This window comes from Streptomyces sp. (genome assembly GCF_035645055.1).
Taxonomy (GTDB): domain Bacteria; phylum Actinomycetota; class Actinomycetes; order Streptomycetales; family Streptomycetaceae; genus Streptomyces.
Genome location: NZ_DASQNH010000088.1, coordinates 1 through 56,444 on the forward strand (window position 1 = coordinate 1; position 56,444 = coordinate 56,444).

The 56,444-nt window shown below is 73.5% G+C and carries 51 protein-coding genes and 2 pseudogenes (1 of these 53 running past the window's edge); 28 read left to right on the plus strand and 25 right to left on the minus strand.

The genetic code is table 11. The features are described 5' to 3' along the window. Positions 1–135: 135 nt before the first annotated feature. Both VE614_RS28390 and VE614_RS28395 read right to left on the minus strand, forming a co-directional pair. Positions 136–1,485: a M28 family metallopeptidase gene (locus VE614_RS28390; RefSeq protein ID WP_324943300.1), complete on the minus strand. Its 1,350-nt coding sequence runs from the start codon at positions 1,483–1,485 to the stop codon at positions 136–138. 164 nt (positions 1,486–1,649) lie between these two features. Next, the gene (locus VE614_RS28395; RefSeq protein WP_324943303.1) at positions 1,650–2,399 is read right to left on the minus strand and encodes a PP2C family serine/threonine-protein phosphatase; all 750 of its coding nucleotides are present in this window, start codon (positions 2,397–2,399) and stop codon (positions 1,650–1,652) included. 244 nt (positions 2,400–2,643) lie between these two features. Between VE614_RS28395 and VE614_RS28400 the strand changes: the two genes are divergently transcribed. Next, the gene (locus tag VE614_RS28400) at positions 2,644–2,934 is read left to right on the plus strand and encodes a zinc-ribbon domain-containing protein (RefSeq protein WP_324943306.1); all 291 of its coding nucleotides are present in this window, start codon (positions 2,644–2,646) and stop codon (positions 2,932–2,934) included. 27 nt (positions 2,935–2,961) lie between these two features. Here VE614_RS28400 and VE614_RS28405 read toward each other — a convergent pair whose 3' ends face one another. Both VE614_RS28405 and VE614_RS28410 read right to left on the minus strand, forming a co-directional pair. Continuing rightward, positions 2,962–4,290: an enolase C-terminal domain-like protein gene (locus VE614_RS28405; RefSeq protein ID WP_324943308.1), complete on the minus strand. Its 1,329-nt coding sequence runs from the start codon at positions 4,288–4,290 to the stop codon at positions 2,962–2,964. 561 nt (positions 4,291–4,851) lie between these two features. Further along, positions 4,852–5,853: a hypothetical protein gene (locus VE614_RS28410; protein WP_324943310.1), complete on the minus strand. Its 1,002-nt coding sequence runs from the start codon at positions 5,851–5,853 to the stop codon at positions 4,852–4,854. 227 nt (positions 5,854–6,080) lie between these two features. Here VE614_RS28410 and VE614_RS28415 point away from each other — a divergent pair. Both VE614_RS28415 and VE614_RS28420 read left to right on the plus strand, forming a co-directional pair. Continuing rightward, positions 6,081–6,269 (plus strand): annotated as a pseudogene (locus VE614_RS28415) (ankyrin repeat domain-containing protein); the annotation flags it as partial. A gap of 165 nt (positions 6,270–6,434) precedes the next feature. Beyond that, positions 6,435–6,814 (plus strand): annotated as a pseudogene (locus VE614_RS28420) (hypothetical protein); the annotation flags it as partial. 91 nt (positions 6,815–6,905) lie between these two features. Here the strand turns inward: VE614_RS28420 and VE614_RS28425 are convergent. From VE614_RS28425 to VE614_RS28445, 5 genes are all read right to left on the minus strand, one after another. Beyond that, positions 6,906–9,704 (minus strand): hypothetical protein, encoded by a 2,799-nt coding sequence (locus VE614_RS28425; protein WP_324943313.1) that lies wholly within the window; start codon positions 9,702–9,704, stop codon positions 6,906–6,908. Between the two features lie 29 nt (positions 9,705–9,733). Further along, positions 9,734–10,846, minus strand: coding sequence for an AAA family ATPase (locus VE614_RS28430; RefSeq protein WP_324943316.1), 1,113 nt, complete (start codon positions 10,844–10,846; stop codon positions 9,734–9,736). A 110-nt stretch (positions 10,847–10,956) separates the two neighbouring features. Then, a complete protein-coding gene (locus tag VE614_RS28435; RefSeq protein WP_324943319.1) occupies positions 10,957–12,378 on the minus strand; it encodes a vWA domain-containing protein in 1,422 nt (473 codons plus the stop codon). After that, positions 12,375–13,769: a hypothetical protein gene (locus VE614_RS28440; protein ID WP_324943322.1), complete on the minus strand. Its 1,395-nt coding sequence runs from the start codon at positions 13,767–13,769 to the stop codon at positions 12,375–12,377. Before VE614_RS28440 ends, VE614_RS28435 begins: the two co-directional genes overlap by 4 nt. Beyond that, positions 13,769–14,272, minus strand: a complete 504-nt coding sequence (locus VE614_RS28445; protein ID WP_324943326.1) for a hypothetical protein — start codon at positions 14,270–14,272, stop codon at positions 13,769–13,771. Before VE614_RS28445 ends, VE614_RS28440 begins: the two co-directional genes overlap by 1 nt. Positions 14,273–14,498: 226 nt before the next feature. On the opposite strand from VE614_RS28445, the gene VE614_RS28450 reads away from it, so the two are divergent. The 3 genes from VE614_RS28450 to VE614_RS28460 are packed head-to-tail and all read left to right on the plus strand — an operon-like array spanning position 14,499 to position 16,199. Continuing rightward, positions 14,499–14,831 (plus strand): MazG-like family protein, encoded by a 333-nt coding sequence (locus VE614_RS28450; RefSeq protein WP_324943329.1) that lies wholly within the window; start codon positions 14,499–14,501, stop codon positions 14,829–14,831. 1 nt (position 14,832) lies between these two features. Next, positions 14,833–15,411, plus strand: coding sequence for an NUDIX hydrolase (locus VE614_RS28455; protein ID WP_324943331.1), 579 nt, complete (start codon positions 14,833–14,835; stop codon positions 15,409–15,411). A 50-nt stretch (positions 15,412–15,461) separates the two neighbouring features. Then, complete coding sequence (locus tag VE614_RS28460) at positions 15,462–16,199, plus strand: D-Ala-D-Ala carboxypeptidase family metallohydrolase (protein ID WP_324943334.1); 738 nt, start codon at positions 15,462–15,464, stop codon at positions 16,197–16,199. Between the two features lie 111 nt (positions 16,200–16,310). Here the strand turns inward: VE614_RS28460 and VE614_RS28465 are convergent, their stop codons facing one another. Together VE614_RS28465 and VE614_RS28470 are read right to left on the minus strand one after the other, a co-directional pair. After that, on the minus strand, positions 16,311–16,484 hold the full coding sequence (locus VE614_RS28465; protein WP_324943337.1) for a CsbD family protein: 174 nt from the start codon (positions 16,482–16,484) through the stop codon (positions 16,311–16,313). 100 nt (positions 16,485–16,584) lie between these two features. Then, positions 16,585–18,123: an FAD-dependent oxidoreductase gene (locus VE614_RS28470; protein WP_324943339.1), complete on the minus strand. Its 1,539-nt coding sequence runs from the start codon at positions 18,121–18,123 to the stop codon at positions 16,585–16,587. Positions 18,124–18,218: 95 nt separating this feature from the next. Here VE614_RS28470 and VE614_RS28475 point away from each other — a divergent pair, with 95 nt between their 5' ends. Next, positions 18,219–19,100 carry an alpha/beta hydrolase gene (locus VE614_RS28475; RefSeq protein WP_324943342.1) on the plus strand — a complete coding sequence of 294 codons (882 nt, stop codon included), beginning with the start codon at positions 18,219–18,221 and terminating at the stop codon, positions 19,098–19,100. 251 nt (positions 19,101–19,351) lie between these two features. On the opposite strand, the gene VE614_RS28480 is transcribed toward VE614_RS28475, so the two are convergent. Then, on the minus strand, positions 19,352–19,990 hold the full coding sequence (locus tag VE614_RS28480) for a class I SAM-dependent methyltransferase (protein WP_324943345.1): 639 nt from the start codon (positions 19,988–19,990) through the stop codon (positions 19,352–19,354). Between the two features lie 196 nt (positions 19,991–20,186). On the opposite strand from VE614_RS28480, the gene VE614_RS28485 reads away from it, so the two are divergent. The 4 genes from VE614_RS28485 to VE614_RS28500 all read left to right on the plus strand — a co-directional run bounded on the left by VE614_RS28485 (position 20,187) and on the right by VE614_RS28500 (position 27,642). Beyond that, a complete protein-coding gene (locus VE614_RS28485) occupies positions 20,187–21,059 on the plus strand; it encodes a fructosamine kinase family protein (protein WP_324943348.1) in 873 nt (290 codons plus the stop codon). 56 nt (positions 21,060–21,115) lie between these two features. After that, positions 21,116–21,850: a lipoprotein gene (locus VE614_RS28490; RefSeq protein ID WP_324943350.1), complete on the plus strand. Its 735-nt coding sequence runs from the start codon at positions 21,116–21,118 to the stop codon at positions 21,848–21,850. Between the two features lie 165 nt (positions 21,851–22,015). Further along, positions 22,016–24,544, plus strand: a complete 2,529-nt coding sequence (locus VE614_RS28495) for a SpoIIE family protein phosphatase (protein ID WP_324943353.1) — start codon at positions 22,016–22,018, stop codon at positions 24,542–24,544. Between the two features lie 335 nt (positions 24,545–24,879). After that, positions 24,880–27,642 (plus strand): SpoIIE family protein phosphatase, encoded by a 2,763-nt coding sequence (locus VE614_RS28500; RefSeq protein ID WP_324943356.1) that lies wholly within the window; start codon positions 24,880–24,882, stop codon positions 27,640–27,642. Positions 27,643–27,737: 95 nt separating this feature from the next. Here the strand turns inward: VE614_RS28500 and VE614_RS28505 are convergent, their stop codons facing one another. From VE614_RS28505 to VE614_RS28520, 3 genes are all read right to left on the minus strand, one after another. After that, positions 27,738–27,974 (minus strand): hypothetical protein, encoded by a 237-nt coding sequence (locus VE614_RS28505; RefSeq protein WP_043497902.1) that lies wholly within the window; start codon positions 27,972–27,974, stop codon positions 27,738–27,740. A 648-nt stretch (positions 27,975–28,622) separates the two neighbouring features. Further along, on the minus strand, positions 28,623–30,149 hold the full coding sequence (locus VE614_RS28515) for a helix-turn-helix domain-containing protein (protein WP_324943361.1): 1,527 nt from the start codon (positions 30,147–30,149) through the stop codon (positions 28,623–28,625). Positions 30,150–30,279: 130 nt separating this feature from the next. Continuing rightward, positions 30,280–30,792, minus strand: coding sequence for a MarR family winged helix-turn-helix transcriptional regulator (locus tag VE614_RS28520; protein ID WP_324943364.1), 513 nt, complete (start codon positions 30,790–30,792; stop codon positions 30,280–30,282). 494 nt (positions 30,793–31,286) lie between these two features. On the opposite strand from VE614_RS28520, the gene VE614_RS28525 reads away from it, so the two are divergent. The 4 genes from VE614_RS28525 to VE614_RS28540 all read left to right on the plus strand — a co-directional run bounded on the left by VE614_RS28525 (position 31,287) and on the right by VE614_RS28540 (position 35,728). Beyond that, on the plus strand, positions 31,287–31,907 hold the full coding sequence (locus tag VE614_RS28525; protein WP_324943367.1) for an L-threonylcarbamoyladenylate synthase: 621 nt from the start codon (positions 31,287–31,289) through the stop codon (positions 31,905–31,907). Between the two features lie 107 nt (positions 31,908–32,014). After that, entirely contained in the window at positions 32,015–32,773 is a 759-nt protein-coding gene (locus VE614_RS28530) for a dienelactone hydrolase family protein (protein ID WP_324943370.1), read from the plus strand. 156 nt (positions 32,774–32,929) lie between these two features. After that, complete coding sequence (locus tag VE614_RS28535) at positions 32,930–34,132, plus strand: glycoside hydrolase family 64 protein (RefSeq protein ID WP_324943372.1); 1,203 nt, start codon at positions 32,930–32,932, stop codon at positions 34,130–34,132. Between the two features lie 90 nt (positions 34,133–34,222). Continuing rightward, positions 34,223–35,728, plus strand: coding sequence for a metallophosphoesterase family protein (locus tag VE614_RS28540; RefSeq protein WP_324943375.1), 1,506 nt, complete (start codon positions 34,223–34,225; stop codon positions 35,726–35,728). A gap of 22 nt (positions 35,729–35,750) precedes the next feature. On the opposite strand, the gene VE614_RS28545 is transcribed toward VE614_RS28540, so the two are convergent. Continuing rightward, positions 35,751–37,319, minus strand: coding sequence for a glycoside hydrolase family 32 protein (locus tag VE614_RS28545; protein WP_324943378.1), 1,569 nt, complete (start codon positions 37,317–37,319; stop codon positions 35,751–35,753). Between the two features lie 182 nt (positions 37,320–37,501). Here VE614_RS28545 and VE614_RS28550 point away from each other — a divergent pair, with 182 nt between their 5' ends. From VE614_RS28550 to VE614_RS28565, 4 genes are read left to right on the plus strand one after another with little or no spacing between them, the layout of a single operon-like run. Then, positions 37,502–38,908 (plus strand): extracellular solute-binding protein, encoded by a 1,407-nt coding sequence (locus VE614_RS28550; RefSeq protein ID WP_324943381.1) that lies wholly within the window; start codon positions 37,502–37,504, stop codon positions 38,906–38,908. Continuing rightward, complete coding sequence (locus tag VE614_RS28555) at positions 38,905–39,858, plus strand: sugar ABC transporter permease (protein WP_324943383.1); 954 nt, start codon at positions 38,905–38,907, stop codon at positions 39,856–39,858. Before VE614_RS28550 ends, VE614_RS28555 begins: the two co-directional genes overlap by 4 nt. A 13-nt stretch (positions 39,859–39,871) precedes the next feature. After that, the gene (locus tag VE614_RS28560; RefSeq protein WP_324943386.1) at positions 39,872–40,726 is read left to right on the plus strand and encodes a carbohydrate ABC transporter permease; all 855 of its coding nucleotides are present in this window, start codon (positions 39,872–39,874) and stop codon (positions 40,724–40,726) included. After that, a complete protein-coding gene (locus VE614_RS28565; RefSeq protein WP_324943389.1) occupies positions 40,723–42,081 on the plus strand; it encodes a glycoside hydrolase family 32 protein in 1,359 nt (452 codons plus the stop codon). The genes VE614_RS28560 and VE614_RS28565 overlap by 4 nt, the downstream gene beginning before the upstream one ends. A 13-nt stretch (positions 42,082–42,094) precedes the next feature. On the opposite strand, the gene VE614_RS28570 is transcribed toward VE614_RS28565, so the two are convergent. From VE614_RS28570 to VE614_RS28590, 5 genes are all read right to left on the minus strand, one after another. Continuing rightward, positions 42,095–43,159, minus strand: coding sequence for a LacI family DNA-binding transcriptional regulator (locus VE614_RS28570; RefSeq protein WP_324943392.1), 1,065 nt, complete (start codon positions 43,157–43,159; stop codon positions 42,095–42,097). 92 nt (positions 43,160–43,251) lie between these two features. Next, complete coding sequence (locus tag VE614_RS28575; protein WP_324943395.1) at positions 43,252–44,277, minus strand: alpha/beta hydrolase family protein; 1,026 nt, start codon at positions 44,275–44,277, stop codon at positions 43,252–43,254. Between the two features lie 172 nt (positions 44,278–44,449). After that, positions 44,450–44,917 carry a peroxiredoxin gene (locus VE614_RS28580; RefSeq protein ID WP_324943398.1) on the minus strand — a complete coding sequence of 156 codons (468 nt, stop codon included), beginning with the start codon at positions 44,915–44,917 and terminating at the stop codon, positions 44,450–44,452. Then, on the minus strand, positions 44,914–45,294 hold the full coding sequence (locus tag VE614_RS28585) for a DoxX family protein (protein WP_324943402.1): 381 nt from the start codon (positions 45,292–45,294) through the stop codon (positions 44,914–44,916). The genes VE614_RS28580 and VE614_RS28585 overlap by 4 nt, the downstream gene beginning before the upstream one ends. Positions 45,295–45,369: 75 nt before the next feature. Then, entirely contained in the window at positions 45,370–46,116 is a 747-nt protein-coding gene (locus VE614_RS28590) for a helix-turn-helix transcriptional regulator (protein ID WP_324943405.1), read from the minus strand. A gap of 111 nt (positions 46,117–46,227) precedes the next feature. On the opposite strand from VE614_RS28590, the gene VE614_RS28595 reads away from it, so the two are divergent. Beyond that, positions 46,228–47,331 carry an MFS transporter gene (locus VE614_RS28595; RefSeq protein WP_324943446.1) on the plus strand — a complete coding sequence of 368 codons (1,104 nt, stop codon included), beginning with the start codon at positions 46,228–46,230 and terminating at the stop codon, positions 47,329–47,331. A gap of 10 nt (positions 47,332–47,341) precedes the next feature. Here the strand turns inward: VE614_RS28595 and VE614_RS28600 are convergent, their stop codons facing one another. Continuing rightward, the gene (locus VE614_RS28600) at positions 47,342–47,848 is read right to left on the minus strand and encodes a MarR family transcriptional regulator (RefSeq protein WP_324943408.1); all 507 of its coding nucleotides are present in this window, start codon (positions 47,846–47,848) and stop codon (positions 47,342–47,344) included. Between the two features lie 163 nt (positions 47,849–48,011). Here VE614_RS28600 and ligD point away from each other — a divergent pair, with 163 nt between their 5' ends. The 6 genes from ligD (at position 48,012) to hemC (ending at position 53,035) form a co-directional block, all read left to right on the plus strand. Next, a complete protein-coding gene (gene ligD / locus VE614_RS28605) occupies positions 48,012–48,992 on the plus strand; it encodes a non-homologous end-joining DNA ligase (protein ID WP_324943410.1) in 981 nt (326 codons plus the stop codon). A 151-nt stretch (positions 48,993–49,143) separates the two neighbouring features. After that, on the plus strand, positions 49,144–49,920 hold the full coding sequence (locus VE614_RS28610) for an NPP1 family protein (protein WP_324943412.1): 777 nt from the start codon (positions 49,144–49,146) through the stop codon (positions 49,918–49,920). A 106-nt stretch (positions 49,921–50,026) separates the two neighbouring features. Then, positions 50,027–51,064: a questin oxidase family protein gene (locus tag VE614_RS28615; protein ID WP_324943415.1), complete on the plus strand. Its 1,038-nt coding sequence runs from the start codon at positions 50,027–50,029 to the stop codon at positions 51,062–51,064. A 7-nt stretch (positions 51,065–51,071) separates the two neighbouring features. Beyond that, positions 51,072–51,590: a hypothetical protein gene (locus tag VE614_RS28620; RefSeq protein WP_324943418.1), complete on the plus strand. Its 519-nt coding sequence runs from the start codon at positions 51,072–51,074 to the stop codon at positions 51,588–51,590. Beyond that, positions 51,587–52,054, plus strand: coding sequence for a GNAT family N-acetyltransferase (locus VE614_RS28625; protein WP_324943421.1), 468 nt, complete (start codon positions 51,587–51,589; stop codon positions 52,052–52,054). The genes VE614_RS28620 and VE614_RS28625 overlap by 4 nt, the downstream gene beginning before the upstream one ends. A gap of 45 nt (positions 52,055–52,099) precedes the next feature. After that, positions 52,100–53,035 (plus strand): hydroxymethylbilane synthase, encoded by a 936-nt coding sequence (gene hemC, locus VE614_RS28630; RefSeq protein WP_324943424.1) that lies wholly within the window; start codon positions 52,100–52,102, stop codon positions 53,033–53,035. A 15-nt stretch (positions 53,036–53,050) separates the two neighbouring features. On the opposite strand, the gene VE614_RS28635 is transcribed toward hemC, so the two are convergent. Then, positions 53,051–53,572, minus strand: a complete 522-nt coding sequence (locus tag VE614_RS28635; protein WP_324943427.1) for a hypothetical protein — start codon at positions 53,570–53,572, stop codon at positions 53,051–53,053. A 412-nt stretch (positions 53,573–53,984) separates the two neighbouring features. Here VE614_RS28635 and VE614_RS28640 point away from each other — a divergent pair, with 412 nt between their 5' ends. Further along, entirely contained in the window at positions 53,985–54,779 is a 795-nt protein-coding gene (locus VE614_RS28640; protein WP_324943429.1) for an RNA polymerase sigma factor SigF, read from the plus strand. Here the strand turns inward: VE614_RS28640 and VE614_RS28645 are convergent. Continuing rightward, complete coding sequence (locus tag VE614_RS28645; RefSeq protein ID WP_324943432.1) at positions 54,776–55,114, minus strand: ANTAR domain-containing protein; 339 nt, start codon at positions 55,112–55,114, stop codon at positions 54,776–54,778. The genes VE614_RS28640 and VE614_RS28645 overlap by 4 nt on opposite strands. Before the next feature lie 129 nt (positions 55,115–55,243). Here VE614_RS28645 and VE614_RS28650 point away from each other — a divergent pair, with 129 nt between their 5' ends. After that, positions 55,244–56,047 (plus strand): VOC family protein, encoded by an 804-nt coding sequence (locus VE614_RS28650; RefSeq protein WP_324943435.1) that lies wholly within the window; start codon positions 55,244–55,246, stop codon positions 56,045–56,047. 73 nt (positions 56,048–56,120) lie between these two features. On the opposite strand, the gene glgX is transcribed toward VE614_RS28650, so the two are convergent. Next, on the minus strand, positions 56,121–56,444 hold the 3' end of the coding sequence (glgX, locus tag VE614_RS28655) for a glycogen debranching protein GlgX (protein ID WP_414719659.1). It continues 1,797 nt past the right edge of the window; only the last 324 of its 2,121 coding nucleotides appear in the window; its start codon lies off the right edge, out of view — the gene reads right to left on this strand; it ends in the stop codon at positions 56,121–56,123.

Below are 56,444 nucleotides of genomic sequence, written 5' to 3' on the forward strand. Positions count from 1 at the left end.
CGGGCCGGTCGAGCGTCGGTGGATCGGTGGATCGGTGGGTCGGTGGGTCGGTGGATCGGTGGATCGGTGGATCGGTGAGTCAGTGGAGCGGCGGGTCGGCGGGTCGGCCGGTCGGCGGGTCGGCGGGTCGGCGGGTCAGAACGTCAGCTTCCAGCTGTCGATGTATCCGGTGTCCTGGGCGGCCACGTCCTGGACCCGCAGGCGCCAGTCGCCGTTCGCCGGCTCGGTCGAGGCGTCGACGGTGTAGGTGGTGGTGACGTTGTCCGCGGAGTCGGAACTGCTGGAGTTCTTCAGCCGGTAGGCGGTGCCGTCGGGGGCGAGCAGGTCGACGACGAGGTCACCGCGCCAGGTGTGCTTGATGTCCACGCCGACCCGGAGGGTGGCGGGCGCGTTGCCGGTGCGGCCGGTGACGGAGATGGCCGAGGTCACCGCGGCGCCGTTGTCGGGGATGGCGACGTCGGCGGTGTTCTCGAACGTGGTGCCCGGAGGTGGCGTCGCGCCCGTGCTCAGGGTCCAGACGGCGTGGGCGAGGGCGTCGCTGTTACGGTCCAGGGCGGTGTCGTTGATGTTCGCCGTGGTGTCGCAGGACGAGTGGTAGCAGCGGTCGAAGGCCTGGCCCGCGGTGCCGCCCCACTTGGTGGCCTGGGCGGCCGTCTTGGTGCGGCTGGCGCCGGTGAAGAGCCCGCCCACGGGTATGCCGGCGTTCTTGAAGGAGGCGTGGTCGGAGCGGCCGTCGCCCTCGGTCTCTATCTCCGTGGGGACGCCGATGCCCGCGTACCAGTCCTTGAAGACCTTCTCGATCGCCGGATCGTCGTCGTAGACGAAGTAGCCCGGGTTCGGCGAGCCGACCATGTCGAGGTTGATGTAGCCCGCGATGCGCGAACGGTCGGCGGCCGGCAGGTTGTTGACGTAGTACTTGGAGCCGACCAGGCCCAGTTCCTCGGCACCCCACCAGGCGAACCGCAGATGTTTCGTGGGCTGGAGCTGGGCGCGGGAGACGGCGAGCGCGGTCTCGAGGACGGCGGCGGATCCGGAGCCGTTGTCGTTGATGCCGGGTCCGGAGGAGACGGAGTCGAGGTGCGCGCCGGCCATGAGGACCTGGTTCGGGTCGCCGCCGGGCCAGTCGGCGACGAGGTTGTAGCCCGTGGCTCCGGAGGAGCTGAACTGCTGGACGCTGGTGGTGAATCCGGCCGCGTCCAGCTTGGCGCGTACGTAGTCGAGCGAGGCCTTGTAACCGGGGCGGCCGTGCGCCCGGTTGCCGCCGTTGGCGGTGGCGATCGACTGGAACTGGGTGAGGTGTGCCTTGACGTTGGCCAGCGGGATGTCGGGCGCCGCGAGCGCCTGCGATCCCGTGGTGACCGGGATGTCGGACGTGGCGGAGGTGGCCGGAACCGCGGTGAGCAGCGCGGCGGCCAGGGCCAGACCGGTCACGGTCGCGGTGCGTCTGGAAATGCGTCTGGGCAGGGAGGACTGAGGAGTCGTCATGTGGGGGGTCCGCACTTTCTCGTCGAGGGGTGGGTGCCGGACGGTGACTGGAACGGTGGTGCCAGAGCTGTGCGGGTGCTGTGTGTGCCCGATGGTCAACGAGATGTCGATGTCCCGTCAAGATGACGGACACGGGTGTTCGCTGAGCGGACGTACAGGGGTGACTACTCCTCGCCGACCCGGAGGACGGCCAGCGTGATGTTGTCCGGGCCGCCCGCCTCCATGGCCGCCTTCCACAGCCCGAACGCCGCCCGCCCGTCGTCGTGCTCGCGCAGCACGTCCTCGATGACGTCGTCCGTCAGCGGGTCGGTCACGCCGTCGGTGCAGATGAGGAAGCGGTCGCCGGAGGCGGCGGGCACCGGCGTCACATGGGCGCGGATGGCCCGGTAGCCGGGGCTGCCGCCGAGGCACTGGGTGACGATGGACGTGGTGCGCCGCCCGGGCTCCAGCGGCGGGCTGTCGTCCACGCTCAGCTGCCGCAGCCCCTCGCGGGAGGCCGCCAGCACCCGGCTGTCGCCCACGTTGAACACCAGCAGCGAGTCGTGCCGTACGACGACACCCGCGACCGTCGTGCCCATGGTGGCCAGCTCACCGCCGTCGTCGCCCCCGGCGGCCTCGTAGACGGCTCGGTTGGAGGCGTCGAGGACGTCGCGGATCGCGTCCTCGCCGTGCAGCTCCGGACCGGCCGCGGCGATCCGCCGGACGACCAGGGAGCTGGCCACGTTCCCGCCGGGATGCCCGCCGAGGCCGTCGGCCACGGCGACGACGACCGGGCTCTCCAGCGGGAAGACCAGGGTCTGCGGGCTCTCGGTCACGGTGGCGCACAGGGTCCAGGGGCCGACGACGAGGCTGTCCTCGTTCCGGGTCCGCAGCAGCCCGGGGTGGCTGAGCGCACTCACCGCGACATACCGCATGGCGCCACCGTCCTCCGTGCCGGCCGCCTCGGCGGGGCCGGGTCCGCCTCCCAGTCTAGGGAGCGGCGGCCCCCGGATTCCCGCCCCTCGGCAAAGCCGTCACGGCGGCCGGGCATGCGTACGCTCGTACGCGCCGCCGCGTCAGGACGCTCACCTGAAGGTGGGGAAGACTGGGAGCGTGGGCGTGACTCACCGCCCGGTCGGCACGGTGCCGGCGGGCGCCGTCTCGGGAGGATCGGCAGCGATGATCATTTTTGGCACCAAGGGCTATCTGTACCAGCTGGCGATAGTGACGCTGGTCTGCGGCCGCTGCGGCAATCCGGCCGCGCACACGCTCAGGAAGCGCGTCACCAAGTTCACCCTGTTCTTCGTGCCGCTGTTCCCGGTCTCCACGAAGTACGCGACGCAGTGCACCTTCTGCGGCGCGGAGCAGCGGGTGACGAAGGAGCAGGCGGAGCAGTTGCAGGCGCAGGCGGCGACCGGGCACGGCGGCCAGCCGTACGGTCAGCCGCAGCAGCAGCCGTACCAGTCCTGACCGGCCCCGTCACCCCACCACCTCACCTCACCTGACCAGGCACGGTCGCTTGTTGTCGAACTGCCAGTCCTTCACCAGATAGCGCATCCCCGCGGCGTCGTCGCGGCCCGAGAGTCCCTTCTCCAGGTACAGCTCGTGGGCCGCGAGCAGCCGGTCCCGGTCGAGCCGGACGCCGAGCCCCGGGGTGTCGTCCACCGCCACCTCGCCGCCGGTGATCCTCGGGGGCGTGACGGTGAGGCGTTCCATGCCCTCCTGCCAGATCCAGTGGGTGTCCAGGGCGTTGTGGTCGCCGGGGGCGGCGGCACCGCAGTGGGCCATCATCGCCAGCGAGATGTCGAAGTGGTTGTTGGAGTGGCAACCCCAGGTCATGCCCATGGCATTGCACAACTGGGCCACCCGCACCGAGCCCTGCATGGTCCAGAAGTGCGGGTCGGCGAGGGGGATGTCGACCGACCGCAGGGCGAGCGCGTGGGTGAGCTGGCGCCAGTCGGTGGCGATCATGTTGGTGGCGGTGGGCAGGCCGGTGGCCCGGCGGAACTCGGCGAGGATCTCCCGGCCCGAGTAGCCGTCCTCGGCGCCGCACGGGTCCTCGGCGTAGGCGAGGGTGCCGAGCAGGGGCCGGCACAGTTCCACGGCCTCCTTCAGCGACCAGGCGCCGTTGGGGTCGAGGGTGATGCGGGCCTCGGGGAAGCGTTCCTTCAGCGCCTGGACCGCCCTGACCTCCTCCGCGCCCGGCAGCACGCCGCCCTTGAGCTTGAAGTCGCGGAAGCCGTAGCGCGCGTGGGCGGTCTCGGCCTGGCGGACGATCGCCTCGGGAGTCAGCGCCTCCTCGCGGCGGACGCGGTACCACTCGACCGGGGCGTCCGGTTCACGGACGTAGTCGAGGTCGGTCCGGTCGGGGTCGCCGACGTAGAAGAGGTAGCCGAGGACCCGTACGGAGTCGCGCTGTCTGCCGTCCCCGAGCAGGGCGGCGACGGGCACCTCCAGATGCTGCCCGAGCAGGTCCAGCAGGGCCGATTCGATCGCGGTGACGACGTGCACCGTGGTGCGCAGGTCGAAGGTCTGCTCGCCGCGCCCGCCGTCGTCCCGGCTGCCGAACCTGTCCCGCACGGCGCGCAGGACCCGCCGATGGTCGCCGAGGCGGGCGCCCACGACGAGCGGCGCGGCCTCGCGCAGGGTGCGGGTGATCTCCTCGCCGCCCGGCACCTCGCCGAGTCCGGTGCGTCCCTCCGAGTCCTCGACGACCAGGACGTTGCGGGTGAAGTAGGGGGCGTGCACGCCGGAGAGGTTGAGCAGCATGGAGTCGCGGCCGGCCACCGGGTAGACGGTGCAGCGGGTGACGACGGGCTGGGGCATGGAAAACCCTTCGCTGGGGTGGTGCCGGCGGGCCGGGGGTGGTGCTGTGGACCGGGGTGGTGCCTGGAGTGCCGGGCCGATGCCGGCGACGACCGTACGCGCCCCCGGGTCACCTCGACGGCGAGGGCGACGACGGTGCGGTACCCATCTTCCTCCAGGAAGACCGCTCCCGGCGCGATGGCGAGCTGGTGCTCGAGGTAGGCGCGGCACGCGTCGGGTCCAGGTTGCCGTTCTCGCGAAAGCCGGTCAGGGGGAAGGGCAGCAATCCCCCGGGCCATTCCCTAGCCGTGCCGGCCGACGACGGCAGCGGCTTCCTCCACGTCCACTCCACTGCACTCCACTCCACTCCACTCCACTCCACTCCACTCCACCGGATGATGTCTTCGTATGAAAACGCCGTCCATATAGAGAGACGGAGGTTAGATAGCGGGGCGGTCAAGGTCAATGGGTGTGCGGACGCCTTCGTGGGTATCTCCGGGCCGGTCGCCGAGGAGGGGCCGGCCGGCGCAACGGCAAGGAGCTGACGATGAGCGCGCAAGGCCCGGGGACGTGGACGGACACCTACGCGCGCCGCCCCGTACGGCCCGCCAGGCGTCGTACCTCCTGCGCTGCGGTACGGGCCTCCCGTTCCGCGGCAGTGCGGGCATCCGTGGTGGACCGGTGCCGTTCCTCGGCCTCCCGGTGGGCTCGGTCGGCGTTCTCCCACGCCTCGCGCGCCGCGCGCAGCCGCCGCTCGGCGGCCTCCGTCTCCCGCCGGGCCTCGTCCCGGCGCTCACCGGCCCGCGTCAGGGACTCCGCCGCCTCGGCCGCCTCCACGCGCCGGTCGCGCAGACGCTGTTCGGCCTCCTCGGCGGCCTGACGCGCCTTGGCCAGTTGCTCCCGCCGGATGCGGCGGCGTTCGGCCAGCTCGTCCTCGGGCGTGGGACCCGCCGCCTCGGCGGCCTTCTTCCCGATCCTCTTCGCGGGCTTCTCGGCGGTGCGTGCCGTCTTCGGCCGCGCCGCGGCCGTGGCCATGAGCGTGACCGTGGCCGTGGCCGCGTCCGGGCCGGAGAACCCGAAGTCGGACGGCGGGCTCAGTGCCCCCGTCAGCCGGCCGGTGGCCCACTCCTCGGCCGCGCCGGGGTCGGCGAGCACGGCGTGCAGCGTGGCCGCCACGTCCTGCTGCGCGGCGGCGGACAGCCGGTGGCCGGCCGCGTCGGCGAGGCCGGCCGCCCGCCGGGCCAACGTGGCGACGACCCGGCGCCGTTGGGCGGAGAGGTCCTTGAGCGCGGCGGGGTCCAGCGTGCGATAGGCCTCGCGCAGGCCCTCGCCCAGCTCCAGCAGGCGGCGGCTGTCGTCCGGCTCGCGGCGCAGCAGCAGGTTCGCGGCCCAGGCCGCCAGCGTGGGCCGGCGGGCGGCGCGGATCCGCCGGGAGTCCTCGGCGCGCCCCGCCGTCCTGGCCGCCGCCGCCAGTTCCTCGCGGCGGGCGACGAACCCGGGCGGGGGCATGGTGTACAGCTCGTCGAGGACCGCCTCGACGTCGAACTCCTCGCCGCGCTTGCCGCGTCCGCCCTTGCGCTGCATGGTCCCCAGCCTGCCGCCGCCCCCGCGCTCGCGCACCTCGGACCGAGTGGGGCGGGGCGGGGCGTTGTCGGACCCGTCTGCGAGGGTGGGCGCCACGAGGCGGTGCGGGTGCCGCCGGGGTCGGTGCCGAAGGGGGCATGGTGGCGGTGCGGCAGGACGGCTGGACGGGCATGGGCTGGGACGGCTGACAGGACGCGGACGAGGTCCGGCGGCGGCTCGAACAGGGCGCCGATCCGGACCGGTGGACCGGCGGTCGTCCATTGCACCGGGCAGCGGTGTTCGGCTCCCCCGGGGTGGTCGCGGAGCTGGCCCGGCGGGTGGCGGACGTGGACGCGGTCGAGTACGGCGGCACAGCGCTGTGGGAGGCCGTCCTGACCGGCCGGACGGACAACGCCCGCGCCCTGGTCGAGGCGGGAGCGGACCCCTGGCTGCCGCTGATCGGCGGCTGGTCGCCGGGGCGGCTCGCGCTGGCCGGTCCGGCGCCGGAGCTGGCCCCGCTGCCGGAGGGCGAGCCCGGTCTGACCGACGCGGAGCGCGCGGCGGCCGAGGAGGGCCGGCGGCTCCTCCACCTCGACGTCTACGTCTACGTCGACGTAGACGGCCCGTTCAACCCGTACGCGGCGAAGCCGGAGCGCCGCCCCGAGGGCTGTACCGGCTGGTGTGGGCCACCACATGGGGCGCGGAGGCGAACACGTCATCTCGCCCGTCCCCGGGCTGCCGGAGCTGCCCGAGGTGGGGGTGGCCCGCGCTGGGCGAGACGGGGGCCGGACGGCGCCTTCTGGAAGCCCGGCATCTGGTGGCGCGTGCCGCGGGACGACCCTCCGTTTGGGTCGACGACGAACGCGGCCCCGGGGAACGGGCGTTCGTGGCCGTACGCCACACGGGTGCGGCACCGCTGCGGCACGTCGGTCCCCGGCTCGGGCTGCGGGACGACGACTTCGCGGCCCTCCGGGACTTCGCGGGGCGTGTGCGGCCGGATGACCGGGCAGCGGCAGCTGCGGCGAAGCCACCGCCCCCGGTGAGGGAGCGATGGCTTCGGCGGTTGCCGCCTCTCAGGGAGAGCCCAGCAGCGCCCCCAGCGCTCGCGCGGTCTCCGGATGGCGGGCCGGCAGGGCCGCCCCGGCCGGTGCCGGACCGGCCGTCTCCCAGCCGCCGTCGCAGCCGAGGAGATCCGCCACCGCGTCGCAGGTCGCCGGGTGTGCGGCCAGCAGGGGCAGGCCGCGCGGTCCGGACGCGCGGTCGCGGGCCGGGCGTACGGCCGTATGGGCCGGTTCTGCCCGCCACGGCGGCGTCCAGGCGTCGAGTGCCGCGAGCCGGCCGGGGAAGACACGGCCCGCCTCCCGGATCAGCAGGGGTGTGAGGTCCGCGCCGCCGGAGCGGAGGGTGGTGATCAGGGTCGGCAGCCAGGGCAGCAGCACCGGGTCGGGCAGCCGGGCGAACGCGTTCGACACGGCTTCGACGACGAAGTCGGCCAGACCGGGCACCGGTTCCAGGGCGTGCAGGAACCCGCTGAGGTAGCGCGGATAGGCGGGCAGGACCAGGGGGTTGCCCAGCAGCTCGTCGCACCGGGCCCGCAGGTCGGCGCGGGAGAGTGTGCCGAGCTGGGTCTTGGCCGCCCACAGCAGCGCCGTCTTGGCCGGGTCCTCGGGGTGCGACTGGGCGACGGCCAGCTCCAGCTGGTTGCGGTCGCAGCCGAGGGACAGGGCGAGGCTCTCCATGCTGAACAGGAAGCCCAGCATGGCCGCGACCTGGCGGACGCTCGCGTCGTCGTCGGTGAACGCCGTCGGCAGCAGGGTGCAGTAGTGCGCGTAGCCCGTCTTGACGAAGGACTCGATCCACTGCGGCAGCGCCGGTTCGCTGGTGCGGTAGTACGCCAGCAGGCCGCGCACCCGACGCAGCACCTCCGGCGCGCCGTCGACGCTCCGCTCGGTCGCCAGCACCTCCAGGGCCCGCCCTCCGAGTTCGTCGGCGAGGCGGCGGCTGCGCAGGTAGAGCGTGGCGTCCTCGACGGCTTCGAGGACGGTCGCCGTGGTGGCCTGCGGGCCGTACGCGGTGCGCCGCAGCCGCTGTTCGAGGACCTGCTCGATGCTGACGCCCTCGTAGCCCAGCTCGATCAGGGCCCGCTGGTGGGTGCCGAGGGCCAGGTCCCACGATTCCTGGATGGGTCGTTCCCCGAGCTTGCGTTCGCCCATGATGGGGCGCGCGGCGCCGTGCGGCATGAGGTGGCGCAGCATCCACAGCACGTCGGAGCACTGCTCCAGTTCGGGCCGGGACGCCATGTCGAGCAGGGCCCGCTGGACGCCGCGCTGCTGGAGCTTGAGGTTCAGCGGCGCGAGCCGGTCGTGGACGTCACGGGCGAGCGGCGGCAGGGCATCGTAGCCGACCTGGCCGGTCCGGTCACCGCCGAGCATGATCTCCACGAGTCGGCGCACATCGCGCCGGCCCGGCACGGTGTCCTTCTCGATGCAGGTGACCGCCGCGTCCTGGAAATCGTACGGCGTGGGCTTGGCCCGGTCGCGCATCCCGGCGAGCAGGATCGACGTCTCGAACACCGCGATGGCGTCGGCGGTGGAGGCGAGATAACCGTTGCGGCGGGCGGCGCGCACGATCTCCACCGACCAGCCGAGCAGTTCCTCCTCATCCAGGCGGTCCAGGACCGGGGGCCGCTGGAGGAAGCCGGTGAGCTTGTCCGACGCGGCGGATCCGACGGCCGGGGCGGCGGTGGCAAGGGCCTTCGCGGCCTTCTTGGACGCCTTCCTGCCCGCCTGACCGGTCAGCCGGTACGGCTTCACCCGGGTGCGCTTCAGGTTCTTCGCCCACTCGGTCGCGGCGATCGAAACCGAGCCGGCGGCGAGTCCGAACTGCGCCTCGATCGCCGCGTGGCTGGACGGGATCAGACCGTGCTGCCACTTGGTGGCGCTGGGCGGGCTGATCTCGAAGGTGTCGGTGCCGTGGACGCCGAACTCCGCGACCCGGCTGGCCGCGTGGAAGGCGCCGCACACGTAGAGGGCGTCCGCCGGGTCGGTGCCGGTGGCGGCCAGGTGCCGGCGCATCCGCGTCCACATGTACCGCTCGCGGTCCTCGTCGACGCGCACCCGGTGCGGGTCGCCGGGGGCGAGGCGCCGGAAGAGGCTGCCGATCAGCAGCATCACCTGGCGGTAGGTGTCGTGGTCGCTGTCCCCCAGCGGCAGTTCGACGTACTGGTGCCACCACTCCGACCAGTGCCGCACCCGCCCGTGCCGCAGGAGGTGCTCCTCCAGTTCGGCGAAGCGCGGGCGCAGGTCACCGATCTCCACGCCGACCGCGTCGCCGTGCAGCGCCGCCTCCGCGTCGGCGGACGGCGCGTCCGGGTCGGCCGGTTCGCCGCCCGTGCCGTCCCTCTCCTGCCACTGGAAGACGTGGTCGGAGGAGCGGTCGACGAGGACGAGTTCCACGCCCGGCGTGTCCAGGGCGTAGGCGATCGCCTGGTACTCGGCCGACACCTCGGTGATGGGGGCGACGACCGACAGCGGCGCCCATTCGGCGGGGAAGCCGTCGACCTCGGTCGCGAACGCCTGCACCGCGACCGGCAGTCGGCAGTTGCGCAGCTCGGTCAGGAGCGGGGCCATGTCCTCGCAGAGTTCGAGGTAGACCACCTTCGGCTGCTTCTCGCGCAGCCTGCGCGCCATGGCGAGCGCGGAGGCGGGCGAGTGGTGGCAGACCGGGAAGATCTCCAGCGGTTCGCGCACCGCGCGGTCGACGTCGTCGACGATGCCGAGGAGGATGCCCTCCAGAGCGCCGGGCCCGTCGGCGAAGGCGGTGGCGGCTTCCTGGAGCTGGGTGCGCAGAGCGGTGAAAGTGCCCTCGTTCACGGCGCTGTCCACAACGTTGCTCCCCACGCTCACGACAGGGTGGCGATCGCGTCGCGGCCGCCCTCGAGGAACTCCGGCCAGGAGCCGCCCTCTTCCTTGCCGCGCGGCTCGACGACGCCGTGCAGATACTTGTTGAGGATGGCGAGGTCCTCCGGTTCGCGCCGGGCGAGGGAGCCGACGAGCGAGGAGGCGAGGGTGCGCGCGGTCAGCGCGCGCTCGCCGAAGAAGTTGCTGTGCAGGATGGCGTCCTCCAGGACGCCGATCTGCTCGGCGGTGGACAGCGCGGACTCCAGCTTCTCGTCGTCGCTGGCGGCCGCGGCGGCGGAGGCGCGCAGGTCGGAGAAGCTCTGGAGCAGCACGTCCAGCAGGGTCGGCGGGACGTCCAGTTCGATCTGGTGCCGGCGCAGCAGTTCCTCGGTGCGGAAGCGGACGATCTCCGCCTCGCTCTTCTTGTTCGTCACCACCGGGATGCGTACGAAGTTGAAGCGGCGCTTGAGCGCGGAGGACAGGTCGTTGACGCCCCGGTCACGGCTGTTGGCGGTGGCGATGACGGAGAATCCGGGCTTGGCGAAGACGATGTTGTCGCTGTCGAGTTCGGGGACCGAGATGTACTTCTCGGAGAGGATGGAGATCAGGGCGTCCTGGACGTCGCTGGTGGAGCGGGTCAGTTCTTCGAAGCGGCCGATGACTCCGCTCTCCATCGCGGTCATGATCGGCGACGGGATCATGGACTCCCGCGACTGGCCCTTGGCGATCACCATGGACACGTTCCACGAATACTTGATGTGGTCCTCGGTGGTGCCGGCCGTGCCCTGCACCACGAGCGTCGAGTTGCGGCAGACGGCGGCGGCGAGCAATTCGGCGAGCCAGCTCTTGCCGGTGCCGGGGTCGCCGATCAGCAGCAGGCCGCGGTCGGAGGCGAGGGTGACGATGGCCCGCTCGACGATGCTGCGGTCGCCGAACCACTTCTGGGAGACCTCGCGGTCGAGTCCGTCGGCCCGCTCCGACCCGAGGATGAACAGCCGGATCATCTTGGGCGACAGCCGCCAGGAGAACGGCTTGGGATCGTCGTCGATCGACTCCAGCCAGTCCAGCTCCTCGGCGTACTTGATCTCGGCGGGTGCGCGCAGCAGGTCGGACATGCGAAAGCCTTTCGGTGAGAAGAAAGAAGTTGATCAAGAAGGAGTCGGGCCCGGGAGAGTGGGGCGGACAAGGCGGAACGGAAGAGCCGGGGCGAGGACGGCCCAGGTGATCAGGTGAGGAACGACTTCAGCTCGTGGACGAGCTTGCGGATGTGGCCGGAGATCACCGGTGTGCCGAGGTCCTTGAAGCGTTCACGGAACCACGGGTTGACGCTGCCGCGGCCCGCGCTGGTCACCGAGCCGACCGGGATGAACTTCGCGCCCGAGCGGTGAATGGCCGCCATGCTCTCGAACAGCGGCTCGCAGCGCCACTCGTAGAAGTCGGAGATCCACACCACGACCGTGTTGCGCGGTTCGGCGATCTTCGGCTGGGCCAGCGCCATGGCGACCGTGCCGTCCGTGCCGCCGCCGAGTTTGGTGCGCAGCAGGGTCTCGAACGGGTCGTTCACCCAGGGGGTGAGGTCCAGCGCCTGCGTGTCGTAGGCGATCAGGTGGACGTCGACCTTGGGCAGGCCGGCGAAGATCGAGGCCAGGATGGTGCAGTTGACCATCGAGTCGACCATCGAGCCGGACTGGTCGACGACCACGATCAGCCGCTGGGGCGTGGTCTTGCGGGCGGTGTGCCGGTAGTAGAGGCGGTCGACGTAGAGCCGCTCCTCCTCCGGGTCCCAGTTGGTGAGGTTCTTCCAGATGGTGCGGTCGAGGTCCAGGTTGCGGAAGACCCGCTTGGGCGGGATCGACCGGTCCAGGGCGCCGACGGAGGCCTTCTCGACCTGGGTGCGCAGGACGTCCGCGACCTCGTCGACGAACCGGCGGATCAGCGCCTTGGCGTTGGCGAGGGCGACCCCGGACAGGTTGTTCTTGTCGCGCAGCAGCTGCTCGATGAGCGACATGCTCGGGGTGAGCTGCGCGGCGAGCCGGGGGTCGGCGAGGACTTCGCGCAGCCGCATCCGCTTGACCAGGTCGGCCTCGATGGCGCCGAGTTCGGGCCCGATCGCGGGGATGAGCGTGCCGAGGTCGGGGGCCGGGAAGCCGGAGCCGGTGCCGGTCGGGCTCACTCCCCCGCCCGCCGCGCGGCCCGCGCCGCCCGGGCCGCGTCCGCCGCGCAGCTCGCCGGGCCGGCAGCCCAGCGCCCGCTCCAGCCATCCGGCGTCGGACTGCCAGCGGGCGAGCTGCCCGGCGGTGACCGCGCCGGAGCCGGAGGCGAAGACGTTGAGGAGCACCTTGGACACGAGGGCGGCGCGGCGCACCTCGGCGGCCCGGTCACGGTCCTCGTCGCCGTCGGGCACCATCAGGCCGTCGAACTCGGCGGCCAGCTCGGGGTGGCGCTGCACGACGGCGTCGATGGAGGCCTGCGGATCGAGCAGTGCGGGCGGCAGTCCGATGTCCTCGACGACGGCGAGGGAGGCGGATTCCAGGGTCGCCTGCTCCTCGTGGTCGAAGAGGCGGGCGAGCAGCCGCCAGTACAGGACCTGCCGGCGGTTCTCCTCGGGGCCGGCGGTCAAAGGCTCTTCGGTGGTGTCGTCGGTCATTTCCGCAGCAGCCTTCCGGCGCGTTCGCGCAGCACGGTCACGGCGTCGGTGGCGGCCTTCTCCGCCTTGGCCCCGGCCTTGTCGGTGGTGCCGCCGGCCCAGGCGCCCGCGTGCACGGCGACCGTCTTCCTGCGCACGGTGGTCTCCACGGCGAGCGGCTGGAGGAAGAACCGCCCGTCGTCCCAGCGGAGCAGCCCGATGCAGGCGCCGGACGCGGCGACGGCCTCGGGGGTGAGCGGACCGGCGGCCGGGACGCGGTCGGTGTCGACGGCCAGGCGGTGCCCGGCGAGGGTGAACGTCACCGTCTCGTCGTCCGGGTCCCGTTCGACGGCGTAGCCCTCCAGGAACACGGGGTGGGCGAGGCGCACCGGGTGCCGGTCCAGGGGCGCGGTCGGTGGGGTGGTGGCGGTGGGCAGGGCGACGCGGGCGGTGGCGAAGGCGTCGGCGGGCCCGCCGGTACGGGCGTGCTCGTCCTGCCAGATCAGGTCGCCCTCGGCGGTGACGGGCATCTCGGTGAGGTCCATCGAGCGGCCCTCGCCGGCGGCGGCCAGCAGCGTCATGTGCGGGCGCAGCAGCTGCCAGACGCCGGCGCCGAGGACCGTGTCGGGTTTGGGCACGGACACGCTCGCGCGTACCAGCCGGGGCGTGTCGCCGTCGGCGGGTTCGAAGACGGCGTGCACCTGGGCCTGGGCGGCGGTGGCGTGCTCCTGGAGGTCGACGCCGAGCGGCAGCAGCCGTCCGGTGACGGTCCCCGTGGCCGGTGCGGCGGCGGCCCCGGGCAGGGTGAGGAGCATTCCGCGGGCCCACAGGTCGGCCCAGCGGCGCACGGGTATCCGTTCCAGGGAGGCGCCCGGGCAGGAGGCGGCGAGTTCGGCGGCGAACCCGTCGAGGAGGGCGGTGAGGCGGCGCAGTTCGGGGTCCGGGAGCATCGCGGAGACGACCTGGGCGGAGCCGGACACCACATCGTGGTCGATGCCCTGCCAGCCGGCGCGCGCCAGGTCGCCGAGCCAGGAGCGGGCGGCGGCGAGCAGGTTCGGTGCCTGCGGCCCGGCGGCGGCCGGGGCGGGCGCCTCGTCGCGGCTGCGGCCGGTCGCCTCGTCGGCGCGGGCGGTGAGCGCGTCGTGCACGGAGCCGAGCAGGGCGGTGCGGGCGGCGGCGAGCGCGATGAAGTGGTCCTCGCTCGCGGCGCCGGCCGCGGCTTTCTCGGCGGCCTCCGCGGCACGGGTGGCGAGCGGGCTCGCGGCGACCGCGTCGGCCAGCTCCATCAGGCCCGCCGCCTGGGCGGGCCGGGGGCGGAGCAGGCCGCCGGCGAGGGCCCGGTCGAAGGCGTCGACGGCGGTCAGGGCCTCGTCCAGCCCGTCCACGGTTTCGGTGAGCGGATCGAGTCGCATCAGGCCACCGCCCTCGTCGGCGGGAACCACTGCATCTCCGGCAACGGGGCGGTGGCGGGGGAGAGTTCCAGGTAGGACAGGTGGCGCAGGAACCGGCTGAAGACCGACGCGGCGGCCTTGCTGTCCGCCGGGGGCGGGCAGGTGCCGCTCATGGTGAGGCCGATCGCCCGCGCGGTCGGCTCATCGTCCCCGAGGTCGACCCGCAGGTAACGGGCGACGCGTTCGGCGCCGTACTGGAGCACCGATTCGTTGATCAGCGCCCCGATGTGATTGCAGAATCCGCCGCGGGCGCCGCCGCAGGGCCGGTTGTTGTTGGTGCTGCACGCGTACGCGTACGTCCCGGCGGCGACCGACGAGACGTAGACCCGGCCGATGTCCGAGCCGCTGGAGACGACGCCCTGGAGGCGTCCGTCGGCCAGCTCCACGAACGGGACCTTGGCGAGCTTGCGCGGTCGTGCGGGCGGGATCACCCGCGCCGTGCTCGACCTCTCGAAGTCCGACAACGCACCATCTCCTTTGCAGCACAAGGGAAGCCCAACGCCGGATCGGCGGGACGAGAGAGAACTTACTGGCGACCACTGACAACGCCCGGCCGCCCGGTCGACCCGCGACCGTCGGCAACTGCCGCCGTACGGCGGGAAATGGCCGGTTGGGCCCGTCTCCGCCGCGGGCGGGCAATCGTTCACCGGGCAGGAGCGGGTCGAGGGCGGCCCGCGGGAAGGGGCGTTCGTGGAGAGGGATCACTGGGAGGTCACGGCGGAGCTGGCCGCGTTCCTGGACGAGGCGGCCGCCCACCTCCCGGCCGGGCAGCGCCAGGTGCTCCAGGTGCTGAAGATCGGCGAGGAGTTCGGCGAGGCGGCGCAGGCGCTGATCGGTGTCACCGGCGTCAATCCGCGCAAGGGCACGAGCCACACCTGGGACGATCTGACCGCCGAGATCTGTGACGTGATCATCACGTCGATGGTGGCGTTGCACCGCCTCGAAGTCCCCGATCCGGCCGGGGTCTTCGCCGGACATCTGCGCAAGGCCGCCGCCCGCACGCTGGCCGCGAGGAAGGACTGACATGAGCGGTGGGCGGATGCCGCGAGAGGAATGGGTCAAGACGCAGCCCCGGGCGCTCGTCGCCTCCTGCGTGCTGCTCTCCGACGGCCGGGGGCGGCTGCTGGTGTTGCGCTACTCCCCCGACGAGCCGAACGCCGGCCACTGGTGGCTGCCGGGCGGGATGCTCGACCCGGGCGAGGACCCCTGGACGGCGGCGCGGCGCGAGGTCCTTGAGGAGACAGGCGTCGACATCGGTCACGAGGCCCGGCTGATCGGCATCGACCACCGCGCCGACGTTCTGGGCACCGGCCCGGTCCTGGACTGCTACTTCGACGGCGGACTCCTCGACGGGACCGAGCGGATCCGGCTGAGCCCGGAGCACGACCGGTACGCGTTCCTCACCCTCGACGAGCTGACGGACCCGTCTCTGACCGTCCATCGGCCGATACTCGCCGCCCTGCACTCCGCCGCGGTCCCGGAGCGTCGTGTGCCTGCGGGAGGGTCAGCCCTGGTGAGGTCGGGGACGCCCCCCAGGGCACCCCTCAGTCTCAGGGAGTCCCGCCCACTCTTGCGTCGGCTCGCGTCCGTGCCCCATGGTTGACGCGCGTCACACGGTTCTTCCTGGCTCACCTCTTCCGGCCTGGAGGTCGCATGCTCAGACGTACGGCACGACTCGTCACCGCACTTGTCATGATCCTGACCGGCGCCTTCGCGGGCACCGTCGCGACGGCGGGCACCGCGCACGCCGACGGCTGCTACACCTGGACCCGCACCCTCTCCCAGGGTGCTTCGGGCGCCGACGTCACCCAGCTGCAGATCCGGCTCGGCGGCTACCCGGGTTACGGCGCCGCCCTGGCCGTCGACGGCAGCTTCGGACCGGCCACCACGGCCGCCCTGAAGCGCTTCCAGTCGGCGTACGGTCTGACCGCCGACGGCGTCGCCGGCACCAGCACGTACAACAAGCTGTACGCCCTCCAGGACGACGACTGCACGCCGATCCACTTCTCCTACAGCGAGCTGAACGACTGCAACACGACGTGGTCGGGCGGCGCGGTGAGCGCCACCACCGCCAAGGCCAACGCGCTGCGCACCATGTGGAAGCTGGAGGCGCTGCGGCACGCGCTCGGCGACCAGCCGATCACCGTGACCAGCGGCTTCCGGTCGTACGCCTGCAACGACGCGGTAGGCGGCGCGAGCAACAGCAGGCACCTCTACGGCGACGCGGCCGACCTCGGCGCCGGCCCGCACTCCCTGTGCACCCTCGCCCAGCAGGCCCGCTACCACGGCTTCCGCGGCATCCTCGGTCCGGGCTACCCCGGCCACAACGACCACACCCACCTCGACCACCGCGACAGCCAGTACTGGTCCGCACCCACCTGCGGCATCTGACCGCCCCCGCCCCGGCGCGAGACACGGCCGGGCCGGGCTCCGCGGCGCACGCGGAGCCCGGCCCGGCCCTCTCACCTAGTTCACTGCTTCACCGCTCATCGCACGATCGCGTCACTCACGGAACGCGTCCTTGGCCTTCTCCTTCGCCTGACGGAGGTCGCCCTTGGTCTTCTCCATCCGGCCCTCGCCGGTCTTGCTCTCGTTGCCCACCGCGCGGGCGGTGGACTCCTTGGTCTTCCCCTTGACCTGTTCCATCTTCGCCTTGGCCTTCTGGTTGCGCGCCACGCTCGCTCACTCCCACCGGCGTCGTTCACTCTCGGTCACTGCACCGAGTGACCCGCCGCGAGCAGGCCAAACCCACCCACGGCGGCGCGGCGCACCGCCGTCAGAGCTCGCGGGGCGGCAGCGGGCGCACCGCGGGGCCCTGCAGGACGCTCCCGTCGGGCGCGAAACGTGAGCCGTGGCAGGGGCACTCCCAGGCGCTCTCGGACCGGTTGAAGGAGACCAGGCAGCCCATGTGGGTGCAGCGCGCGGCGACGGCGTGCAGCTCGCCGTTCTCGTCGCGATGGACCGCCACATGCCGGCCGCCGACCTGCACGACGGTTCCCTCGCCCGGCGCGAGGTCGTCGACCGGCGGGCGGGGACCGGACGCCAGCGGGGGCAGCCGGTCGCCGACGAAATGGCGTGCCACCTTGGCCTGGTTCTTCAGGAACTGCCCGCCCTCGCGGACCACGGAGGCGATCCGGCGCGGGTCGTACAGCTCGCTCCAGGGGCAGTCACGGCCGGTGATCAGGTCGCAGAGCAGCTTTCCGGCCATGATCCCGCCGGTCATCCCCCAGCCGCCGAAGCCGGTCGCCACATAGACATGGCGGGCCCGGGGGTGCAGGAGGCCGACGAGCGGCACGGAGTCCGTGGAGTCGTTGTCCTGAGTGGCCCACCGATGGGTGATGCGCAGATCACCGAAGTGGCGCAGGGCCCAGCCGGTGAGGGTGGCGAAGCGTTCCTCCACGTCCCGGCTGGTGCCGGGGGTGAAGTGCTCGCCGGTGATGATGAGCAGGCGCTGCCCGTCCTCGTAGGGTGCGGTGCGCACCGAGCGGGTCCGGTGCTCGGGCGTGATGTACATGCCGTCCGGTGCCTGTGCCTCGGGCACGGGAGCGGCGATCACCAGCTCCCGCCGGGGGGTGAGCCGGGTGAACAGCAGGGCACGGTCGAAGATCGGGTAGTGGGTGGCGACGACGACCTCCCGCGCGGAGATGCGCACCCCCTGGTCCGTCGTCAGTACGCAGGGCTCCCCCTCGGTCAGGCTCACCACGCGAGTGCCCTCGTAGATCTGCCCGCCGCCCCGGCGCAGGCTGTCGGCCAGCGCCATCAGGTACTTACGGGGATGGAACTGGGCCTGCTCGGTGACCCGGACGGCACCCGCGACGGGGAACGGCAGGTCGGTCTCGGCCGTGAACTCGGCGGGCAGCCCCGCCTCCCGCGCGGCCTCCGCCTCGGCCCGCAGTTCGGGCACGCGGTGGCGGCCCTGCACGTACGTGTACGCGGCGGTGTCCTCCCAGTCGCAGTCGACGCCCAGTTCGTGAGCGGTCTCGGCGGCATGGCTGATCGCCTCCAGCTGGGAGCGGGCGTACAACCGTGCCCCCTCCGCGCCCCGGCTGCGGCGCAGCCGGTCGTAGATCAGGGTGTGCTGGGCGCTGACCTTCGCGGTGGTGTGCCCGGTGACACCCGCCGCGATCCGGTCCGCCTCGAACACCGCGACCTCACGGCCACGGCGTACCAGTTCCCACGCGGTGCTCAGCCCGGCGATGCCTCCGCCGATGACGGCCACGTCGACCGTGAGATCGCTCTCCGGCGCGGGGGCCGGCTCACCGGGGGGCAGTGTCTGAAGCCAGTACGACCCGAAGGTGCCTGCCTGTTCGCTCATGCGCACCGAGTGCCCCGAGGCGGGGACGATCACACGGCTGCGGCCGTGCGCATAACCGGTTGCCGCAGTGGCCGGGGGCCGGCAGGGTGCCCGACATGCCCATGATCTCGGCGTACGACGGCACCGACCTGGCGTATCGCACGATCGGGAACGCCGGTCCGCCGCTGCTCTGCCTGCCGGGCGGCCCCATGCAGGCCTCCGCCTATCTCGGCGACCTCGGCGGCCTCTCGGCGCACCGCTGTCTCATCGTCCCGGATCTGCGGGGCACGGGGCGCTCGGGAGTCCCCGAGGACACCGGGACCTACCGCTGTGACCGGCTGGTCGGCGACGTGGAGGCCCTGCGGGCCGAGCTGGGCCTGGAGCGGGTCGATCTGCTCGCCCACTCGGCGGGCGCCAACCTGGCGGCACTGTACGTGAGCCGGTATCCGGAGCGGGTCGGCAGGCTCGCGCTGATCACGCCGAGTGTCATGGCCGCCGGGATCACGATCACCGGCGAGGACCGGCTGGCGACGGCGGAGCCGCGCCGGGGCGAGCCGTGGTTCCCGGAGGCGTTCGCGGCCCTGGGGAACATCGTCGCCGGGCGGGCGACCGACGACGACTGGCAGGCCATCGGCCCGTTCTACTACGGCCGCTGGGACGAGACGGCCCGTGCCCACCGGGCCGCCGAGGCCTGGCAGCGCAACGCCGAGGCAGCGGCCGTCTTCGCCTCGGAGGGAGCCTTCGACCCGGCGGCCACCCGCGGCGCGCTGGCCCGCTTCGACGCGCCCGTGCTGGTGTACGCCGGGGAGTTCGACCTGGCGGCCCCGCCGCGCGCGATGGCCGAGGTCGCCGCGTTGTTCCCGCGCGCGCAGACCGTCGTACAGCGCGGAGCGGCGCACTTTCCGTGGCTGGACGACCCCGGCGGCTTCGTGGCGGCCGTCTCGGCGTTCCTGACGGCCCCGCACGGCGGCGGCAGCGGCCGGTCGGGCCGCTGGTGAACACTGCCCGGGTTGGTGAGCGTGACGCGGTTCGAAAACTCCCTCGGCCGGCCGGCCGGCCGGTGCGCGGCGCGGCACCGGGTGCGGCTGGTCGAACCGGCGATCAGCTCCGGCACGGACGAGGCGGCCGGGCCGCCGAACCGTTCCGCCTCCGCCACTGCGGCGTCGCCGGGGCCTCGCGGGCCAGGCTCGCGCTCACCGTCCGGCGGCTCCGCGGCGACCGACTGCTGACCGGAAGGCAGTGATGATCGTCACTTCCGGCGAAAACGCCACACATTGTCCTCGCGGAAGCCCTCGACACCCTCCGGTGAGACGCTGGGCTTGCGGTCGGCCTGCGCGGTGACCACGGTCCAGGTCCCGTCGGGCAGGGCGAGTTCGGCGAGGAGGCCGTCCAGGGTGGGGAACTCGCCGTCGAAGGGCGGCTCCTGCATCCAGGTGGGCCAGGCACCGTGCAGCGTGATCAGGAAGGTGCCCCCGGGTGCCACGGCCGCGGCGGCGCGACGCAGGATCCCGTACAGGTCGAGGTCGACCGGGGACTGGAGGTAGTGGGCGGCGACCAGGTCGAAGGTGCCGTCGGGGAAGGTGTGCCCCAGCTCGTGGCGCTCCCACGCGATCCGGTCGGCGACTCCGGCGTCGGCGGCGTGCCGGGCGGCGCGCTCCAGGGCGATGTCCGCGATGTCGACCGCGGTGACCCGCCAGCCCTGAGAGGCCAGCCAGACCGCGTCGGCGCCCTCGCCGCATCCGAGGTCCAGGGCGGTGCCCGGGCTCAGCTCACTCACCTCGCGGACCAGTGACGGGTTGGGACGGCCGCTCCAGACGCGGTCGTCCTTGCGGTAGAAGCCCTCCCAGAAGTCGGCGGGCTGCTGTTCCGGTGCGGGGGTGTGCGTCATGGCGTGTGCCTCCTGAGTTCGCGTACGGCTCTGCACCCCCGAGCCTGGATCCGCACCGGTCCCGCCGCAAACATAATTGCCAGTTCGGCAAATCCGGTGCGGCACATCCGGACCGGCGCATCCGGCCCGGCGCCTCCACTGCGGCACATCGGGTGCGGCGAGGGCGGTGCGGGCCGTCGGTCGTACGCTGGTGACCGTGCGTGAAGTGGACGGAGACAACGGCCCGGCGGCGGTGGCGGCGCGCTTCACGGGGCGCGAAGTGGCCGGAGTGCGCCGGGTGTCGGGAGCGCTCGCCGAGGTGACGCTGCGCGGCGGCCCGGTGGTGATGGTGAAGCGGCAGGAGGCGCCGGGCGGAGTGCGGGCCGAGGCCGCGGGACTGCGGTGGCTCGCGGAGGCCGGCGCGGTACGGGTGCCCGCCGTCCACGGACACGACGGGTCGTGGCTGGTGATCGACAGGGTCCCGGCGGGCCGGCCCGGCGCGGAGGCGGCCGTGCGGTTCGGGCGGGAGCTGGCCGCGCTGCACGCCGCGGGCGCGCCCGCGTTCGGGGCACCGCCGCCGCACGGCCCCGAGGACGCCTCCATCGGGCTGGCCCCCATGCGCAACGTCGCCGGCGCCGACTGGCCGCGCTGGTACGCCGAGCACCGCGTGCTGCCGTACCTGCGGCGCGCCGTCGACGACGGGGTGCTGGGCGCCGAGGAGGCCCGGGTGTTCGAGCGGGTCTGTGCCCGGCTGCCCGAGCTGGCCGGACCCGAGGAACCGCCGGCCCGGCTGCACGGCGATCTGTGGAACGGAAACGTGCTGTGGGGAGCCGACGGGCGGGCCTGGCTGATCGACCCGGCCGCACACGGCGGACATCGCGAGACCGACCTGGCGATGCTCCAGCTCTTCGGCTGCCCGCATCTGGACCGCGTTCTCGGCGGCTACCAGGAGGCCGCCCCGCTCGCCGACGGCTGGCGGGAACGGGTCGCCCTGCACCAGCTGTTCCCGCTGCTCGTCCATGTCGTGCTGTTCGGGCGGTCGTACGCCGCTCAGGCCATCGAGGCCGCTCGTACCGCCCTGGTCCGCTGACCCGGCTGTCGTCCCCTCGGATACAGTGGCGCGCCACATCGAGAGGAGACGGGACTGTGCAGGTCAGGGTGGGGACGGCGGGACGGATGATGGCTTCGGCCGCGCTGGCGGCCGTGGTGCTGACGGGATGTTCGGACACCGCCGAGCCGGACGCCAAGGTCCCGCCGACCACGTCGGCCGGTGCCCCGGCGGGCGCGGACGCGGCGCACGCCGAGCGCGGCGGGAGCATCGGCGCGGCGGGCTCCGCCTGCGAGCTGCCCGTCACCTTCGACATCGCCGCCCGCTGGGAGGCGGAGGCGATCGACGCCGCCGGGGCCGAGGTGGCGGTGGACGAGCTGAAGGACGGCGGCTCGGACGACCCGGACAGCCTGGACGAGGAGCTGGCCGCCGAGATCGCCGACTCGCTGCTCCGCCAGGGCCCGGTCGTCGCCGCGTGCGAGGTGGACGCCAAGCCCGCCGGGAACATCGGCTTTCTGCGCGTCTTCACCGGTGAACCGGGCGACGACGACGCGCGGACCGTGCTGGAGGCCTTCGTGACCGCGGAGGAGAGTGACGAGGTGAGCATCGGCGAGCAGGAGTACCGCACCTTCCGGTCGGGTGACCTGACCGGGGTCGAGGTGTCATACCTGCGCACCAGCGAGATCCTTGAGGAGACGAAGCGGCAGCACGCGCTCGCCGTCACCACGGCGGGCGGACCGGTCGTCCTGCACCTGGGCGGGCTGGACGACGAGGAGCACGAGGCGATGCTTCCGGCGTTCGAACTCGCCAAGCGGACCCTTCGCACCTCCTGACCCGCGCCGTCCAGAGCAGCCCGGGCCGCGCGGAACGCGGGGCGCACGCCCGCGTGCGGGCGGCGGGCGTGCGGGCGCATGCTTGCTGTGTCGTGTGCGGGCGCAGGCGGCCGGTGCCGGACCCAGTCGCCCGCGCTGCGGCACGCGTGGACGGGGACAGGACCGATGACTGGGAGCGGCGAGGACCGGAGCGGGCCGCGGGCGCGGCTGACCGCGCTGCTCACCGACGCCGCGATCGAGGCCATCGGCGCCGCCGGAGCCCGTGCCGCCGGGCTGTACATGCGGTCCTCGACACCCGGGGTGCTGCGGATGGCCGCCCTCGCCGGGCTGCCGGGGGCGCTGTTCCGGCCCTGGTGGCGGGTGCACGTGGACCGGCGCTTCCCCGTCGCCGACACCTACCGGCTGGGCGTCCAGGTGGTGCTGCCGAACACCACCGAGACCATGCGCCGCTACCCGCAGTTCGCCGCCGCGCTGCCGTTCCCCATCGGGTCGATCTGTGTGCCGGTCGCCGGGGCGGCGGAAACGTTCGGTGTGCTGACCGTGCTGCGGCCGGCCACGCCGGAGGCCGCGGAGCTGCTCCCCGCCCGCGACCGGCTGGCCGAGCTGGCCCAGGAGCTGAGCGCCGCGGTGCGCCCTCTGGAGGCCGACGACCCGGCCTTGGTCTGGGACGAGGAGCCGGTGTGCGTCGCGCCGCCGGCCACCCGCCCGGCGTCGGTGCGGGTCGGCCGGTTCCGCTGGGATCCGGCGGCGGACGTGGTCACCGGCGACGGCACTCTGGGCGTGTTGCTGGGGCTGGCCCCCGATGAGCTGCCCGGCAGCGCCCGCGCACTCGTGCGGACCCTGACGAGGGAGGACGCGCAACGGCTCCTGGAGCTGCTGCGGGAGACGGCCGGCGGCGCCCCGGCTCCGGCCGGGCCGCTGTATGTGCGGACCGCCGACGGGGTCGCGCTGCGGGTGGAGCTGTGGACGCCGTCGCGCGTCGAGGGCATCGTCCTGGACGCGGGCTCGGTGGCCGACGCGGCCGCCGACCAGCTGCCGCAGGGCATGTTCTGCCTGGACCGCCTGGGCCGGATCGTGCACGCCAATCCGAGCGCCGCCCGGCTGCTGGGCGAGCCGCGGGCCAGGTTCCTCGGGCGGCCCCTGTGGGAGGGCGTGCCCTGGCTGGGCCAGCCCGCCTTCGAGGACCATCTGCGGGCGGCGCTGCTCGCGCCCGACCCGGTGCACTTCCACGTGCGCCGGCCGCCGCGCGGGGAGCGGGAGTACGCCGCGGGCGCGGACCGGCGGCCCGACGAGCCGTTCCGTCCGGGTGAGGGCGACTGGCTGGCCGTCTCGGTGCATCCCGGCGCCGATGTGCTGACCTGCACCGTGGCCCGGTCCACGGGCGGCGCGGACGCCGCCGCGACGCCGGCCGTCCGGTCGCCGGCGGCCGAGGCCGCGGAGGCCGGGCCGGCCGCGGCGTCTCCGGCGTACCGGCCGATCGTGCTGGCGCTGGCGCTGACCGAGGCGGTCACCGCCCGGCAGGTGTCGGCGGTGGTCATGCAGGAGCTGCTGCCCGCCTTCGGCGGCCGGCGGCTCGCCATCTACCTCCTCCAGGACCGGCATCTCTACCTGGCCTGGGAGAGCGGCTTCCCGCCCGGGTTCCTCGCGCCGTTCCAGGGGGTCGGCCTCGATGCCCGGTTGCCCGGGGTGGAGACGCTCACCACCGGTCAGCCGCTCTTCTTCGACTCGATGGAGCAGCTGGCGGCGGCCTATCCCGGCATCCCGCTGGACGCGACGGTGGGCGCCCGCGCTTTTCTGCCGCTGATCGCCTCGGGGCGGCGGGTCGGCTCCTGCATCCTGGGTTTCGACCGGACACGCCGTTTCGGCACCGAGGAGCGCACGGTGCTGACCGCGCTCGCCGGGGTGATCGCGCACGCCATGGAGAAGGCCCAGCGCTACGAGACCGAGGCCGCGCTCGCCCGCGGCCTGCAACGGGCACTCCTGCCCCGGCGGCTGTCGGTGCACCCCCGGGTCGAGGCCGCGGGCCGGTATCTGCCGGGCACTCAGGGGATGGACGTCGGCGGCGACTGGTACGACGTGGTGGAGGCCGGTGACGGGGTGGCGCTGGTGATCGGCGACGTCCAGGGGCACGGAGTGCAGGCGGCCGCCACGATGGGGCAGCTGCGCAGCGCCGTACGGGCGTTCGCGCTGGACGACCGGCCGCCGGACGAGGTGCTCGGCGGCACCAACCGGCTGCTCATCGACCTGGATCCGGGCCAGTTCGCGACCTGCTGCTATGTGCGGCTCGATCCGGCCACCGGCGTCGCCCGGTTCGTCCGGGCGGGCCATCCGCCGCCGCTGCTGCGTCACCCGGACGGCCGCACCCAGGTCCTGGACCTGCCCGGCGGGGTGGTGCTCGGGGTGGACGCGCACGCCGACTATCCGGTGTCGGAGCTGCCGATGGCGCCGGGCGCGCTGCTGGCGCTGTACACCGACGGGCTCGTGGAGCGGCCCGGCGGCGACATCGACGACGGCATCACCGCGTTGCGGCTGGCCCTGGCCAAGGCCGGTGCCCCGCCGCCGCGGCCGGGAGGGCGCTGGCTGGCCGGGGTCGCCGACCGGCTCACCTCGGCCGCCCGGCACGCCGTCGACCGCCCGGACGACATCGCGCTGCTGCTCGCCTGCCGACGCGGCGCGCCGGGCGGCACCGCATGAACCCGGCCGCCACGGGCCCCCCTCCGACGCACCGCATGAACCCGGCCGTCACGGGCCCCCCTCCGACGCACCGGACGAACCCGGCCACCACGGGCCCCCCTCCGACGCACCGCATGAACCCGGCCGCCATGGGCCCCCCTCCGACGCACCGGACGAACCCGGCCGCCACGGGCCCCCCTCCCGTATCCCCGGCGCACCCCACCGCGGGACCGCCCCGGGCGCACCCGACGAACCCTGCCGCGGGACTGCCTCCGGTCCACCGGATGAACCCGACCGTACGACAGCCCCGGGTGACGCCCCTCGCCTCCCGGGGCCGGGGAGTGTAGACAGGGCACATGGTCCGACATTTGGGTCGATCCCGGGCTCGGTCCACCGGACCGCCCGGCGCCGCGCGCACCCGGCGGGTGGCACAGGCTCTGCCGGGCGGCGGGCCGGGACCGCGGCGCAGCGCCGGCCGGCCGGAGCCGGCGGGCGGGCTGCGGTCGGTGCTGAGCGGACGCAGTGTCGCCGGACAGGTCTTCGTGCTCCAGGTCGTCGTCGTGCTGGTGCTGGTCGCCGCCGCGGTGGTGGCGCTGGTGCTCCAGGCGCGCTACGACAGCACGCAGGAGGCCCGCAACCGGTCACTCGCCGTCGCCGAGACCTTCGCCGAGGCGCCGGGCACCCGGGAGGCGCTCGCCGGCCGGGATCCCACCGCGGTGCTCCAGCCGCGGGCGGAGGCGGCACGCAAGGCGACGGGCGTCGACTTCATCGTCGTGATGAACCCGGACGGCATCCGCTACACCCACCCGCTGCCCGACCGGATCGGCAAGAGGTTCGTAGGGAACATCGAACCCGCGCTGGCCGGTGAGCCGGTGACCGAGGAGATCGACGGGACGATCGGGCGGCTGGTGCAGGCCGTGGTGCCGATCCAGGAGCCCGACGGCCCCGTGGTCGGCCTGGTCTCGGCCGGGATCACCACCGAGCACGTGGGCGGCGCCGCCGACCGGCAGCTGCCGCTGGTGCTGGTCGCCGCGGCGGTGGGCCTGGCGGTGGCCACGGCGGGCACCGCGCTGGTGAGCCGGCGGCTGCTGCGGCAGACGCACGGGCTGGGGCCGCGCGAGATGACCCGGATGTACGAGCACCACGACGCCGTGCTGCACGCCGTCCGCGAGGGCGTGCTCATCATGGACGGCGACGGCGCACTGCTGCTCGCCAACGACGAGGCGCGGCGCCTGCTGGACCTGCCCGAGGACGCCGAGGGCCGCCATGTGCGGGAGCTGGGTCTCGACCCGGCCGCCGCCGAGCTGCTGGCCTCCGGCCGGGTCGCCACGGACGAGGTGCGGCTGGTCAAGGACCGGCTGCTGGCCATCAACCAGCGGCCCACGGACCTGGCGGGCGGCCCGCCGGGCGGTGTGGCGACGCTGCGCGACTCGACCGAGCTGCGCGCCCTGTCCGGCCGGGCGGAGGTGGCGCGAGAACGCCTCGACATGCTGTACGCGGCCGGGGTCGGCATCGGCACCAGCCTGGATGTGACCCGGACGGCGGAGGAGCTGACGGAGCTGGCGGTGCCCCGGTTCGCGGACTTCGTGACCGTGGACCTGTTCGACGCGGTGCTCGCAGGGGAGCAGCCGGAGGCCGGGCTCGAGCTGCGCCGTACCGCCTTCGGCGGGATCCGCCAGGACCCGCCGCTGTACCCGGTGGGCCGGCGGATCCGGTTCGTTCCCTCCTCCCCGCAGGCGCGCAGCCTGCGCACCGCTCAGGCCATCCTGGAGCCCCGGCTGAACGCGTCCCCCGGCTGGCAGGCGCAGGACCTGGAACGCACGGCGCACGTGCTGGAGTACGGCATCCACTCGCTGATCACCGCCCCGCTGCGGGCCGGATCGCTGATCCTGGGGCTGGCCAACTTCTGGCGTTCCCGCAAGCCCGAGCCGTTCGACGCGGAGGACCTGGCGCTCGCCGAGGAACTGGTGGCGAGGGCCGCGGTCTCGATCGACAACGCCCGCCGCTACACCCGCGAGCACACCATGGCGGTGACCCTCCAGCGCAGCCTGCTGCCCCGCAGCCTGCCCGAGCAGAACGCGCTGGACGTCGCCTACCGGTATCTGCCGGCGCAGGCCGGGGTCGGCGGCGACTGGTTCGACGTACTGCCGCTGTCCGGCGCCCGGGTCGCCCTGGTGGTCGGCGACGTCGTCGGGCACGGGCTGCACGCGGCGGCCACCATGGGCCGGCTGCGGACCGCCGTGCACAATTTCTCGGCGCTGGACCTGGCGCCCGACGAGCTGCTGACGCTGCTCGACGAGATGGTGGCCCGGATCGACCAGCACGAGGCCGAGGAGGGCGGCAGCGCCCCGGTCACCGGCGCGACCTGTCTGTACGCGATCTACGACCCGGTCTCCCGGCACTGCTCGATCGCCCGCGCCGGGCACCCGCCGCCCGCCCTGGTGCGGCCGGACGGCGTGGTGGAGTTCCCCGAGGTGCCCGCCGGTCCCCCACTGGGTCTGGGCGGGCTGCCGTTCGAGACGGCCGATCTGGAGCTGGCGGAGGGCAGCCGGCTGGTGCTGTACACGGACGGGCTGGTGGAGGACCGCGGCCGGGACATCGACGTCGGACTCGACCTGCTGCGCGAGGCGCTGCAGCAGGCAGGGCCGTCACCGGAGGACACCTGCCGGGCGGTCGTGGACGCGCGGCTGCCGACCCGGCCCAGCGACGACATCGCGCTGATCGTGGCCCGCAGCCGGGCACTGGGCCCCGACCGGGTCGCCGCCTGGGACGTGCCGTCCGATCCGGCGGCGGTGGCGGAGGTGCGCTCCTCGGTCACCCGGCGGCTGGCCGACTGGGGCCTGGAGGAGCTGGCGTTCACCACCGAGCTGATCCTCAGCGAACTGGTCACCAACGCGATCCGGTACGGCGGCGCCCCGATCCGGGTGCGGGTCCTGCGCGATCGCAGCCTCATCTGCGAGGTCTTCGACAGCACCAGCACCGCACCCCACCTCCGCTACGCCGCCATGACGGACGAGGGCGGCCGCGGCCTGTTCCTGGTGGCTCAACTGGCCGAACGGTGGGGCACCCGCTACCTCCCCTCCGGCAAGGTGATCTGGGCCGAACAGCCCCTGCCGTGACCCCGGCCGGGCCGGACCGAGGAACCGCGCGGCGGCACGGCAACGGCCCGGCCCCCGGGCGTCGCCGGGGTCCGGGCCGGGTGGGTGAGTACCCGTCAGCCGCCGCTGAGCCGGGCCCGCAGCAGTTCCTTGCCCAGCTCGGCACCCTTGCGGCTGTCCGCCTGGGCCTTGCGGAACAGCTCCGCGACCTCGGTGTCCTTCTCGCGCTCCGCGTCCTGGATGTACTGCTCCAGCCGCAGCGCGTTGCTGAGGCACGCCTCCACGTACCAGATGAGGTTGTAGTCCTTGTCCGCCGTGCCGGTCACACCGCCGGTCTCCGTGCTGCTGGTCACTCGGGCCTCCTCCTTCTGTGCGGGTCGATGTCTCGTAGCTCGAAGCTGCGGGCCGGGTACCCATCCTTCGGAGGGCCACACCAGGCGCGGCGTCCCACGAGGCGTCATGTCCCGTCGGGACAGATCTCCCGCCGGGACATGAGCGGCGTACGCTCGAAGACATGGTGGTGACGCCGTCCACGACCGAGGACGGCCGGCGGCGCGGCAGACCCGCTCCGCGCCGGCCGCCGCCGCCCTGGGGCTGGTCCCGCAGCGCGGTCTGGCGGCGACCACGGTCGAGGCGATCGCCGCCGAGCTGGGCATCCACCCACTGGGGCCGGGCGCGATGGCGGAGTACCCACTGGTCGACGACGCCCGGAATCCCGTGCCGTCGGAGGGGCTGGGCCCGGTGGCGGCGGTGCCGCTGACGGATGTGAGGCCGACGCCGTATCACGCCGTCGCTGGACGACGCCCCGCTCGCCTCCGAGCGGTCGCACTCGGGGAAGATCAGCGGCCGGGCGGTGAGCCTGCCCCACGGCCGAGCGGTGCCGCCGCGTGGGGGCGCGACCGGTCCCCCGCTCCGGTCGCGCCTTCCCTGCTGTGCCGAACCTACGTGCCGGGTGCGGCCCTTGGAAACCGCGCCGATGCCAGCTCCGGCACGCGGAGGACTCACCCGTGCACAGCCGAGTCCGGATTGTTCCGGTCTGCCGTGCGCAGGACGGGCTCGGGGAGGTCGCCGAGCGCCAGGTGGGCGAGGACGACTTCGTACAGGTCGCTGCCCGCGGCGAGGAGCTGGCGCTCCAGGACCGGTTCGGCGGCCCGGACGTGTTCGCGGACGGTCTGCGCGTGGACGCCCAGCCGCTGGGCGGCGCGTTCGGCGTTGCCGCCGGCGGAGATCCAGGCGCGCAGCGTGCCGCGCAGGTCGCGCCCGTCGGCGTCGAGTCGGGCCAGCAGGCCTTGGGCCCAGGCCCGCACCGCCGGTCCCGACAGCAGATCGCCCAGTCGGGTGCGGCCCGCCGCGGCGGGGTCGTGGAGGGTGCTGCCCAGCCCGGCCTGGGTGTTCAGGGCCAGGTGGACTGCGGCGCGCACGGCCAGCTCGGAGAGGTCGGTGCCCAGCAGTCCCTCCACGCGGTCCATGCGCGCGCGGACGGTGTTGCGGCTGACGCCGAGCACCTTCGCCGTGTTCACGGCGGTGAACTCCAGACCCAGCCGGGTGGTGGCGAGGAGTTCGGCGCGGACGTGGTGGGCGAGGCCGTCCAGGGGACGCAGCACGGCGAGGGTCCAGTCGCGCAGGGCGCCCGGGTCCATCAGGCGTTCCGGCCGGGTGCGTTCGGCGTACAGCGCGGCCCGGCCGGAACGGAAGCGGGCGACGGCCAGGGCGCTGACCGCCTGCCCGTAGGCGGCCGCCGTCCGGGCGAGGCTCTGCCGCGTGCTGCCGCCGAGGTAGGTACCGGGCCGGGCGTCGATCAGCGACCGCAGTTCGTCCGCGGCCGTCTCGCCCGGTACGACGACGATGACGTGGCCGTCCAGGGCGGGGCAGCGCACCACCAGGGCCCGCTCCCCCGTGGCGTGGAGACAGGCCTCGGCGAGCCGGTCGCGCTGCTCGGGGTGGCATTCGGCGACGTACACGCGGGCCGTCTCGGTGTCGAGGAGTCCGGGCCACAGCCCGGCTGCGACCCGGCGGGCTGAGACGGTGTCCTCGACCATGAGCAGTTGCAGGATCGCCAGCCGCAGGTCGGAGGCGGCCCGTTCGAGGCGGTGTCCGGCGGCGGTGGTCTCGTGGGCGCGCAGCAGCAGTTCCAGGGCGCCGGCGGTGTGGGTGACGATGTCCGCCGTACGCCGGTCGAAGGGCGCGGTGCGTGCCACGGTGAGCACGGCGGCCCGCGCGGGCTGCGGCAAGGTGACGCGGATCAGGCGGAGATGGCGTCCGTGGTCCTCCAGCGCGGCGGCGGCGATCCGGCCCGTCGCGATGTCCGCGGTGAGCGCCGGGTCCGCGGGGACCGGCCGGCCGGCCAGCGGGGTGCCGTCGGCGTCCGCCAGGCAGACGTCGGCGGCGACGGTCCGGGCGAGCCAGGCGACGACCCGGCGCGGGTCGCGCCCGGTGGGCCGCAGATGGTCCAGGAGTTCTTCCGCCCAGGTCGGCGCGGCGGTGTGGTGCGCGGCGCCCATGACGGCCCCGTGTGCCCGGCCGGCCATGTCGGCTTCTCCTCGTTCCTCGTGCTGCCGTCGTTCGTGAGGGGGGACGTTACCCCACCTCCGGCGGCCCCAGGGGCCGCGCGCGACCGGAGCAGGCACCACGCAGACGGCGCGGGGTCACCGGGGGGGGTCACACCCTCCCGGCGGGCAGGGCGGCCGTCACCGGGGACGCGGTCCGCGCGCGGTGGAGGTGACGGGTCAGCGACTTCAGGGCGCCCGTGGCGGCACCGAGGGCGTCCAGCTCGCCGTCGGTGAGGGCGGCCAGGGCCTCGCCGAGGTGGGCCTCTTCCAGCTCACGGACCTCGGCGAGGCGGCGCCGGGAGGTCTCGGTGAGGTGCAGGTGGGCGACGCGCTTGTCGTCGGGGTCCGGCCGGCGCTCCAGCAACTGCTGCTCGGTCATCTGGGAGACCAGGGCGCTGACGTTGTTCGGCTTCATCAGCAGGGCCTCGGCGGCCTCGCGCACCGTGCAGCCCTCCTGCTGCGCGACGAAGCGCAGCAGCATCAGCTGTCCCTCCGGTGGCTTGGGGTGCGGGAACTCCCGGCCGATCCGCCGGTCCAGAGCCCGATACAGCACGGGCAGGCAGGCCGCCAGCTCGGAGGCCACGCGGGTGGTGCGCTGCACGGGTGCGCCGGTGTCGGACATGACATCCAGGGTAGGTATCCAGCCATACCTACGTCAAAGCGGCCCGTCCGGTGCGCGGTGCGACCGCCCGACGGGACTGGCCCGGGGCCGCGAGCAGAGCGGCCGTCCGGCGGGCGGCGGAGGCCGGCCGGCAGGCCCGGCCAGCAGGCGGGAACCCACAACCGACCGCCGCGCGCCCGCCACCGCGATCGCGAAGGTGGACGCCGGCACCGACCGACAACCCCAGGACCCGCAGGCGGTGAACGCCACAACCGACCACCCGGGCCGGGGACGCCGGTCGGGGCCGGCAGGCCACGGAGGCCAGCCGTTAGGCACAACCGACGGGTGGACGGGCAGGCAGGCACAACCGGCGGGCAGGAGGCGGTGCGGTCGGCCGCGGGCGGTGGTGCCGACCGGAGCGGGCGCCCCGCCGCGTCACCGGTGTCGTGAACCGAGCGGTCGGCCGCCCGGGGGGGCTGACCGGTCCGGCGCGCGGGACGGCATAAGCTCGACGGATGGCGAAGTACTACGACGTGCACCCCGACAACCCCCAGGCGCGCACCATCGCGCAGATCGCCGACGGCGTCCGTTCCGGTGCGCTCATCGCGTACCCGACGGACTCCTGCTACGCACTGGGCTGCCGGATCGGCAGCCGGGACGGGGTCGACCGGATCCGCTCCATCCGCCGGCTGGACGACCGGCACCACTTCACCCTGGTGTGCGAGGACTTCGCACAGCTCGGCCAGCTCGTCCGGGTCGACAAGGACGTCTTCCGGGCCATCAAGGCGTCCACGCCCGGCAGTTACACCTTCATCCTCCCCGCGACGAAGGAGGTGCCGCGCGCCCTGATGCACCCGAAGAAGAAGACGGTCGGGGTGCGTATCCCCGACCATGTGGTCACCCAGGCGCTGCTCGCCGAACTCGGCGAACCCCTGCTGTCGAGCACCCTGCTGCTGCCCGACGAGGACGAGCCGATGACCCAGGGCTGGGAGATCAAGGACCGCCTCGACCATGCGGTGGACGCGGTGGTGGACTCCGGTGACTGCGGTACCGAGCCGACGACGGTCATCGACTTCTCCGGCGGCGAGGTGGAGATCGTCCGGCGGGGAGCGGGCGACACGGCGCGGTTCGAGTAGCCGCCGGGGCGGGCCCCGGCGTCCGGCGCCGGGCGTGCCACCATGGCCGAAGCCGGGCTCGCCGGGCCCGGCTTGATCGCCCAGCGCAGAGAGGTGACCCCACCACCATGACCGCCGTGCAGGGAACCGCCGTGGACATCCGCACCGAGGACGGCATCGCCGACGCCTACCTCGTCCACCCGGAGGACGGCGGTCCGCACCCGGCGGTGCTGCTCTTCATGGACGCCTTCGGGCCGCGCCCCGGGCTGCGGTCGATGGCCGACCGGCTGGCCGCCGCCGGGTACACGGTGCTGTTGCCCAACGTGCTCCACCGCGACGGGCGCGCCCCGGTGGTGGAACTGCCGGCGTTCATCGACGACGAGGCACGACCGCGGCTGTTCCGGCGTCTCGCCCCGCTCGTGCTCGCCCTGACCCCTGACGCGGCGATGGGGGACGCGGACGCCTTTCTGAGGTATCTCGCCGACTGCCCGGCGGCGGCGGACGGCCCGGTCGCGCTGGTCGGTTACTGCATGGGTGCCCAGCTCGCGCTGTACACGGCGGGCACCCACCCGGACCGGGTCGCGGCGGTGGCCGGGTTCCACGGGGCGCGGCTCGCGACGGAGCTGCCGGACAGCCCGCATCTGCTGGCCCACCGCATCACCGCGGAGGTGTATTTCGGGCAGGCCGAGAACGACTCCGCGGAGGAGCTGGAGCGGCTGGACAAGGCGCTGACCGAGGCGGGGGTCCGGCACCGCTGCGAGGTCTATCCGGGCACGCAGCACGGTTACACCCAGGCCGACACCTCCGCGTACCACGAGGAGGGCGACCGGCGGCACTGGGCGGCGCTGCTCGATCTGCTGAGCCGTACGTTCCGGCAGCTCCGCTGACACCGGCTCACCTCTCCGATCAGTTCCGGCCGTGTCGCACGCATTGACATGAGCGCGTCGCGGCGCGAATCTGAGAGCGCTCTCACGCACTGGTCCGGACCAAACTCGCACATCCCCTCCAGTCCCCCCACAGCGCTCCCCGCACGGAGGTGAGGCATGCTCGGATCCCTCAGACACCCCCGGACGGCGGCCCTGGCCGTCGCCGCCGCCCTGCTCGGCGGCCTGCTCACACTCGGCACACCCCCGGCCGCCGACGCCGCGGTTCCCGCCACGATCCCACTGAAGATCACCAACAACTCCGGTCGCGGCGACCAAGTCCACGTCTACGTCCTCGGCACCTCGCTGACCACCGGTCAGCAGGGCTGGGCCGACGCCGGCGGCACCTTCCACCCCTGGCCCGCCGGAGGAATCCCCCCCGTCCCGGCCCCGGACGCCTCCATCCCCGGCCCCGCCGCCGGCCAGTCCACGACGATCCGGATCCCCAAGCTCTCCGGCCGGATCTACTTCTCCTACGGCCGCAAGCTCGACTTCCGGCTCGCCACCGGCGGACTGGTGCAGCCCGCGGTGCAGAACCCGAGCGACCCCAACCACGACATCCTCTTCAACTGGTCCGAGTACACGCTGAACGACTCGGGGCTGTGGCTCAACAGCACGCAGGTCGACATGTTCTCCGCGCCGTACGCGGTCGGGGTGCGGCGCGCCGACGGGTCCACGGCGAGCACCGGACGGCTCAAGCCGGGCGGCTACAACGGGGTGTTCACGGCCCTGCGCGCCCAGCCGGGCGGCTGGGGCGGCCTGTTGCAGACGCGGTCCGACGGAACCGTGCTGCGGGCGCTGTCCCCGGCGCACGGGGTCGGGACCGGGAGGATCCCGGCGTCCGTGATGGACGACTACATCAACCGCGTATGGCAGAAGTACGCGACCACCACCCTGACGGTCACCCCGTTCGCCGACCGGCCGCAGACCACGTACCAGGGCCGGGTGTCGGGCGGCGTGCTGCGCTTCACCAACAGCGCGGGAGTGGTCGTGACCAGCTTCCAGAAGCCGGACGCCGACAGCGTCTTCGGCTGCCACAAGCTGCTCGACGCGCCCAACGACGAGGTCCGCGGTCCGATCTCCCGCACCCTGTGCGCGGGCTTCAACCGGTCGACACTGCTGGTCAACCCCAACCAGCCGGACAGCTCTTCCGCCGCGTTCTACAAGGACGGGGTGACCAACCACTACGCGCGGATCATCCACGAGCGGATGGCCGACGGGAAGGCGTACGCGTTCGCCTTCGACGACGTCGGCCACCACGAGTCCCTCGTCCACGACGGCGCTCCGCAGCAGGCATATCTGACGCTGGATCCGTTGAGCTGACCAACTCGGCGTGACGAGGCGCGAGATGGGGCCGGGGATTCCTCCCAGGTCCCGTCTCGCGCCGCATTCGATCATCATTACGATGCACTGGTGTCTGACTCTTCACGTGATACCGCGGAAGGCGCGGGCTGGGGCGCGCCCGAACCCGGCGACTACCGGCAGCTGGTCCCGGACCAGTGCCAGAGGCTGTCGTGGCTCGACCCCAGGACGCTGTGGCTCGCCCGCAACGGCATGCTGGCGTCCTGGTTCGGCGACCCCACGGGCCGTACCCGAAGCCGCTGGGTGCAGCAGCAGGCGGCGGCCGGGGCGCCCGCGGACAAGGTGATCCGGCGCTCGGACCCCGACCGCTTCGCGTTCCTGGTGGCCGGGGACACGGGCGAGGGCGGCGATCCGCAGTACGCGGTGGTGCCGGGCCTGTTGCGGGTGGGCCAGGACACCCAGTTCATGGTCATCGCGAGTGACGTCATCTACCCCGTGGGCGCCACGGACGACTACGGCGACAAGTTCTTCCGCCCGTACCAGGACTATCCGGCGCCGATCTACGCCGTCCCCGGGAACCACGACTGGTACGAGGACCTGCACGGTTTCATGCGCGTCTTCTGCGACGACGCGCCGCCGCTGCCGCCCTCGCCCCGGCCCCGCGCGCTGACCCGGGCCTGGCTGCGCGACCGGCTGTGGCACCGGCCGGGCCCGGCCGACGAGGCGGGTTTCGCCCAGGCCCGCAAGCTGCGCTCCGCGCCCGCCCAGTTCTCCGTCCAGCCCGGCCCGTACTGGGCGATCGACGCCGGGCCGATCCGGATCGTGGGCATCGACACCGGGCTGCTCGGCACGCTCGACGCCGAGCAGGGCGCCTGGCTGCGCGAGGTCTCCCGCGACCCGCGCCCGAAGATCCTGATCACCGGGCGACCGCTGTACGCCGACGGCACGCACCGCCCGTGCCCCATCGAGGGCGGCGGCACGGTCGACGAGATCGTCCGCGACCCCGCGCACCGCTACGTCGCGGCGATCGGCGGCGACATCCACAACTACCAGCGCTATCCGATACGGGTGGACGGGGGTCGCACCATCCAGTACGTCGTCGCGGGCGGCGGCGGGGCGTTCACCCACGCCACCCACACCATCCCCCCGGTGCAGGTGGCCGGCCTGACGGAGGACGACTTCCGCTGCTACCCCCTGCGGGGTGACTCCCTGGCCTTCTACAGCCGGATCTACGCCCGCCGCACCCGGCTGCGGCGCTTCTTCACCCTCACCGAAGCGGAGGCCGCGGCCGTCGTCGCCGAACGCCTCGACGGCCGGCCCGCCCGCACCCCGGGCGCGCCGGCCCCCGTCACCCGCCGCACGCGCCTGGTCGCCGCCCTGCTCGGCACCGGCCGCCGACCGCGCCGTGCCGCCCGCTTCCGCCTCCCCGTCCGCAAGCTCTACACCGGCCTGCTCTCCCCCGGCTGCGCCACCCACGCCCCGCCCTTCTTCAAGTCGTTCCTGCGGATCGACGTCGCCCCCGACGCCCTGCGTCTGCGCTGCCACGCCGCGACGGGCCACCGCGCCCAGGAACTCGATCCGCCGGTGGAGGACGAGGTGACCATCCCGCTGACCTGAACCGACCCGGCGACGTCGGCGCTCAGGTCGTGAACTCGCGTATCACCGTGTTCCGGAACACGGCCCGGCCGTCGATGGTGAACAGCGCCAGACGCGCGTCGATGAGGTAGGGGAACACCTCGGAGGTGTGGACGTACCGGCCGTCGTCCACGAACATCTCCACCGAGGTCCGGTCCACCAGGATCCGCAGCCGTACCCGGCGTGCCGACGGATCGAACGGACTCCTGCTCTCCTGCCAGCGCCCGGAGGCGTCCGGGTTCACGGTGGTCCGGCGGTTGAGGAAGGCGTAGTCGCGGTGGACGCCGGCGTCGACGTGCCGGACGCCGTCGGCGGAACGGCGCAGTTGCAGGCCGGCGCCGGTGAGCTGGTCCCAGGTGATCTCGCAGCTGATCTCGTAGGCGGTGCCCCGGTGATCGAGGACGCGGGTGCCCTCGACCTCGATGTCGCCGAGCTTCACCGTGCGGGAGACGTACCGGTCGAGGGCGGCGACCGGGCGGGAGGCGAGGTAGAGGGTGCCGGAGGCGGCGCGCTTCAGGGTGATCTCCCGGACGATGGAGTCGGTGCCGTTGAAGCCGTCGGTGTCGATGGTGGGCGTGGTGTGGGCGTAGTCCCAGTTGTTGAGCCAGCCGATGGCGTGGCGGGCGCGCTCGTCGAGGGTGCCGGTGGCGTTCCGCTTCTCGAAGGTGACGGCGCCGTACCAGTCCCAGCCGTGGTCGAGCCACTGCGGGTCGGCGGCGTCGGGGGTGAAGGCGCTGCCGTCGAAGGCGCCGGTCCAGTACGCGTAGGTGTTCGGCAGTCCGGAGCCCTTGCCGTTGGCGCTGACCCCGAGCACCCACTTTCCGGTGCCGTCGTCGGCGGTGATGCGGAACAGGTCGGGGCATTCGAGGACGCCGATGCCCTCCTTGACGAACCCCCCGGCGTACGTCCAGGCCTTGAGGTCGGACGAGTGGTAGAAACCGACCTTGTCGTTCTCGGCGAGCGCCATCACCCACCGGCCGCGTTCCTCGTCGCGGACGACCTTGGGGTCGCGGAAGTCGCGCACGCCGGGGTTGGGCAGCACCGGGCCGGTGCCGTACGGGCGGAAGGTACGGCCGTTGTCGGTGGAGTAGTAGAGGTACTGGGCCTGGGTGTGGGCGCCTTCCACGGGTTCCATGGTCGCCAGCACGACGACCGCTCCCGCTCCGAAGCCCGCCGTGTTCTCCGTGTCCACGACCGCCGAGCCCGACCAGACGTCGCCGTTGGGCGTGGTGTCCTTGGGCACGGCGATGCCCCGGTCCGTGAAGCGGACCAGGTCGGTGCTGGTGACCAGGCGCCAGGCGGTGCCGGCGGTGGTGCCGCCGGTGAAGTAGTCGGAGTTGTACAGGTAGTAGTAGTGGTATTCGCCGTCGATCCAGACCGGGCGCTGCGGGTCGTTCTTCCACTGGTCGGGGACGGTGAAGTGGTAGGCGGCACGGTAGCGGGCGCAGCCCGGGGCGGCGGCCCGGGGTTTCGCGGCGGCGGGCGCCGGTGGCAGGAGCGCGGCACCGGCGCCCGCGGCGGATCCGGTGAACAGTGCTCTTCTGGACAGGTCTTTTCCGGACAGTCCACGCATCACATCGTTCCTCTCGACGGGCGAGCGGCCTGACGGCGGCTCGGGAACGGCGGCCCGGTGGAACCAGGACTGTAGACCTAACTCGTTAAAGGTCAAGGGGTTCCCGACTCTTGACAGGGCTGTGACGCGCTTTTCATCATCGTCGGCATCAGTTCTCAGCTAACACGAGTTAGGCCTGTTCGATGACCGACTCGCACACCCGCCGCACCCTGCTGCGGTACGGCGCCTACGGCACGGCCGCCGCCGCGCTGGCCGGCACCGCCGTCTCCTGGGACCGGCTCACCGGGGCCGACATCCCCGGCCGCGACGACGGCTCCCTGGTCGTCGCCACCCTCGGCCCGGCCTACGGCCCGGCCGCCGTGCGCACCCTCACCGAGGGCTTCGCCGAGCTGCACCCCGGCATCAAGCTCCGGATCAACGCGGTGCAGGCCGTCGACTGGTCGGACTTCTTCGCCAAGATCCTCACCCAGATCGCCGCGGGCACGGCTCCCGACCTGGTCTATGTGGCGACCGAGGGCGTGCAGCTGTTCGCCCGGCGACTGGGGGTGGCGCTGGACCGCTGGGTCCGGCGGGACGCCGCCGAGCTGCGCGAGTACTTCGCCGACGTCCACCCCTCGCTGGTGGAGTCGATGATGTACGAGGGGAGCCTCTACCAGCTGCCGGTGGAGTTCAACGCGGCGGACGTCTACCTCAACCGGCAGGTGCTGCGGCGGGCCGGTGCGGACCATCCACCGGCCGACTGGACCCGCGACGACTTCACCGCGCTGCTGCGCCGCATGAAGAAGGCGAGCGACTCGCGCTTCACCCCGTACTTCTGGACCAACCGGCTGTGGGGCGGGGTGGTGCCCTGGCTCTTCGCGAACGGCACCAACCTGCTCGCCGAGTCCAAGGCACCCGGCGGCGACTGGCTGTGGGAGACCTTCTACCCGGCGGACCGGCGCCGGGGCCGCGGCGGCGGGTTCCGCTGGACCACGCCGCAGGCGACCGGCGCCCGCTTCGAGGAGACGTACGACTATCTGGCCTCGCTCATCGAGGAGGGCCTGTGCACGCGCCCCGAGGGCGGCAACGGGCAGAACCTCGTCGGCGTGTTCTCCACGGGCCGGGTGGGGGTCACGCCCGCGGGCGGCTTCTGGGCGGGTGGCCTGCACCAGGCGGGCATGCCGTCCGACGCGTACGACGTGCAGTACTTCCCGCGCTGGCGCACCCAGCGCCACCAGTTCGGCGCGGCGGGTTACGCGCTGTTGCGCACCTCGAAGCGGCAGGACGAGGCGTGGGAGTTCATCAAGTACGCCGTCCGCCGGGACACCCTGACCCGGCTGTTCACGACCAACCAGACGACCCCGGCGCGCCGTTCGATGCTGACCGCCGGCCGATACCGGGAGACGGGCCCGGACCACTGGCGGGTCTTCTACGACACCCTCGACCGGTTCCCCGACACGGGGCCGATCCCGGCGCCGCCGCAGGTCGCGGAGGTCGAGCAGGTGCTGCTCAAGCACACCGGCACCGCCCTCGCCGCCCCGCGCGCGGTGCGTCCGGCGCTGCGCCGGCTCCAAGGCGATCTGGAGAAGGCCATGGAGCGTGGGATATGACGGACCCCCAGGTCCCGCCGCGGGAGCGGCACCCGGCGCCCCGGCCGCCCGCCGTCGCGGTACGGCCGGCGCCACGCGAGCGCGGCACGCGGCTGCTGGCCGCCCTGTTCCTGGCCCCCACGATCGTCGGCATCGTCGTCTTCACGGTGGTCCCGATCGCCGGCTCGGTGGTGCTGAGCCTCTTCCACTGGAACGTGATCGACTCCCCGCGTTTCGCGGGGGCGGCCAACTACGGGGAGGTCTTCGGGGATTCCACCGTCCTGGTCTCCTTCCGAAACACCCTGGTCTTCATGGTGCTGGCGGTCGTGCTGCAGCTGCTGATCGCGCTGCTGCTGGCGATCACGGTGGACGGGCGGATGCCGGGATGGCTGCGGTCGGTGTTCCGGTCGGCGTTCTTCTTCCCGCTGGTGCTGTCCGCCGCGTCCATCTCGGTGGTGATGAAGTACCTGTTCAACCAGGACTTCGGGGTGGTGAACTGGCTGCTGGGCCTGGTCGGGATCGCGCCCGTGCCCTGGCTGACCTCGGAGCACGGGGCGATGGCCACGGTGATCCTGGTCTATGTCTGGCAGCAGTTCGGCTTCTCGTTCCTGCTGTTCGTGGGCGGGCTGAACAACATCCCGAAGGAGGTCCACGAGGCCGCCGCGCTGGACGGGGCGACCGGCCCGCGCAAGCACCTGCACATCACCCTGCCGCTGCTGTCGCCCACGCTGCTGGTGGCGTCCGTGGTCGGCATCATCAACGCGCTCCAGGTCTTCGAACAGCCGTACGTGCTGACCGACGGCGGTCCCGGCGACTCCACCCGCACCGTCGTGATGGTCATCTACGAGACGGCCTTCGAGCAGCTGCGGTTCGGCACCGCGTCCGCGGTGGGCGTGCTGCTGTTCGTGCTGATCATGGCGGTCACCGCCCTCCAGTTCCGGCTCAGCCGGCGTTTCGTCCACTACCAGTGAGCCGGGTGAGTCCATGAGCCACACGACCCTGACCGCCGGCCGGGTGCGGCACTCCCTCGCGCCCTGGGCGCGGATCGCCGGTCTGTCCGTCTGCGCCCTGCTGACCCTCGGCCCGGTGATCTGGACCGTCTCCACCTCGCTGCGCGTTCCCGCCGAGTCCTTCGGCCTGCCACCCAGGATCATCCCGGCCGAGCCGACCGCCGAGTCCTATCGCGGGGTTTTCGACCAGATCGACGTCTGGCTGCTCGCCCTGAACTCCACGCTGGTGACGGCGCTGATCGCGGTCGGCCAGATGATCACGGCGGGGCTCGCCGGATACGCCTTCGCCCGACTGGAGTTCCGGTTCAGGAAGCCGCTGTTCGGGCTGGTCCTCGCGACCATGATGGTGCCGTTGCAGGTCACCATCGTGCCGGTGTTCCTGGTGCTGAAGTCGATGGGGCTGACCGACACCCTGCTCGGCCTGATCGTCCCCGCCTTCCCGACCGCGTTCGGCACCTTCCTGATGCGTCAGTACTTCCTCGGCATGCCCAAGGACCTCGGCGAGGCCGCGATGCTCGACGGAGCGGGTCCGTGGCGGGTGTTCCGGTCCGTCTACGCCCCGCTGGCGGCGCCCGGTCTGGCGATCGTCGGCGTGCTCGCCTTCAACTACCACTGGAACGAGTTCTTCCGCCCGCTGATCCTGGAGACCTCCGGCCAGAACTACACCCTGCCGCTGGGTCTCGTCTCCCTCCAGGGCAATCTCGGCACCGGCTCCGTCTCGGTGGTGCTCGCCGGTGTCGTGCTGTCCATGATCCCCGCCGTCGCCGTGTTCGTCGTCGGCCAGCGCCCTCTCCGTGAGGGCATCACCTCCGCAGGAGTCAACCGTTGAGCCCCGACCCCAACGCCCCGCGCTTCCGGGTCCGACCGCCCGCCAACTGGGTCAACGACCCGAACGGGCCGTTCCGCTGGCGTGGCCGCTACCACCTCTTCTACCAGCACAACCCGAACGCCCCCGTGCACGCCGACGTCCACTGGGGCCACGCCTCCAGCCCGGACCTGGCCCGCTGGGAGCATCACCCCGTCGCGCTCACCCCGACGCCCGGCGGGCCCGACGAGGCGGGCTGCTGGTCCGGCTGCACGGTCGACGACGACGGTGTGCCGACGGTGGTGTACACGGGCATCGACCGCCACCACACCGGCCTCGGCGCGATCTGCCTGGCCCGCGCGGCCGATCCCGGCGACCCGGCCCTGACCGAGTGGCGGCCGCGGCCCGTTCCGGTGGTGTCCGGGCCGCCGGCCGGGCTGGACGTGGTGATGTTCCGCGACCCGTTCGTCTTCCGGCACGCCGGGCGCCGCTGGGCCCTGGTCGGCGCGGGCCACGCCGACGGCACCCCGTCGGTGCTGCTCTACGATTGCGCCGACCTGTCCGACTGGCGGTTCGCCGGGGTGCTGCTGGACGGCAACGACCCGGTGGCCGTGGACGCGTTCGGCGACAAGGCCGTCGGCTGGGAGTGCCCGCAGCTGTTCAGGACACCGGGCGGCACGTGGGTGCTGGTGGTGTCGCTGTGGGACGGCGACCCTGGTGCGACGGGCTACCTGACGGGGAGACTGACGCACGCCGGCGAACGGGAGCTGTCCTTCCTCCCCCGCACCGGCGGGACCCTCGACCACGGCCGTGACTTCTACGCGCCCGCCGTCCTCCAGGAGCCGGAGCGGACGCTGATGTGGGGCTGGTCCTGGGAGTCCCGCGAGCCGGGCGAGGCCGAGCGGGCCGGCTGGGCGGGAGTCCTCACCGCGCCGCGGGTGGTCGACGTGCAGGCCGACGGCAGCCTGCGGGTCGTACCGGCCCCGGAGCTGGACCTGCTGCGGGCGCCGGATCCGTTCGTCACCGCACCCGGCGTGGGGACCCGGCTGCCGGACGCGTACGACCTCACGGTCACCGCCCGCGCGGTCACGACCGTCCGCCTGGGCGACGGGCTGTCGCTCCGGCTCGATCCCGCCGGGGGCGGCCTGACCGTGCGGAACGCGGCGCGCTCCGCGCCGGTGGAGGTGCGGGTGCCGAGCGGCGCGGAGCTGAGGGTGCGGGTCCTCGTCGACGGTTCCCTGTACGAGGTGTTCGCGGGCGACCGGGCCGCGCTCACCGAGCGGGCCTACCGGCGCCCCGGCGTCGCACCCGGGCTGAGCGTCACGGGCGCCGGGGCCGCCGTCACGGCGTGGGAGCTGGTTCCGCCCGCTCTGAACTGACCGTCGGACGGGCTCACCCAGCGGGCGCGCGGCCCACCGAGGCCCGGGTCACGACCGGGCAGGCCAGGCGGCGGACGGTGGCGGGCGGGGTGCGGCCGGTGGCGATGGCCTCCAGGAGGAGACGGGCGGCGGCCTCGCCCATCTCCCGGTGCGGCAGCGCGACCGTGGTCAGGGCCGGGGTGAGGAAGGCGGCCATATGCTCCTGGTCGTCGTAGCCGACCACGGAGAGATCGCCGGGGACGGTGATGCCGAGCCGGGTCGCGGCGTGCAGGACGCCCGCCGCGACCCGGTCGTTGTAGGCGAAGATCCCGGTGGGGCGGCGGGCCGGGTCGGCCCCGTCGAGCAGCCGCATGGCGCCCTCGTGGCCGCCGGCGATCTCACCGCCGGTGCGTACCACCCACTCCCTGGGGACGGTGATCCCCTCGGCGCGCAGCGCGTCCCGGAAGCCGCGCAGCCGCTCCACCGACGCGATGTCGTCGAGGCCGCCGATGTGGGCGATCCTGCGGTGCCCCTGCTCGAGCAGCAGCCGGGCCGCCGTCCGGCCGCCGGCCCGCTCGGCGGGGATGACGGCGGGCAGGGAGTCGTCCCCGGGCAGGCAGTTGGCGAGGACGGAGTGGGTGCGGTGCAGTCCCTCGGGGACGCGGACCCGGCGCAGCGACATGGCGGCGTAGATGATGCCGTCCACCCGCCGGTCGAGGAGTTCGGCGACGGCGGCGTCCTCCTTGGCCGGGTCGCCGCCGGAGTCGATGGTGAGCACCAGGTGCTCGCTCGCCCAGGCGGTCTCCATGGCGCCGCGCAGCAGCCGCCCGGCGAACGGGGAGGACGCGATCTCGTCGGTGACCAGCCCGATCACGGCCGTGCGGCGGCGGCGCAGGCCGCGGGCGACCGGATCGGGGCGGTAGCCGAGCTGGGCGGCGGCCTGCCGGATGCGTTCCTGGGTGGCGGGCGAGAGGTTGCCCTCGGCGCGGCCGTTGAAGACGAACGAGACGGCGGTGTGGGACACACCGGCGAGCCGGGCGACGTCCCGTGAGGTGGGACGCCCGGGTCCCGTCGTGTGCCTGTCCCCGGCGCTCGTCATGCCGTCCGCTGCCCTCTGCTTCCCCCGCCCGTGCGGTTGATCACCGCTCAGCCTATCGGCGTGCGGGCGGTGGGGGTCCGCCCGCTGGGTGTTCAGCGCAGGTGGCGGTCGAAGAAGTCCATGGTGATGTCCATGGACTCCCGCCACCGCCCGTAGAAGGTGTGTCCCTCCCCCTCGTGGGTGACCAGGCGGACGTCCTTGCCGGCCGCCTCGAACGCGGCGGTGGTCTGCCGGGACCAGCGCAGTGGGCAGGTGGTGTCGGCCGTGCCGTGGTGGATGAGCAGCGGTTCGGTGACCCGGTCCACGTAGGTGACGGGCGAGACCTCCCGCCAGAACCGCGGGTTCTCCTCGGGGCTGCCGTGGGCCGCCTCGATCTCGGCGACGACCGGATCGCCCTCGGGGCGCTGGAAGCGGTCGATGTTCTCGGCGGGACGTGCGCTGACCGGGGCGTACACCACGGCCGCGTCGACCAGTCCGGGGGCGACGACCAGCGTGTTGTACACGACGCCGCCGCCCATGGACCGGCCCAGCAGGCCGATCCGCTCACGGTCGACCTCGGCGCGGCTGGCGGCGCGCAGGGCCTTGACGGCCGCGATGACGTCCTCGGTGTAGCCGAGGCGGAGGTTGACGTCGTTGTCGGGGTCGTCGTCGGAGCGGGCGTGGTTGCGGTAGTCGGTGTGCAGGACGACGTAACCGTGCCGGGCCAGCAGATCCTGTTCGCGGGCGAGGCCGCGGCCCGTGGTGTAGACCGCCGGATCGATGTAGCCGTGCGCCAGCACCAAAGCCGGGAAGGGCCCCTCGCCCTCGGGGATGTTCAGCAGACCCGAGACGGTCAGCCCGTTCGCCTCGTAGGTGATCGCGTACGAGGTGTAGGCGTCGGTGCGGGCCAGTACGGCGCCGAGGCGGAGAGCGGATCCGCGGTGCTCGCGGGCCATGAGGGCGGGAAGGGAGACGGGGTGCGGCGGTGTGGGGGTGGCGCTGGCGGGGGTGGCGCCGCCGGGCGTGGCGGTCGTCGTCGGCATGGTGGGCCGGGGCGCGCCACGCTCCTCGTCCGCACAGCCGACGGCGGCCGTCAGCAGCAGACAGACGGTGACGCAGGCCTTGCCCAGCAGCCGCATACCCCTCAGTATCGCGCCGCCCCGCCTTCGCCGCCCGGCCTTCCCCGCTCCCGCCTAGTGGCCGGCCCCCGGGCGCGGCTCCAGGAGATCCACTGCGCAGTCGTGGCCGCTCGGGGTGCGGATGACGGTGTGGATGTGCTGCCGCGTGGGCGTACCGTTCATGCGGCCGCCCTCACCCGCGGTGGGCGCGGAGCGCGGCCAGGGCGCGGTCGGCGTGGGTGTTCATGCGCAGTTCGCTGCGGACGACCTCCAGGACCGTGCGGTCCTGTCCTATGACGAAGGTGACCCGCTTGGTGGGCACCAGGGTGAACCCGCGCTTCACACCGAAGCGTTCGCGGATCGCGCCGTCCGCGTCGGACAGCAGCGGGATGCCGAGGGTGTGCCGCCCGGCGAACTCCTGCTGGCGTTCGACGCTGTCGCCGCTGATGCCGACCGGTTGGGCGCCGACGGCGGCGAACTCGGCGGCCAGGTCGCGGAAGTGGCAGGCCTCGGCGGTGCAGCCGGGGGTGAGGGCGGCGGGGTAGAAGAACAGCACCACCGGTCCCTCGGCGAGGAGTTCGGTGAGGCTGCGGGTGACCCCGTTCTCGTCGGGCAGGGAGAAGTCGTCGACCGTGTCGCCGACGTTCACTCGGGTGCTCATGACCGTCCCTCCGTGTTCTTCGCGACGCTGCGGGCCCACAGCACGAGCGGCAGTTGCAGGGGCAGCCGTCCGTAGGCGGCGGCCTTGAGCGGGGTGGGGCGGTCCCGCCAGTCGAGGGCCATCTTCACGTTGGCGGGGAAGACGCCGACGAAGAAGGCGGCCGTGGACAGGGCGGCGGCCTTGCGGGTCCTGGGCAGCGCCAGGCCCGCCGCGAGGGCGAGTTCGGCGACTCCGCTGGCGCGGGTCCACGCCCTCGGCTCGCCCGGCAGGGCGCGCGGGACGATCGCGTCGAAGGTGCGTGGTGCGGCGAAGTGGGCGACGCCCGCGGCGGCCAGCAGGCCGGCGAGCAGCAGGGGCGAGCGTGCGGACCGTGACACGGTTCCTCCTCGGTTGCGGCTGCCGCCGGATCGTACCGGACGGTAACGGCGGGGCGGCCGCCGCCCCCTGATCCGTCAGTCCCGGCGCTGGTGGGCGCCGGGTGTGGAGCCGAACGAGCGCCGGAAGACCTCGATGAAGGCGCTGGCGGAGGACCAGCCGCAGCGGTGGGCGACGGTGGTGACGGGCGTTCCGTCGGCGAGCATCCGCAGGGCGTGGTAGAGCCGGGACTGCGTGCGCCACTGGGGGAAGGTCATGCCGAACTCGCTGCGGAACAGCCGGCTGAGGGTGCGTTCGCCGGTGCCGGTCGCGGCGCCGAGCTGGGCGAGGGTGCGGGGCTCGGCGGGATCGGCGTGCACGAGGGCGCAGACGGCGGCCAGCCGCGGGTCTTCGGGGCGGGGCAGGACCAGGGGCTGCTGCGGGGAGGCGCGCAACTGGTCGCGCAGGACGGCGAGCAGCCGACGGCGCTGCGGCCCGGTGTCCTCGGGGTCGCGGGTGTAGGCGCGGATCAGTTCGCGCAGCAGCGGGCCGACGGTGAGGACCGTGGGGGTGTCCAGGCCGAGGGGGTTGTCGTGGGCGGGCAGCCCGACGAGGTGCAGCTCCAGGTGGCCGTGGGCGCGGTGGGCGTGGACGGTGCCGGCGGGGACCCAGATGGCGCGGGTGCCGGGGGCGAACCAGGTGCCGGCGTCGGTGGTGACGGCGAGCACGCCGGAGCCCGCGTAGACGATCTGGTGCTCGTCGTGCCGGTGCGCGTCGATGCGGTCGCCCGCGGCGAGCCGCTGGGCGCGGGTGGGCGCCTTCGGCGTATGGCGGATGTCCGGCACGATCGGGCAGTTTATCGAAAGCGGGACAGCGGGCCGGGGCGCGACGATCACATCGTGACCGAACAGAAGACCGAGTCGTTGTCCTCGTCCCGATCCCGACCGATCACGCTGATGTCCCTGGGCCACGCCTGCGTCGACGTGTACCAGGGCGCCGTCGCCGCGCTGGTTCCGTACTTCGTCGCCGAGCGCGCCTACACCTACGCCGCCGCCTCGGGGATCGTGCTGGCCGCCTCCCTGCTCTCCTCGGTGGTGCAGCCGCTGTTCGGGGCGCTCACCGACCGGCGGGAGCTGCCGTGGCTGCTGCCGCTCGCCGCGCTGGCGGGTGGTGCCGGGGTGGCGCTGTCCGGGCTCGGCGGCTCCTACGTCCTCACCCTGGCGGCGGTCGCGCTGTCCGGGGTGGGTGTCGCCGCGTACCACCCGGAGGCGGCGCGCGTGGCGCGGCTCGCGGCGGGTGGCAGCCATACGGCCATGGGATGGTTCTCGCTCGGCGGCAACGTGGGCTTCGCGCTGGCCCCGCCGCTGGTGTGGGCGGTGGTGGCCGGCGGCGGCCTGGGCGCCTCTCCCCTGCTGGCGGTGCCCGCGCTGGCGGGGGCGGTGCTGTGCGCGGCGGCGGTCCGGGCCGTGGGGCCCCGGGCGCGGCAGACCGCAGGGGCGCGGGCGGAAGGGGGGCGCGACGACTGGCCGTCCTTCCTGCGGCTGTCGGGCGCGGTGGTGTGCCGTTCGATCGTGTTCCTGGGTCTGAGCACCTTCGTGGCGCTGTACGTCCGCGAGCGCACGGGCGGCGGGGAGGCCGCGGGTACGGCGGCGCTGTTCGTGCTGTACGCCGGGGGCGCGGTGGGCACCGTGCTGGGGGCCCGGCTGGCCGAGCGGTACGGCCGGCTGACGGTGGTGCGGCGCTCGTACGCGCTGACCGTGCTCGCCGTGGCGGGGGTCCTCCTGGCGCCCGGCCCGGCGGTGTACGCGTTCGTCGCGCTGGCCTCCGCCGGGCTGTACGTGCCGTTCGCGCTGCACATCACGCTGGGTCAGGACTATCTGCCGGGGCGGGTGGGCACCGCGAGCGGGGTCACGCTGGGGCTGACCGTGAGCGTCGGAGGGCTCGCGGCCCCCGCGCTGGGCGCGCTCGCGGACGCCGCCTCGCTGCGGTTCGCCCTGGCGCCGCTCGTCGTCCTGCCCGCCGTGGGCGTGCTGCTGCTGCGGGGGCTGGCCGAGCCCTGAGCGGTGGGGGTCAGGCGGTGGCCCTCGCCTCGGGCTCCTCGTCGGCGGCGTACGCCACGAAGTCGTCGACCATGCGGTGGAAGAGGGTGGCGAGCTGCCGCAGGTCCTCGGGCGACCAGTGGGCGAGGGCCGACTGCATGCCCCGCGCGCCGGCCTCCCGGATCCGGTCGATGGCCCGCCGCCCCGCCTCGGTGAGCCGGATGCGCAGGGCGCGCCGGTCGTCGGGGTCGGGGACGCGGCTGACGTAACCGGCCTTCTCCAGCTGCTGCACGGTGCGGGTGACGTGGGAGGCCTCGACGCCGAGCCGCTGGGCCAGCTCCCCCGGGCGCACCGGCTCGGTGTCCGCGATCTGGCGCAGCAGGGCCACGGCGGCACGGTCCAGCGGGACCTCGGCGAGGGCCATCAGCCGGTCATGCTGCCTGGCGCGGGTGCCGAGGTAGGTGACGCGGGTGAACGCCCGCTCGATCTCGGCGACTTCGGGAGACGCGGGGACGTCGGGGAGCGACGGTGTGGGCATACGGCCCACTTTACTCTTTCATTGCCTGACTCAAGTAACTCGTGGCCCGGGCGTTCCCGCGGGACCGGGCGAGGTGCGGTGCGGACCGGGCGCGCGGCGCCGTTCAGGCGAAACCGCCGGGCGACACGCGTGACGCGGTCCCCCGCCGTCGACATCTCAAGCCGTGACCCTGCCGCTGATCGCCCCCATGCTCGCCACCCCCGGCACCCTGCCGCCCGCCGCCCAGGACGCGCGCTGGGCGTACGAGACCAAGCAGGACGGCCAGCGCGTGGTGGTGTATCTCGCGGGAGACGGTGAAGTGGTGCTGCGCGCCCGGTCCGGGGAGGAGATCACCGCCGCCTATCCCGAGCTGCGGCCCCTCGGCGACGCCCTGGGCGGCACCCCCGCGGTCCTCGACGGCGAGGTCCTGGCGCTGGACGAGCAGGGCCGCGCCGACTTCCAGCTGCTCCAGTCGCGGATGGGCCTCGCCCACGCCCCCGCCCGGGCGGCGCGCCGGGCGGCCCGGGTCCCGGTGCATCTCGTGCTGTTCGACGTGATGCACCTCGCGGGCCGCTCCCTGATCCGCCTGCCGTACACCGAGCGGCGCGCGCGACTGCTGGAACTGGACTTGCGGGGGCCGTTCTGGTCCACGCCGGGGGCGCTGGTGGGACACGGCGAGGCGGCGCTGCGGGCCACCCGCGAGCACGGTCTGGAGGGGCTCGTCTGCAAGCGGCTGGACTCGGTGTACGAGCCGGGGATGCGGTCCCGCGCCTGGATCAAGATCCGCAACATGCGGGGCGAGGACGTCATCGTGGGCGGTTGGCTGCCCGGCAAGGGCCGGCTGACCGGGCTGCCGGGCGCGGTGCTGGTCGGCCAGCGCGCCGCGGGCACGCTGCGTTACGTGGGGAGCGTGGGCACGGGCTGGAGCGAGGCCGAGCGGACCGAGCTGGCCGCGCTGCTCAGCGAGCTGGCGACCGAGGTCTGCCCGTTCCGGCCGAGGCCGTCGGCGCCGGGCGCGCACTGGGTGCTGCCCCGGCTGGTGGGCGAGGTGCGGTACAGCACCCGCACCCGGGCGGGGCTGCTGCGCCAGCCGTCGTGGCTGCGGCTGCGGCCGGACCTCACCCCCGAGGAGTCGTCGGCCGACCTGCCGGACAGCGCCGTCTGACGGCTCACCAGAGGCCGACACCGTTTCTTGAACCGCGCTTCACCGCCGCGACTTCTGTGATCCCTTGGCACGGGCGGGTTTTACCGGGATCCTGAACTGCCTTTCCCCCCACAGCCGTTGGGCTGCGCCCGGATTCCCCGAGGAGGACGCAGTGTCGTCGCAGAAGTCCGTTCCGCACCGCAGAAGATGGCTCACCGGTCTCGCCGGGGCCGCCGCTCTCGTCGTCGCCTTCCCCGCCACCGCCTTCGCCGCCCCGCCGCCCGCGCTGCCCGCCAACGCGGAGGCCGCCGAACGCGCCTACCAGCCCGCGTTCGACTACGACACGGACGGCTGCTACCCGACGCCCGCGATCAGCGCGGACGGCACCGTCAACGGCGGGCTCAGCCCGACCGGCGCCCTCAACGGCAACTGCCGGGACGCCTCCGACCTGGACAACACCAACAGCTACTCCCGCTCCAAGTGCAACAACGGCTGGTGCGCCTACCTGTACGGCCTGTACTTCGAGAAGGACCAGGCGCTGGCGGGCACGAGCATCGGCGGGCACCGGCACGACTGGGAACATGTCGTGGTCTGGGTGCAGAACGGCCAGGTGCGGTACGTCGCGACGTCCAATCACGGCTCGTTCACCGTCACCGCCGCCTCCGGGGTGCGCTTCGAGGGCACCCACGCGAAGGTCGTCTACCACAAGGACGGCATCAGCACCCACTGCTTCCGCCTGGCCAACGCGAACGACGAACCGCCGGAGAACCACGAGGGGACCTGGCAGTATCCGCCGCTGGTCGGCTGGAACGGCTACCCGGCGGGCGTGCGGGAGAAGCTGTCCGCATACGACTTCGGCAGCGCCCACTTCGGCCTGAAGGACGGCAGCTTCACCAGCCACCTGGCGTCGGCGAAGCCGTCGGGAATCTCCTTCGACCCGTACGCCTAGCGTTTCCGTTCCCCCGTCTCGGCCTCAGGGCTTAGGCCCTGGGGCGTGGCGCGGGTCCGCCCCGGGGCCGATCACACGGCGTCGCCGCTGCCGTAGCGTCCGGCGCATGACCATGAGCGACACGAGCGGACGGCTCGACGAGGCCTTCGAACGACTGCACACTTCCGGTCCGGAGTTCCGGGGCTGGCTCAGCAACCACGCTCCCATGGTGGTCGAGTCGCTGGCCGCGCACGGACAGGCCGGGGCCGTGCACCGCTGGCTGGACCTGTACGACGACCGGCTGGAGGAGTTCCCGGCCCGGATGGAGCCGGTCACCGACGCCGACTGGCGTCAGGCGCTGGGCGATCCCCGGCGGGCCGCCGACTGGGTCGACCACTTCACCCGCGCCGTCACCGACCGCCCGTGGCGCGCCGTGCTCGCCGAGTGGTGGCCGCGCCTGCTGCCCGGGCTGTACGCCGGCGCGACCCACCCGGTCATCCGGGTCGGCCATGCCGTACGGGCCCTACAGGCTCAGGAGAACGAGCCGCGACGGACCGAACTCGCCCACGCCCTCGGCTACTGGGCGGCCCGCCACCTCCCCGTCTCCGGCATCGAGCCGCTGCCGGGCGCGCCGAGCGCCGCCCGCAGCCTGGACGCCGTGCCGCCGGTCGAGCCCGCGGAGGGCGGCTACCTCGCGCGACTGGCCGCCGTACGGCGCCTGCCCTTGTGGGCGGACGGCGTGACGGACCCGGACACCGCCCGCGACCGGCTCGCCGAACTCGTCCGGGCCGCCACCCACCGCTACGCCACCCACGGCCACGGTGACGCGACGATGCTCGTACACGCGGCCACCGCCCCCAACGCCGTGCTGCGCACGCTGGACGCCCTCCCCCGCGAGCTGTGGGCGCCGAGCCTGCACGCCGCCTGGACGGCCTCCGCGGCGGTGACCGCGATGTACGCCCCGAGCGAGCCGGTCGATTATGCGCCGCCCGCCCGTCTGACTGCCGGGGAGGTCGTCGAACGCGCCCTCGCGCACGGCGACGAGCACGTCATCAAGTTCGCCGACACCGCTCTCGACGTCGGCGACGAGCGGGCACTGGCCGCCGCCCAGCGCGCGGTGGAGCTGAGCGAACCCCTGGTCCGAACCCGCTCCCACGGCGGATGATGGCCGCATGGATCATGATGACAAGCTGCCTTCGGCGGTCGCCGCCGACGCGCTGCTCGCCCTGGCCGACGGCCATCACGCCCGCACCGTCCGCCCGGTCGGCACCCGGGAGGCGGCCGGGCACCTGGTGAAGACGTACGCCCTCCAGGCGCCGGGCCGCACGGTCGCCGAGCCGGACGTCGAGGCCGCGCTGCGGCTCGCCGAGGCCCATCTGGCGCTCGGCGGGCAGCGGGGCTCGCTCGGGCTCTCGGTGCTGATCGTGCACGCGGGCGGGGACGGCGACTATGTGCTGGTCCACACCTGGATCGAGGGGCACATGGCGGACCTGGCCGTCTTCACGGGCCCGGCCGGGCGGCCCGGGCTGCTGCGGCCGGGGCGGGCGGGGCTCGCGCCCTGTGTGTGGGAGGCGGCGCTGCTGGCACACGAGCGGGAGGCGTTCTCCCGGCACGTCCTGGACGGCACCGGCCCGCTGTCCGGCCGGGTCGCCGCCTGGAGCGCGGACACCGTCGAGGGGACGGTGCGATGAGCGGCCCGCCCGTGGTGCGGCACGCCCGGCCCGCCGATCTGCCCAGGGTGGCCGAACTGGCCCGGCTGCACGCCGAGTACGAGCGGGCCGCGCCGCCCGCGCCGGACCTCGCGGGGCGCCTGGGCACCCTCCTGTTCGGCACCCCGGCTCCGCGCCTGCGCTGCCTGGTCGCCGAGGCACCCGGGGGCGAGGTCGTCGGCTACGCCACCTGCGTCGCCGAACTGTCCACCTGGGACGGCCGCGAGTATCTGCACCTGGACTGCCTGTTCCTCGTCCCCGCCCACCGCGGCCAGGGGCTCGGCGCCCTGCTCATGGACGCGGTGACCGCCGAGGCCCGCGCCCTCGGCCTGGCCGAGGTGCAGTGGCAGACGCCCGGCTGGAACGAGGGAGCGGTCCGCTTCTACGAACGGCTGGGCGCCCGCGCCCAGGAGAAGGTCCGCTTCACTCTGGCCGTCGGAAACTGACGCCGCGTCGGGACCCGCTGGGCCGGAGGGTCTATCGTGTCCGCCATGTCCGTTCCGGAGCTGATCCGTATCGTCTCACGCGACTCGCCCATGGCCCTGGCCCAAGTGGAGCGGGTACGCGCGGAGTTGACCGCCCTGCACCCCGGTGTGCGCACCGAGGTCGTGCCCGTGAAGACGACGGGTGACAAGTGGCTGGGGGACCTGTCCCTGGTCGAGGGAAAGGGCGCCTTCACCAAGGAGGTCGACGCCGCGCTGCTGGCCGGCGCGGCCGATCTGGCGGTGCACTGCGTCAAGGACGTGCCCGCCGACCGGCCGCTCCCGGCGGGCACGGTGTTCGCCGCGTTCCTGAAGCGCGACGACATCCGTGACGCGCTGGTGCACCCCGGCGGTCTCACCCTCGACGAGCTGCCGGACGGGACCCGGATCGGCACCTCCTCGGTGCGCCGGATCGCCCAGCTGGCCGCCACCCACCCGCACCTGGAGTGCGTGCCGTTCCGCGGGAACGCCAACCGGCGGCTGGCGAAGCTGGCGGCGGGCGAGGCGGACGCCCTGCTGCTCGCGGTGTCCGGTCTGGAGCGCATCGGCCGCCGGGACGTGATCAGCGAGGTGCTGTCCCCGGAGGCGATGATGCCGCCCATCGGCGCGGGCATCCTCGCCCTGCAGTGCCGCGAGGACGACACGGCCCTGATCGACGCGGTCAGCGCCCTCGGCGATCCCGCGACGCACCGGGAGGCGACCGCGGAGCGGATGTTCCTGCACGTCCTGCAGGGCCACTGCAACAGCCCGATCGCCGGCTACGCCCGCGTGGACCGCGGCGGCGAACTGTCCCTGCGGGCGTGTGTGTTCACCCCGGACGGCAAGACCCGGCTGAACGCCCACGAGTGGGCCGGCCGGCTGGACGCCGCCACCCTCGGCACCTCGGTCGCGGTGGCGCTGCTGCGGCAGGGTGCCCGGGAGATCATCGACGGCATCCCGCACTGACCGGCGGTCCGGACGTCAGGCGGTGCCTTCCTCCGCCTGGTCGCGCAGGAAGTTGCTCACCTGGCGGGCGAGGCTGTCCCGGCCGGCGGGGGGATGCGCGTGCGCGGTCCCCTCGGACAGGCCGACGCCGCCGGCCCACAGCCGGCGGTCGGTCCACTCGTCGTCCACCCGCAGCTGGATCTGCACGTCGACCTGGCCGAGCGCGGCCTCGGGCCCGGCGGCGTACACCACGGCGGTGATCCGGCGCAGCGGGTAGATGTCGTAGCCCTCGATGAACTGCGAGTTGCGCCAGTCCATGAACGCGCCCTCCCCGTCGGGGCCGATCCGCACGTCGATCTGGCCGTCCTCGAGGTGGATGCCGAAGCGTTCGGCGCCGCGGTTCTCGATCGTGACGCGGAGGCGGAAGTACGTCAGCCCGTCGGCGGCGTCGTCCCGTCCGCGCGGCGGCTCGGCCCGCTCCAGACGGTGGACGCGCAGACGCAGGCCGGCGTGCTCGTCGTACTCGTGCCAGTCCCCGACCACGTTCGGCTCGTACACACTCCACCTCTCGACCTCAGACGAGCTTCCTATCCGCGGCCCGAGCGCACTGTCAAATGAGCGGAATGGGCGGTTGCCGCCGTTCTCCGGGGCTTGATCGCTGATCAAGGCGTGGGCAGGAGGTATCCGCCGGGGCCCGGCCGGGCCGGGTGCGCGGGCGTGCCGCACATCACGTTCGGTGCCCGGCCGGTGATCGTCGGGGACCGGTGGTCCCGGCGGGAACGCCGGAAAAATAGTGAAAGGCGTTTCGTCCCGTTTTGTCCAGGGAATGTGCAGGGAAGTGCTTCGGACAGGAGGCACGTCCGTGGGAGCCTGTGCGCAGGGGACCCCGGCGTCCCGAATGCCAGTGCCCGCACACATGCCTCCCACGGTGTCCGCCCATCCGGCACCCCGTAAGGGAGGCACGCGCACGATGCGTACGGCCGGCAGAACGAAGCAGCATCCGCACGACGACGCTCCGGACACCACGGAGGCGTTCGAACGACTCCAGAAGCTCCCCGAGGGCAGCCCGGAACGCAGGGCCCTCAGGGACGAGCTGGTCCGGCTGTGGCTCCCCATGGCGGAGCGGATCGCCGTCCGCTTCCGCGGCCGCGGGGAGGCCCTGGAGGACCTGTACCAGGTGGCGGCCCTCGGTCTGGTGAAGGCCGTCGACCACTACGATCCCTCGCGCGGCCGCGCCTTCGAGGCGTACGCCGTGCCGACCGTCACCGGCGAGATCAAGCGGCACTTCCGCGACCACATGTGGACCCTGCACGTGCCCCGGCGCGTCCAGGATCTGCGCAACCGGGTCCGCAAGGCCGCCAAGGAACTGGCCCAGACCACGCCGGGCCGGGCGCCGACGATCGCCGAGATCGCCGCCCACGCCCAGCTCAGCGAGGCCGAGGTGGCCACCGGTATGGAGGCCCTTGAGTGCTTCTCCGCGCTCTCCCTGGAGGCCGAGATGCCGGGCACCGACGGATACGCCCTCGGGGACGCGATAGGCGGCCCGGACCCCCGCTACGACATCGTCGTGGACCGGGTGGCCGTCCGTCCGTGCCTGGAGGCCCTGCCCGAGCGCGAGCGCACCATCCTCTATCTGCGGTTCTTCTGCGGCATGACGCAGAGCACCATCGCGGAGCAGCTGGGCATCTCCCAGATGCACGTCTCCCGCCTGCTGAGCGCCTGCTTCGCCCGCCTGCGGGAGGAACTGCTCGCGGAGGTCCGTTAGGGGTCCTCGAACGGTGCCCCCGGGATCTGGGTCGGGCCATGGCGGTCGAGGGCGTCCTCCAGCCCGGCCCGGATCTCCGGGGGCATCTCGCCCCGGCGGCCCCAGATCAGAATCAGCTCCGCGACGTTGCGGAGCTTGATGTTGGTGTGCTGGGAGACCTCCTTCAGCACCAGCCAGCCCTGGTCCGGGGTGACCCGGCCCAGGGCGACCATCATCCCGATCGCCTGGTCGACCACGGCGTGGGAGGACACGGCCTCCTTGAGCTGGGCCACTTCCTGCTGGAGTGCGAAGATCCGGTCCGTCTCGTCGGCCGGCTCGCGCGGTGTGCTTGCCACCCGTCCATCGTCCCCACGGGGAGTCCTCGCTGCCACCTGGGTACTCGGCAGGCGTCAGACGCGGTTCCGGTTGGACACTGGTGACTGACCGGTGGCCGCCGGCCCCCCGAACCCCAGGGAACGACTGCCATGACACAGCGCCCGACACCCGCTGCCCGCCCGACGGGAGTCGTCTCCACCGACTCCGTCTTCGGCGCACCCTGCTGGGTGAGCCTGACCAGCCGGGACCTGCCCGCCACGGAGGCGTTCTACTCGGCCGTGCTGGGCTGGCAGTGGCGCTCGGCCAAGCTCGGCGAGCGCTTCCGCATCGCACTCGCGGACGGCGCGCCGGTGGCCGGGATCGCCGGCATGGCAGGCATGTGGCACGCGGCGGTCGCCTGGACGCCGTACTTCGCCGTGCGCAGCGCCGACGAGGTGGCGGGCCGGGTCCAGGAGCGCGGCGGCACCGTCGCGGTGGGCCCCATCTCCTTCCCGCCGGGGCGCGGGGCGCTGCTGGCCGACCGGGACGGGGCGACGTTCGGGATCTGGGAGGGGTCGCTGTTCACCGACTGGGAGACCTGGCGGCGGGCGGCGCCCGCCTTCATCCGGCTGCACACCCGGGACGCCTTCGACGCCGCGATCTTCTACGGCGAGGTCCTCGACTGGGCCTCGGCGCGGCCGAGCTGCTGCGAGGTGCAGTACGAGGGCGAGGAGGTCGTGCTGCGCAGCCGCGGCGACATCGTGGCCCGGATCGAGTCCGGCGCCGTCGAGTCGGCCCCCGACCCCACCATCCGCCCCCACTGGCAGGTGCACTTCTCCGTGACCGACGTCGCCGCCTGCGCCCGCGCCGCGGAACTGCACGGTGGCAGTGTGCTGCGTGAGGGTCCCGACGAGGCGGTGCTGCGCGACCCGGACGGGGCGCAGTTCACGGTGACCTCGCGCCGGGAGCGGTGAGGTGGCCGAGCGGACAGGGGCGGGGCGGACACCCTTTCCGGGTGTCCGCCCCGCCCCTGTCCGCTGTGTACGGTCAGCCGCTCCGCCGGCCGCGCGGCGGCCGGGACAGCAGGACCAGACTGCGGCTCTCCACCGGCACCACCGTGCCGGCCTTGTGCTCGGTCTCGTCCGGGGTGTCCGGGCCGGCCGTGTCGAGGACGGTCGTCCAGCGCTCGCCGTAGGCGATGTCGGGGAGGCGGAAGTCGACGGGCTCCCAGTAGCTGTTCAGCAGCAGCAGGAAGGAGTCGTCGACGACCGGGCGGCCCTGGGAGTCCGGCTCTGCGATGGCGTCTCCGTTGAGGAAGACGCCGACGCAGTGCGCGTCGGAGCGCTGCCAGTCCTGGTCGCTCATCTCGCT

Coding starts and splice junctions, on each gene's coding strand:
- VE614_RS28550 (WP_324943381.1), top strand. CDS start 37,502: ATGACCGACTCGCACACCCGCCGCACCCTGCTGCGGTACGGCGCCTAC.
- VE614_RS28620 (WP_324943418.1), top strand. CDS start 51,072: ATGGATCATGATGACAAGCTGCCTTCGGCGGTCGCCGCCGACGCGCTG.
- VE614_RS28525 (WP_324943367.1), top strand. CDS start 31,287: ATGGCGAAGTACTACGACGTGCACCCCGACAACCCCCAGGCGCGCACC.
- VE614_RS28475 (WP_324943342.1), top strand. CDS start 18,219: ATGCCCATGATCTCGGCGTACGACGGCACCGACCTGGCGTATCGCACG.
- VE614_RS28570 (WP_324943392.1), bottom strand. CDS start 43,159: ATGACGAGCGCCGGGGACAGGCACACGACGGGACCCGGGCGTCCCACC.
- VE614_RS28535 (WP_324943372.1), top strand. CDS start 32,930: ATGCTCGGATCCCTCAGACACCCCCGGACGGCGGCCCTGGCCGTCGCC.
- VE614_RS28600 (WP_324943408.1), bottom strand. CDS start 47,848: ATGCCCACACCGTCGCTCCCCGACGTCCCCGCGTCTCCCGAAGTCGCC.
- VE614_RS28520 (WP_324943364.1), bottom strand. CDS start 30,792: ATGTCCGACACCGGCGCACCCGTGCAGCGCACCACCCGCGTGGCCTCC.
- VE614_RS28410 (WP_324943310.1), bottom strand. CDS start 5,853: ATGCAGCGCAAGGGCGGACGCGGCAAGCGCGGCGAGGAGTTCGACGTC.
- VE614_RS28460 (WP_324943334.1), top strand. CDS start 15,462: ATGCTCAGACGTACGGCACGACTCGTCACCGCACTTGTCATGATCCTG.
- VE614_RS28435 (WP_324943319.1), bottom strand. CDS start 12,378: ATGACCGACGACACCACCGAAGAGCCTTTGACCGCCGGCCCCGAGGAG.
- VE614_RS28470 (WP_324943339.1), bottom strand. CDS start 18,123: ATGAGCGAACAGGCAGGCACCTTCGGGTCGTACTGGCTTCAGACACTG.
- VE614_RS28405 (WP_324943308.1), bottom strand. CDS start 4,290: ATGCCCCAGCCCGTCGTCACCCGCTGCACCGTCTACCCGGTGGCCGGC.
- VE614_RS28530 (WP_324943370.1), top strand. CDS start 32,015: ATGACCGCCGTGCAGGGAACCGCCGTGGACATCCGCACCGAGGACGGC.
- VE614_RS28480 (WP_324943345.1), bottom strand. CDS start 19,990: ATGACGCACACCCCCGCACCGGAACAGCAGCCCGCCGACTTCTGGGAG.
- VE614_RS28580 (WP_324943398.1), bottom strand. CDS start 44,917: ATGAGCACCCGAGTGAACGTCGGCGACACGGTCGACGACTTCTCCCTG.
- VE614_RS28560 (WP_324943386.1), top strand. CDS start 39,872: ATGAGCCACACGACCCTGACCGCCGGCCGGGTGCGGCACTCCCTCGCG.
- VE614_RS28495 (WP_324943353.1), top strand. CDS start 22,016: ATGACTGGGAGCGGCGAGGACCGGAGCGGGCCGCGGGCGCGGCTGACC.
- VE614_RS28390 (WP_324943300.1), bottom strand. CDS start 1,485: ATGACGACTCCTCAGTCCTCCCTGCCCAGACGCATTTCCAGACGCACC.
- VE614_RS28555 (WP_324943383.1), top strand. CDS start 38,905: ATGACGGACCCCCAGGTCCCGCCGCGGGAGCGGCACCCGGCGCCCCGG.
- VE614_RS28440 (WP_324943322.1), bottom strand. CDS start 13,769: ATGCGACTCGATCCGCTCACCGAAACCGTGGACGGGCTGGACGAGGCC.
- hemC (WP_324943424.1), top strand. CDS start 52,100: ATGTCCGTTCCGGAGCTGATCCGTATCGTCTCACGCGACTCGCCCATG.
- VE614_RS28595 (WP_324943446.1), top strand. CDS start 46,228: ATGTCCCTGGGCCACGCCTGCGTCGACGTGTACCAGGGCGCCGTCGCC.
- VE614_RS28515 (WP_324943361.1), bottom strand. CDS start 30,149: ATGGCCGGCCGGGCACACGGGGCCGTCATGGGCGCCGCGCACCACACC.
- VE614_RS28455 (WP_324943331.1), top strand. CDS start 14,833: ATGAGCGGTGGGCGGATGCCGCGAGAGGAATGGGTCAAGACGCAGCCC.
- VE614_RS28615 (WP_324943415.1), top strand. CDS start 50,027: ATGACCATGAGCGACACGAGCGGACGGCTCGACGAGGCCTTCGAACGA.
- VE614_RS28650 (WP_324943435.1), top strand. CDS start 55,244: ATGACACAGCGCCCGACACCCGCTGCCCGCCCGACGGGAGTCGTCTCC.
- VE614_RS28500 (WP_324943356.1), top strand. CDS start 24,880: ATGGTCCGACATTTGGGTCGATCCCGGGCTCGGTCCACCGGACCGCCC.
- VE614_RS28640 (WP_324943429.1), top strand. CDS start 53,985: ATGCGTACGGCCGGCAGAACGAAGCAGCATCCGCACGACGACGCTCCG.
- VE614_RS28575 (WP_324943395.1), bottom strand. CDS start 44,277: ATGCGGCTGCTGGGCAAGGCCTGCGTCACCGTCTGTCTGCTGCTGACG.
- VE614_RS28625 (WP_324943421.1), top strand. CDS start 51,587: ATGAGCGGCCCGCCCGTGGTGCGGCACGCCCGGCCCGCCGATCTGCCC.
- VE614_RS28430 (WP_324943316.1), bottom strand. CDS start 10,846: ATGTCCGACCTGCTGCGCGCACCCGCCGAGATCAAGTACGCCGAGGAG.
- VE614_RS28395 (WP_324943303.1), bottom strand. CDS start 2,399: ATGCGGTATGTCGCGGTGAGTGCGCTCAGCCACCCCGGGCTGCTGCGG.
- VE614_RS28400 (WP_324943306.1), top strand. CDS start 2,644: ATGATCATTTTTGGCACCAAGGGCTATCTGTACCAGCTGGCGATAGTG.
- VE614_RS28545 (WP_324943378.1), bottom strand. CDS start 37,319: ATGCGTGGACTGTCCGGAAAAGACCTGTCCAGAAGAGCACTGTTCACC.